Origin of the sequence: Psychrosphaera algicola, assembly GCF_028401425.1 — a bacterium.
In the GTDB taxonomy this organism is placed as follows: Bacteria; Pseudomonadota; Gammaproteobacteria; order Enterobacterales; family Alteromonadaceae; genus Psychrosphaera; species Psychrosphaera algicola.
Genome location: NZ_JAQOMS010000002.1, coordinates 3863988 through 3921658 on the forward strand (window position 1 = coordinate 3863988; position 57671 = coordinate 3921658).

Here is a 57671-nt window from a genome sequence, read left to right on the forward strand (position 1 = left end):
GATGAAATTTATGTGCCTGAAAATGTCAATGTAGTTTGCCAAACCTATGGTGTTATCAGCAGTATTGAAAATAAATCTCCTTCACTAGCAAATCGTCAAGCTCCAACTATAACCATAGTCGGTAAGTCGATTATCGGTTCGTTAGAAATTAAAGTGAAACGTACAATTAAAGAAAAGTTTTTGGCATTTGCCGAGCAAATGAAAGAAACGTTTAGTACTAATCGCGCCAATTAATCACGCGATAAGATTATAAAAAGCGGATTTGATTTAACCCCAGATCCGCTTTTTGGATCATGTAATCACTGATCTTAATACTTTGTGGGTTCCATCCGAGCAAAAACCGATATATGTCAGCCCATGCCAAAGGATAGAGCTGCTGGTATTCTTCAGAGAGTTGTTCAAAGTCCAGCGAATGTTGATAGTAATTTAATGCCGATTTTAGCGACGTCAAATATTCCGTTAATATTAAGTCGTCATATTCAAAAAGTTGTTGATTGTTTAAACAGCTAGCCGCTAAACATGTTAAGTCCTTTACACCATGCCCGAGTCCGACATATTGAAAGTCGACAGCGGCAACATCTAGGTTATTTTGATGAAAACACAAGTTTTGAAATTTTGCGTCACCGTGTAACAACGTTTTAAATTGACTCTTATTCAGCACTTCATCTATCTCTTGTGCGTGCTCTTTCAAGGGGCTCGGCGCCATTTTATTGTATTCATCTTGCCGTGTTTGATAATGCCAATAAGTACCAATGGGCCAGAGTGACTCAGCTGTTGAAAACATAAATTTGCCATGAAAATAAGCAAGCCAACGTATCGCGATTTTGAAGGTATGCCACTGTGCGACTTCCAGTCTTTGGTTGTAACCTAACGCATCTAAATCTTCTAAGACCAATAGTATTGATGATTCATTGTGTTGTTGGGCAATTAGCTGAGGAACGTAACAATGTTTGTCAGTGTGGGCTGCATAAGCTTGATAGAAGCTTGTTTCAACTTGGTATGACCGCAATTTACGCTGGTGCCCGATGTTTGAATTCCAGCCTCGTGGATGACTTTTGGCCGGTGACAAATCAATATTTTTCACAATAAATGAGGCGCCTGAATCGAGACTTTTATAGCGTGCGACTTCGCCATAACCACTCCAAAGTGACTGCAGTTGTTCAGCATGGACGATGCTTGAGTCGTCTAATAGCAGCTTCAATTGAGCTAAATGTGGTGCTATCTTTAGTTTTGAATTTGGCACAGGTTTATCCTCAAAAATAAAGTTGTAATGTAAACTATTCAACTGGTTAGTTGAAGCATACACGAGCGGTCAATAAACAGTAGTAGAGTCGCAAAATTGCGTTTACTATCAAGTTAATTGGTTTAAATTAATATCCTACGTGGATTAGCTTTGAGAGATTTATTGTGAAATATGATCTAGTTATTTGGGGCGCGACAAGCTTTGTTGGTCAATTAGTTGCAGAGCGGATGGTTAATAAGTATGGCGAACACTTAAAAGGGCGCATCGCTTTTGCCGGTCGTGACATTAAAAAGCTACGAGCATTAAAAACCAAACTTAAATATAACGCAGACTTACTTGTGGGTGATGCGGGTGACGAGTCCTTTATTTTTGACTTGGTCAAACAAACAAAATTGGTGATATCCACTGTCGGACCTTATGCCCTATATGGTGAAAATTTGGTACGAGCGTGCGCAGAGTTAGGCCGCGATTATTGCGATTTAACCGGTGAACCACAGTGGATTAGACACATGTTAGAAAAATATGAAGCGGTCGCTAAAGCTAACAAAGCGCGTATTATTCATTGTTGTGGTTTTGACTCTGTCCCTTCTGATATGGGGGTCTATTATCTTCAAAGTAAATGTTTAAAGTTGTTTAAAGAACCGTGTACAGAAATTCGCTATCAATTCCGTAAATCGAAGGGCGGCATTAGCGGTGGCACTTACGCTAGTCTGCTAAATGCTATAGAGTCGATCAAAGCAAATAAAGCCGATGCTCGCAAATTCAAAACACCTTATGCCTTAATATTGGATCAACCTGAAGGTTTACCGTTTCAAAAAAGTGTATCTGGCATTGCATTAAACCGTCCGGGGAAAGGGTTTTTAGCGCCGTTTGTGATGGCGAGTATTAATACCAAGGTAGTCCATCGAACTCATTATTTGATGCAATTTAAATGGGGCAAATCATTTTTGTATGATGAGTCGATGTTTATGGGCACTGGAATTAAGGGGCTAATAAAATCCACAATGACCACATTTGGCCTTGCAGGATTTATGTTGATGGCCTCATTTGGCCCAACTCGCCAAATATTAAAGTCGTTTATGTTACCTAAACTAAGGCGAAGGGCCAAACGACGATGTCATTAAAGCGGGATTTTTTAATGTTAGATTGATTGGTAAAATGAAGTCCGGTAAGCGGGTCGAACTCACGGTATTTGGTAAAGGCGATCCTAGTTATGGCAGTACCTGTAAAATGATCACAGAAATTAGTATGGAATTACTAGAGACAAGTCGTGTCGATTCAGGGACTGGATTTTTAACCCCTGCTTCAGCACTAAAGTCTGAAGGATTAAAAAGGTTAGAAGAAAAAGCCGGAATTCAGTTTCGATTTATTACCTTAGAGTAGTATTGGAAATGACATTTTTTGACCTAGTTATCGTGGGTGTTAAATTGCAAATAAGTTGAATTTGATCATCAAATTAGCTGTCATTGTTGCAACAAATTGACGAGTTTAAGTTAAGTTGTTGCATTTTTCTTAAGAGACTTTAGAATCCCATTGAAGTTATTATCCGCTTAGAAATCTTTCTTTGAATACGTATGTATTGATTATTAAACACTTGAAAAATTAAAGAAAATAAATTTTACAGACGTAGAAACTAAGGTTAGTATGAGTCAAATACCGTAACCAAAGTGAAAACATTTGTGAAAGGTAAAGCCACATCATTTGACATCGCATATCGAGCTGGGGTTTCTCAATCCACAGTTTCAAGAGCACTTCGACATAGTCCGTTAGTGAGCGAAGCAACACGACAAAAAATCCAAGAAATAGCCAAAGAACTAAATTATACGGTTGATAAAAACGCCAGCAGTTTGCGTTCTCAAAGCAGTACAACCTTAGCACTTTTGTTATTTGAAGATCCTACGAGCGACGACTCGTTAATTAACCCATTTTTCCTATCTATGTTAGGCAGTATCACACGTGAGTGTGGAGTATTAGGTTATGATCTATTAGTGTCTTTTCAGGAGCTAAATGCTGATTGGCATTCGGTTTTCAAAGACAGTAATAAAGCTGATGGCCTTATATTACTTGGCTATGGTGATTATCTAGATTACGAGTCGAAATTAACAGAGTTGGTCGAACATGGAACTCCCTTTGTACGTTGGGGGCCGAAACAGAAAGTATTGAAACGACCTCAATCGGCTGTGATAACCACCATGGCGGAAGACAGATCACGAATCATTTACTGCGTCTTGGCCGTAAACATTTTGGGTTTGTTGGAACGATTAATGAAAGTGCGCCTGAGTTTATGGCCAGATATCGCGGACATGTGGCGGCGTTAGAAAAAGTTGGTATTAAAGCCGATCCTGCGATGCAAGCTGACGCGGTGAATATGGCGGAAGACGGATATGAAGCGACGCTAAAACTACTTGATAAAAACAAAAAGCTTGATGCCTTGGTCGTAGCGAGTGATTTGTTGGCAACTGGCGCAATTAATGCCATCCACGAACGTGGATTAAAAGTACCAGAAGACATAGCAATTGTTGGTTTTGATGACATTCCAATGGCACGTTATACGTCGCCAGCCCTTACTACATGTCGTCAAAATACAACGGAAGCCGGTAAATTGTTGGTTGATAAACTTGTGGAAATGATCCACGGCAAACCAGTTTCAAATACCTTTATGAAAACGCAACTTGTGGTTCGTGAATCCTGTGGGTCAAATTCAGGTTAACAGAAATTCTAACTTAAATGAGTTAATGAAAATTTTAGTGTTAAAGGATAATAAATGAGCCACTTTTACGATTTTAAAGCGACGTCGTTGCAAGGCAAAGAGATTGAGCTAAGCGAATATAAAGGTAAAGTTGTTTTGATAGTGAATACCGCCAGCAAATGTGGTTTTACCTATCAATATGAAGGCTTGCAAACGTTGTTTGATAAATACCAAGATAAAGGTTTAGTGATCTTAGGGTTTCCCTGCAACCAGTTTGGACAACAGGAAAAAGGCGACAGCACTGAGATCAGTGAATTTTGTCAGCTCAATTACGGCGTGTCGTTCCAAATGTTTGATAAAATTAACGTTAATGGCCCAGATTGTCATCCGCTTTATACGCATCTAAAATCGGCTAAACGCGGTATTTTAGGCACTAAAAAGATTAAGTGGAACTTCACTAAGTTTTTGGTTAATAAAGAAGGTGAGGTTGTTTCTCGTTTTGCAACTGCGACTAAGCCTGAAGCTATCGAGTCTGCAATTCAAAAATTGCTTTAAAGTTAAGTACTCTCTTAATGAGAGTACTTGTTAAATTGAATGACAGACAGAACTATAATTCCTGTGCTATTTCTTGCAGTACCTTTTTGAATGACTCCGCAGGCTGGCCACCAGAAACCGAATATTTATTGTTAATAATAAATGTCGGAACCGAGTGAATGCCACGGTCTAAACTTAATTTCTGTTCAGCTCTAACTCTCTGTGAATACTGATCCGAGTCTAAAATGTTCTCCGCTGTAGCGACATCAAGATCCACCGATTTAACTATTTCTAACAACTTTTCTTTGATATTCAATGGCGTGTTGTTGGTGAAATGTGCACTAAATAACGCCAGCTGTAATTCATGTTGTTTACCCTGATCTTTAGCCCACGTAAGCAGACGATGTAAATCAAAGCTGTTGATCATGCGTAATTGGTCGGAGAAATTAAAATCAAATTCAACGTCTTTTCCACGCTGTGTGAGCATGTCTCTATTTTGATCACTTTGTTGCTTAGTTATGCCATATTTTTCCATGATATGCTGGGTTAAGTCTTGACCCTCAATTGGCATTTGTGGATTGAGTTCAAAGGAAGCCAACTGATGTCGGCTTCTAAACTTGGCGCAAGCTGCTGAAGAGCGTTTTCTAATCCTTTATAACCAACGATACACCAAGGGCACATAACATCTGACACGATATCGATTTGTAACTTTTTCATGTTAAATCCAATAAAAATAATATTTGGGTTAAAGCCATAATTACAAAAATGACACTTTTGCGAAAAAAGTGCCATTCATTTTAATGTCTGTCTATAACAACTTATGTAAAAACGTATGTCACGTTTGTTAGTTACACTTATAGCTTAACTAACAATTTGCCTTTGTTTTCGCCAGTGAAAAATAAGTTTAACCCGTCTATCGCAGACTCTAATCCTTCTAATACATGGGATCTATGTTTGATTTTCCCAGCCATAACATAAGGCGTTAACTTTTCGAGTAGGGTTGGGATTTCATGAAAATGATCAGGCATGGTAAAGCCTTGAATGGTTAGACGACGTTTAATTACATTCATCCAGCTTGGTCCAGGTGTTGGTACTTGTTTACTGTAGTCGGCAATTAGGCCACATACAACAACGCGGCCATGGGCGTTCATACGATCGACAATCATACTTTGAATAGGGCCGCCTGTGTTTTCAAACAAGATATCGATGCCATCAGGTGCATGTGAGGCAAGTTGATCATCTAAATTGTCGCTTTTGTAATTAATCGCCGCGTCAAAACCAAGTTCATTAACTATCCAGTCCGCTTTTTCATCACTGCCTACTACTCCAATCACGCGTAAACCTTCAGCTTTTGCCAGTTGGCCAACAATCGTTCCTACGGAACCGGCCGCGCCTGTAACCACAATTGTTTCACCTTTTTGCGGTTTACCAACATTAAATAACCCCTGGGTCGCCGTCAAACCAAGGTAAAGCAAAAATCGATAATATGGCTTCGTCAGGCAGTGGCGCCGCAACTTTATTAAGTCCTTGGCCATTACTCAGAAAATACTCTTGCCAGCCCATCATGCCCATAACCCGTTCACCCACCTTAAAGCCTAGGTGATTACTTTCGACAATTTCACCAATACCTGAACTGCGCATTACATCACCTAATGCAACCGGTGGGATGTAGCTATTGGTGTCCGGGTTCATCCAGCCAAACATAGCGGGATCAAGAGACATATGATTTTGTTTAACTAAAAACTGACCTTCGCCAATTGTCGGCATTTGCTTTTTAACAGAAGCAAAAAGATCAGCGGTAATCGGGCCACCAGATGGGCGTTTTACTAAGTTGATAGCGGTATATGTAGTCATGTGTCCGTTTCCTGTCTTCAAATTTGTTTTAGTCATGTTTCATTGAGGTCATTATTCAATGATTTTGATGTAAGATATATGGTGTAATACGACAATGTTTATTGTCTTTATAACAATAATAAAATGAGCAATATAAGACAGCAGTAGAAATAACTCACAAAAATCAGTTGGAACATGTATGGATAAGTTAAGAGCAATAAAATACTTTGTGAAAGTGGTAGAGAAGGGCAGCTTTAGTAAAGCGGCTGATTTGTTTTCGGTCCCGCCTTCGTCCTTATCTCGTCGAATTGCCGATTTGGAGCAAAGCCTAGGTGCAACACTTTTAAAACGGACAACACGAGCCGTAAGCTTAACTGAGATAGGACAAATATATTACAACCAGGTCTGTGAGGTTCTAGAACTACTAGCCCACAGCGACGAAACCGTTCGAAGTTATCAGGCTAATCCGATGGGCGTGCTTAATATCAGTTCAATGGTCGGGTTTGGTGAGCGAATATTATTGCCACTGCTAGACGAGTTTAGTGAGTTGTATCCCGATATAACGTTAAATGTCAGCCTAAGTGATGACGTGTCTACGTTATCGAGGGAAGATGTCGATTTAGCCATTAGAGGCGGATACGCCCCCGATGAGCATGTGGTGGCGGTAAAACTGATGGCCAATGATTTTATTATCGTGGCTTCCCCCGACTACTTACGGCAGTTTGGTACACCAACGAACGCATTGGATTTGAAACAACATAAAGGCCTATTTTTCAAAAGCCCCACAGGGCCAATACCTTGGATTTGTGAAATAGAAAAACAGTGGCAGGACGTCTCAGCAGAACAAGTCCTTATCAGTAACAGTGGCAACTGGTTAGTGGAAAAAGCCTTGCAAGGCTGTGGAATTTTGATGTTACCTCGCTGGGTATTAAAGGATTATATTGAATCCGGACAGTTAACTGAATTGACAATTACCCCAACCGTAAAAGTGACTCAACAAACTAACTTTGGCGTATTTTTGTTGTACCAAAAACAACGACATCAAGTGCCTAAGATAAAAGCCGCAGTGGACTTTTTAGTCTCCAGAATTAAAGGTGTTTATTAACAGCCGTATTAAATTTAAGCCTAATGATTAAGGCGTGTTCTCGAAAAGTAGTATTCCCATATTACCCTGACAATTGCCTCATATGATTTACTGGATTTGCAAACACGGCATGAGCTAAACGATTTTCAGCAGGGTTGGCTAATGCCTTTTGATTCTAATAATAAATTGAGGATTTAAAAATGGCTAAAGTACTAATGATCACTGGTGACTTTGTTGAAGATTATGAAAACATGGTTCCTTTTCAAGCGCTATTAGCAATGGGGCATGATGTTGAAGCGGTGTGCCCTTAGCAAAAAGCAGGTGACACGATTGCAACGTCAATTCATGATTTTGAAGGTGATCAAACCTACACTGAAAAACGAGGTCACAATTTTGAGTTAAATGCGACATTTGCTGATGTTAATGTTGACGATTTCGATGCATTATATTTACCTTGTGGGCGTGCTCCTGAGTACCTACGCTTAAATCCAAAAGTTATTGAAATAATTCGTCATTTTGCAACGAGTGACAAACCCATTGCAGCAGTATGTCATGGTCCACAATTACTCAGCGCAGCAGGTGTTATTGAAGGCAAAAAGGTATCAGCTTACCCGGCGTGTCAACCAGAGATGACCATGGCAGGTGCAGAGTACATTGAATTATCAATGGACGGCGCAATTACCGACGGTAAGTTAGTCACAGGCCCAGCTTGGCCAGCTCATCCGGCCATGTTAAAACAGTTTGTGGCATTGTTATAATTTTGTAAGTGTTTAAGGGGACTTATGTGTCGACTTTTTATTAACGCCGATAGCCAGTTATGGACTTATCGGACCAAATCACTTCGCATCGATGGGGTTGTTACTTCAATTCGATTAGAGGAGTTTTTTTGGGATATATTAGAAGAGTTATCATTTCGCGATCAAATGACAGTAAATCAAATGATAACAAAGTTGTACCTTGAGTCCCTTGATGCCGACCACGACATTAGCAACTTTACCTCTTTTTAAGAGTATGTTGTACCCGCTATTTGTCGCTTATCGCAGACGGGGATTTGTCTAGAAAGGCTCAGCAGCCTTTAGCTGATATTAATTCTCAGGAAATTATGGAGCAAGAACGGCTTCGAAGTAATCAACGAAAGGTGATGTTTGGCTCACGTGAGCCTAAAACTTCCGTCAATTAAGTTCTTGTTACTTAGCTATAACTCTTTAGGTATAGTGATTTAGCTGCCGTTATTTCTATCATGTCTTTATTATTAACGGTAGCCCATTATGTTAACATCAAAAAGTAGGTTTATTCAAAAATGCCACAGCAGTCTCTCATTGCCTGTTTCAAAAAAATTGTCGGGCCACGCAATGTACTTACCAGCGAACGTGCCACAGCACCATATAGAAAAGGTTTTCGTGAAGGGCAAGGTCCTGCTTTAGCTGTTGTGAAACCCACCACGCTTTGGCAGCAGTGGCAATTGCTGGAAGCCTGCGTTAACGCCAATGTCATTGTGGTGATGCAAGCGGCAAATACCGGATTGACTGGCGGGTCTACACCCACTCAAGGTTGTGATAGAAACACGGTTATTATTAACACCACACAAATAAACGATATCCACGTATTAGACAAAGAACAGCAGATCGTCGCTTTACCGGGGGCCAGTTTATTTTCGCTAGAAAAAGCCCTTGCGCCATATGGAAGAGTGCCACATTCGGTGATTGGGTCATCGTGTATTGGTGCATCAATTGTCGGTGGCATATGTAACAACTCTGGTGGCGCATTAGTCGAACGTGGCCCAGCTTATACCGAACTAGCGTTATACGCCCAAATAGACGAAGCAGGTTCATTGCGACTCGTTAACGAACTCGATATCGAGCTAGGCGAAACCGTTGAAGAAATACTGACTAATTTGCAAAACAAAACATATTCGCAGGATGACATTAAGACCACTGAAAAGTTAGCGTCCGATCGCGATTATGCCGACTGGGTTCGTAAAACAACCGATGATACTCCCGCTCGTTTTAATGCTGACCCTCGACGATTACATCAAGCAAGTGGTTGTGCCGGTAAACTTGCAGTGTTTGCCGTACGAGTTGATACGTTTTTGAAAAACGAGCAAGAGCACACGTTTTATGTGGGCACTAATTCGACTCAGGCACTGCAAAAAGTCAGAACCAGCCTATTAGAAAAAGCGACAAATCTTCCTGTTTACGCTGAATACCTCCATCGGGATATCTTTGAATTGGCCGATAATTATGGCCGAGATACTGTATTGCTAATTAAACATTTGGGAACCAATTGGCTACCTAAATTTTTTAATGTCAAACGACAGTTAGATGCACTTTGCCGTAGAATACCGTTTTTAAAGCAAGGTTTTATCGACAAAGTTGTCTATCGCATTGCCAAACTGTTCCCAAGCCAAACGCCAAAAACGCTTCATCAATGGAATGACAAATTTGAACATCAGCTGATATTAACGGTCAAAGGGGATGAAAAAGACGTAACTGAATTATTGTTAAATGAGATAAAAACAGAATACGATTTAGATTATTTTCTCTGCACTGAGGCCGATGCGAAGTCCGCTTATTTACTGCGTTTTGCCGCAGCGGGTGCAGCGGTTCAGTATGCAGCGATTAACCATAAAAAGTTGAAGATATCGTCGCACTCGATATCGCGTTAAAGCGTAATGATACAGATTGGTTTGAGACTTTACCTGAGCACCTTAATAGCAAGTTAGTTAGTAAGTTATATTACGGCCACTTTTTGTGTCATGTATTTCACCAAGATTATTTGGTACGAAGCGGTGAAGACCCGAAGAAGATCAAACAAGCGTTACTCGCACTGCTCGAAATTCGAGGGGCTGAGTATCCTGCTGAACACAATGTCGGCCATCATTATCATGCAAAGCCTGCATTGGCTGACAATTACAGAATGCTCGATCCTACAAATACGTTAAACGCAGGGATTGGCGGTATGTCGAAAAATAGAAACTATCGCGAGTCATAGTCAAATTTACAGGCCGTGTCAGCCCGTTCGTTTGCAAAGAGCAGTGACAATTGGTGTATAGTCAATGCTAAGTGTTAGATAGCGTTTTTTATTTTTGGAGAATTCGATGTTAGAGCTTGCTGTCGTCTATTTAGCGGCTGCTGTTATAGCGGTGCCTGTAGCAAAACGCTTAGGTTTAGGCTCGGTGTTAGGCTATTTATTAGCTGGAATATTGATAGGTCCGTTTTTATTGGGTCTTGTTGGTGACCAAACCGATGTCATGCACTTTGCTGAATTTGGCGTTGTTATGATGTTGTTTTTAGTTGGTTTGGAGTTACAACCGTCGAGGTTGTGGAAACTGAGACATTCCATTATTGGGTTAGGGGGCCTGCAAGTTACGCTGACCAGTTTAGCTATTTTTGCGACCTGCTATTGGGTATTTTCGTTACAATGGCAGACCGCTCTGGCCATCGGCTTGATGTTAGCTTTGTCTTCTACCGCTATCGTTATACAAAGCTTGAATGAAAAAGACTGGACCAATCAAGAAGCCGGTCAAAACGCGTTTTCTGTATTGTTATTTCAAGATATTGCGGTCATCCCAATCCTAGCGCTATTTCCATTGTTAGCCTTTAGCGATTCTATTGGCACTGTGTCTGATCATGGCAACTTAATTGCGCACTACCCAGTTTATCTGCAAGTGATGATCTCAGGTGCTGTTATCGCGAGTATTGTTTTTGCGGGGAAGTATGTATCGACGCCCTTATTTCGATATATAGCAGAAACACGACTACGAGAACTGTTTACCGTAATGGCGTTGTTTTTGGTCATTGCCATTGCGTATATAATGCAAAAAATTGGATTATCCCCTGCATTAGGCACATTTTTAGCGGGTGTCGTTTTAGCCGAAAGTGAATTTAGACACGAATTGGAAGTGGATATCGAACCATTTAAGGGGCTGTTGCTGGGGCTGTTTTTTATCACAGTTGGCGCGTCAATTGACTTTCCATTGTTGTTTGAACAGTTCTCCACTGTAGCAATGCTGGTTCTTTCCTCATAATTCTCAAAGCTACGGTGTTATTTTTCCTCTCCGTAATTTTTAAAATGCAAGGCAAACAAAAGCTGTTGTTTACCTTGGCCTTAGCTCAAGGTGGTGAATTTGCTTTTGTTCTGTTGTCATTAACCACGTCGTTACAAATATTGGATCCAGAACAAACTAAGTTAGCGACCTTAGTTGTCGCAATATCTATGTTAATGGCCCCATTGTTACTGATGATTTACGATAAGAAGCTGAACAACTCAAAAGCCTCCAAAGCTGAATATGATAAGCCTGAGCACATAGAGGCCACTAAAAGTGTCATTATTGCCGGATATGGTCGTTTTGGCCAAATCATTGGTCGTTTATTAACAGCACAGGGTTACCACTTATCTATCCTTGATCACAGCCCAAGCCAGATAGAGATGGTTCGCCGTTTTGTTAATAAAGTACATTACGGAGACGCAGCCCGAAAAGACCTGCTTGAGGCGTCTGGAGCGCTTGAAGCAAAGTTATTAGTGATAGCAATAGATGACGCAGATAAAATTTTAGAAATTGCCGCTATGGCTAAAAAACATTATCCAAACCTGGCGATTGTCGCACGCGCTATTGACCGTGGACATGCTTATGAGTTAATGAAATTAGGGGTCACTTCGTTTCGACGTGAAACCTTCGACTCCGCATTAAGCCTAGGCGTCGAGGCGTTAACCTTGCTAGGTCACAGTCAGGAAATGTCCGCACGTGCAGGACGAATTTTTGTTGAACATGATAACGAATCAATGAAAATGTTAGTGGACGTGTGGGGGATGATTATAGTTACGGTGTTGCCGTTAAACAGCGACTGGAAGTGCTAAAACAAGTACTGACAAATGACTTAAAAGAACAAAATAAAATTAATACCTGTCAACAACCAGATTCTAATGAAGATTGCGACGATAAGATAACGAGCAAAACAGTGAGTGACACAGGAAAAAATAGCAAGAGAAGCTAACCCATGCTGTTGTTTTAATTTAGATATTAAATTAGCAATCTAGATATTTACTGGCGTAACTGGAAATTCAACAATAGTAATATGCTATTTTCAGTTAGCTGGTATACCTTAAAGTTTGCCGCTTGGTATGTGATTGACCGTTCATATGACTTAATCAAATGCGATTTGGCTTTTGGCTAACTCATTGGATTTTAAATAACTATATTCTAACTATTTAAGTTTTTTCAGTAATCCGTCAATACTAAAAATTTATTCTAGGATGTATTCTTCGAACTGATTTGAATCAGTTGTCATCAATTTGATTAACTTTGGATGAACAAAGAGTTTCTCTTTTCCTGAGGCCACTTCTTGTAATACGCCAATATTGCATAACTGCCTTAAATAAACTGAGGCCGTTTGTCGTTTAGCGATATCATTATCAACTAAGCTCCCTATTCGGCAATAAGGCTGCTCAAAAATCACTTTTACGAGTTCATAGCTGTAAATTTTGGGTAATGATTGCTGAATATGATTAGTGGTATGCTCAATTAGTTTTCTTACCACGGCAATTTTTTGTGTAGTCCATCGTGCTGTCTCCTCAATTCCTTTCAACATGTAAAGTAACCAAGATTCCCAATCACCATCTTGAGTAACCTTTAGAAGTAAACGATAATAATCAGATTTATTACTTACGATATAGCGGCTTAAGTACAAAATCGGCAAAGTTAATAACTCTCTTTCGATTAAATAAAGAACATTTATAATCCTACCTGTTCTGCCATTACCATCTGTAAATGGATGAATTGCTTCAAATTGATAATGGCTGATAGCCATCTTAATAAGTGGGTCTAAATCATCATCCGTATGAAGGAATATCTCCCAGTTAGCTAGTAAATCTCTTAATGTATGCTCACCTACAGGTGGCGTATAAATAACTTTACCAGTGGTTTGGTTGCTTAACACTGTGCCTATGGTATTCTTCGAATATTCATCGCAACAGATTTGATCGTGCTGCAAATCTCAACTGCTGTATTGGTGCAGAGCGGTTTATATTCTAGTTGTTTATACCCCTCATAAAGTGCAGTTCTATATCGTAAAGCCTCCTTGGTTGCATTATCTGCAGCGGTGTCTTCATAGGCAAACTGAAAAAGTTTATCTGTCGTTGTTACAATATTTTCGATTTCCGAACTGTCCTTAGCTTCAAGGAGGGGCAGTAAGTTAATAAGAAGCCCTTGATTTGGAAGTAACTCTCCAGCTTGTTTCAACTCTGCCAATGCAACTCTAGCGGGTATGCAAGCCTTCAAAACGTTTATACTCTCGATTGCGTCTTTGGATGGTGGCAGGAGAGGTATTGAATTAAATGGTTCTTCAGGGTTCCAGTTCATGTTTGAAATATCTCGTTTTTCGACATATCAAGTAGTATATGTCGATAGCGTCGACACGTAAACGCCTTGTGTTGATATAATGCACTTTTATCGACATGACATATTTACATGTCGATAGAATAAATATATTAAATTTGACAGATATAAAAAATAAACTTTACCATGTAACAATAAAACTCTTTAAAATACAATGTGTTAGCCACTATAAGTGTAACTAATTCATATGAACGGTCGGGTTTACGATTACAACCTTGGCCGGTTTATGAGTGTTGATCCGTTTTTACACCTTCAAGGTGATAGTCAAGGAATTAACCCATATTCGTATATTATGAATAATCCTATGGCTGGGACCGATCCCACTGGATATATTCCAATCATACCAGCCATCATCTGGGCTTATTCAGCATATGAGACTGCAAACGCTGCTTCAGATACGTATGAGAGTTATCAGAATGGGGATATAAGCGGAGCAGATGCTGCAACTACTGTTGGCGTTAGTGCAATTGAAAGTACCGTGGGTAAAAAGGTTAGACTTGCTAAAGAAGGTCTGCAAAAAGTACGTCAGGCATTCAAAGGCGATAAATCAAATAGTAATGTTCAAAACTCCAAAAATGCGTCAAACTCAGATGGTAGAGCTAAGACAACGAATGGTGCTGATAATACTCAAGGTGCAAATAGTGCAGGTCAAAAAACAACTGACATTGGAAGTCAGAGTCAAATCTCCAAAAGGATCAACTAGCGCAAAATAAAGCTCAAGGTAAGGCTGGTGAAGCCCAAGTCCGTCAGGAGCTGGGCGATGCCAACCGTGGTGAACAAGTTACAGTAGAGACACTTGATGGTGATAGGGCTAGGGTTGACTTTGTAACGATTAAAGATGGGAAACCAAATTTAGTTGAAGTGAAAACAGGAAATGCCTCACTTTCTAAAGGACAGAAAGCAGTTAAAAGTGCAATTGATAGAGGAGAACCTGTAATACCTAGGGAGCTAATGCGGAGAAAGCAGGCTTACCAGTAGGTAAAAAGGTTGCGTGTTCGTTTGAAGAGAAAAGGTGTTAGGTAATGTCCGGTAAATTAGTACCTATGGGAAAATTACTAAGTAATACATGTATTCCTCTTTTTAAAGAAATAGGCTTTAAAAAGAAGAAAGAAGGTATTTTTATAAACAATATGGTGATGATCTATATTTAAGAATCGGGTTTAACGAATCAGATAAGTCATCTAATACGCTTGTTATAAATCCAATGTTTGGTGTTGGTTGGAAAAAGTTAGAGTCATTTTTGGCAGAGTGCAATAAGGGAAGTACTCCCCATATTTGTATGCTAGTTTCTCATCCAATATTGGAGGGTTTGACGAAAGTAATGATGTTGTTAGATTCACTTTTGAGAGGGATCGCATCGTCGAAGATGCACAGTCATTTCAGGAATACTTGAATTCTATATCGCTTAAAACAGAAGAACGTTTTGCCGAACATTCTGACTTATTAGATGGGCTTCTGAGGTATATTTCCGTGGGGCAGCAACAAGAAAAATTAGCCTGTTATCACTTTTTAATTGGTGATAAATCAAAGGCTCTTAATATTCTTGAAAAAGAGCGAGATAGTTTGAGTTCAGCTCATCCCGTTATGCAAGAAGAGTTTGAAATGTTTGCTGATGAGTTCATGTCTAAAGTAACTAGTTGACTCTTTGCAAAGAACTAATGAATAAAGCCCACACGCGTGGGCTTTATTGTGTCGAAAGCTAAGCAGCCAGCTCGTTAACGTTGGTGATTTGCTGTGTGGCGTTCCGCTCTGCCTCAGGCGGTCATAGGGATCAGGTCTTGCATTTTGCATTGTTTTGAACTCAAACCAGAACTAACGGGGTCAGGACCTGACCCCGTTGTATAGATTATATCTCGAAACAAATCATGACTTTTACGTCATTCAGCATGAGAGATCGCATTAAACCCTTCAAGTTTACCTATTTTTAATTTGCCGTTTTCTTGGGTCAGTTTAATATAAAACACCTTTCGATTTCGATTTCCATTTCCAGACAAGCCTGTAACGAAAGAGTCCATCATTTTACAATCACTAACAATCCTAAATTCGGATTTTATAGTTCTCAACGCAGCGATTGACAATAACCACATATTGTCAAAATTAATTTTGACCTCAAATCAAACCAGCCGAATCTGGTTTAAACTGAAACTCACTACCAAAGGTAAATCGGACAGAGTTGATTCCGAGACAATTGATAACTAGTTATCAAAACTACTTACAATCAAAAAATATCTAATCCCACTTTGACCTCAAAACAAACCAGCCGAAGCTGGTTCATTTTATATGAATGGGGACGGTCACTCTTCGGTTCTTTCAACAGAAGACGAATGAATTGTTACTGCGCCAACCACTTCTCCAATTACTAAAATTGGTAATGAAGTCTTTTCTAAAAAGCTTTTATCAATTCCTCCAATCCAGCGAGCACTAACCGAACCTTCACACTGCTCTCCAATGTTAAGTTTGGCTTTTTCCATGTCATAGAGGTTTGCAATAACTTTACCTTCATCTGTGTCGATATCAAATCTGGCATTTTCTCCTAATAAGATCTCAGGAAACTCTGAATGCTTAGACTGATAATGGACTGTAACTTTAGCCAAAAATGTATCAACAATCATTTATTCTACCTCCCATGCTCCGCCTGTAGTGGCATAGTGATTTTGGCCACCTAATTAGAGGATGTTATGATTGAATCATAGCAGTATTAGGTGAAGATAATGGCTAAGAAGTCACGTAAAAATTTCAGCCCAGAATTTAGATTAGAAACGGCACAATTGGTACTCGATCATGGTTATACCCATGAAGAAGCAGCTAAGGCCATGAATGTGGGTTATTCGACGATTGGTAAATGGGTTAAACAGTTAAAAGAAGAACGGCAAGGCAAAGCGCCTAAAGCAACACCCATGACTCCCGAGCAGCTTAGGATAAGAGAGCTTGAAAAGAAAATTGAACGCATTGAATTAGAAAAGGAAATTCTAAAAAGGCTACGGCTCTGTTGATGTCGGACTCACTGAACAATTCGAATTAATCGAAAAACTCAATCAGAGCCATAAAGTAAGGTATCCAATAAAAATATTGTGTGATGTCTTCGGTGTTAATCGTAGCAGCTTTAAATATTGGCTGAAACGAGATAATTCGCCGTCAGTCGAGCATCAAGTATTACTAAAGAAGGTTGAGAATGCTCATGAGTTAAGCGGTGGCTCCGCAGGTGCCAGAACAATCAGTGAAATCATTACACAAGATGAAAGTGACGTAACGTTGAGTCGATACCGGGCTACTAAGTTAATGAAAAAGCTTAATTTAGTGAGTTGTCAGATACCACAACATGCTTATAAGAAAGGCTCAAAGGAGCATGTGGCAATACCTAACTTGCTTGGTCGTCAGTTTGATGTAACTGCGCCTAATCAAGTCTGGTGCGGCGATGTGACGTACATATGGACAGGAAATCGTTGGGCCTATTTAGCTGTCGTGATTGATTTGTTCGCTCGAAAACCTGTTGGGTGGGCAATGTCACACTCACCTGACAGCGAATTAACAGTCAAAGCACTAACAATGGCTTACGAGCTACGTGGCAGACCTGAAAACGTGATGTTTCACAGTGACCAAGGCAGTCATTACACGAGCCGAAAATTCAGACAGAGGCTGTGGCGTTACCAGATAACACAAAGCATGAGCCGTCGCGGAAATTGCTGGGACAACGCACCGATGGAGCGATTTTTCAGAAGTCTAAAGACAGAATGGGTTCCAACGGTAGGCTATCGTAGTTTTAATGAAGCCAAGATAGATATCACGAAATATATTATTGGCTATTACAGTCAAGTTAGGCCGCATCAGCATAATGGCGGTTTGGCACCAAATGAGTCAGAGAGAAGATACTGGCTAAACTATAAAACCGTGGCCAAAAACAGTTGACCACTACATACCAAGCTCGGTCATTAGTTGACAATTTCCAGAACGTTTTAAAATCGATGCCACTGATAAACAGAAATATGGGGCCGTCATTCTTGGAAAAAACGGTGTTGAAAAATACGTCAACTATTGTTAGCACCTACCAAACTTGGAAACATCGAAATCACAGACATGCCACCTGCGCATAGAATGAGTGCAAGAAAAAAACAAGAGGGTTTATAATGACTGTCAAAATGATTTGTTTGTTTGCTATTTTTTCGCAGATAATTGCGTTGCCGAAGAAATCAGTAATGAGTTAACTGGTGATTTTGCTGAAGAACTGATGAATATAAAAAATGTCACAGTGCATTCTGACGTTAAGAATTCGTTAGAGACTAAGATTATAAAGTCGAGAAGAGAGGAAGAATGCCCTTCAGCTAGTAAGTACTGCCCCACTGAGAATCTTTTTATAGTAGTTAAGACGCTAGAAGAAGCTCCATCATATAAAATTTATAAGCTGAGAAATGCTTTCGGCTGGGAAGTTAAATCGGTAAGTTTTTCAGGTGAGGGGTACAGTGCTTGTTCCAAAGTAACTCTAATAGAAAAGGTGCTAAGCTCTTCAGCGGACAGTTGGGATTACGAAGATAAGGAAATTTGTTTGCGTGTGTTGGAGGAGCCTAAATAACCTTCATAAAAGGAAAGATTTGAGGCTAAGCCTTCAGTTTGTAAATGGAGATAAATTACTAACCATCATCATAGCCCAGCCAGAAACGGTTGGGCTTTTTAGTATCTGGAACCTTTAAACCGTTCAAATGTTACTCATCGATCGCTCTGCGATCGATGACACGGTTTCCATCATCATCACAGCATCATCACAGCATCATCACTTTTTACACCTGCATCATCATTGCTCGCCGGTATAAAACTTTCCCATTTTAGGTGTAGCGACCTAATGAAGGGTCATAATCACGGAAATAGTTATAACTAAAACCTGACTCTGCATCTTGATATTGACCAAAAATATTGGGGTCAGGTCTTGCATTTTGCAACTACTCTACTCACTGTTGAATAATGAACACCAAAGGCGTTAGCAACTTCTGCCATGCTGTATTGTCCGGTTCTATAGGCTTCTAACATTCCCTTTTTCTTGTCTTTGTTATACATAGTTTGATAAAAAGCTAATGCAAAAAACAAGACCTGACCCCGTTGTTTTCGCCAAAAATCAACGACTCTGACCCTTTGATTTTTTTCAAATTTCTCTCAAATTCTGTAGAAACTCAAAGAACAATTGTTGAAATTGTTTTTAGCCATTCATACTCTTAGCGATTTAAATAATTCCATTACCTTTGACCTCAAAGCAAACCAGCCGAAGCTGGTTTATAAATACTGTATATTCAATCTATTCAAAGGGTTGTAATTGCCCTCGATATAATTTTAAGGTTGTGAGGAATAAATGTTCTAGTTTATCCATATTTAGTAATACAAGTTTCAAACTTCTTTCCAGTAACATATCTAAATCATGTGCTGACATTAATTGAGAGGCTAAAGTTCTTAGTTCTACAAACTCATTCATAGAAAGTTGGTTTCTTAACTCTTCTAAAGCATCTCCATAAAGTAAAGGAACTTCTAACAAGCCAGAGTAACCTTTCACTTGGCAGCCTTTTCCAATTTTTATTGTAATAATTCGAGTTTTACAATCTGAAGATATAAACAAAAATATATTTTTATTTTTACATATAATTACACTGTCTCTCTCGTGACCATACTTTACAGGATCAACTAAAAATTCTGAGAACAAATCACTATATTTCATCAAAACTTGTTCAATTTCTCTTTTTCCATCTTTTCAATTACCGCCCGTAGCTAGGAAAATTATATGTATCGAAAACCATTTGCCTTTCATAATTGAGATATTGCCTTTTCGCAATTTCTTTTAGTTCGGCCTTGTACCATTCTGAGATAGGTTTATTTCTATAATCCATAGCTCTACCAATATCTACAATCCTAAAACCAGAATTCATAATGCCATTCACCCAGCCCCTATTATAAGCAACTGAAATTTGATCTCTTACAGACTTAGAGAATGAATTCATAAATTCGGAGCCAAATTTATACATATCAGGCCAACTAGGTCGAATCTGCAAAGCACCCATATTTTTAGCTTCACGAATAACTCTAGTCTGCTGCTCACCGATCACCGCTAATGAGTTACCTCTATGATTTTCTGCATCTGTTACTCCCACTTGAATACCAGCTTGGTAAGCCCCTTCTATATAACCTTCTGTCAATTGAGCTTCAGATAACTCACCATTTGCAAGAGTTGAAGGAGCCAAAGCAGCCCCTATAAAACCACCTTTTTTAAAGCTGTTTACTACAGTTTTAGCGAAGGACTTAATTCCACTTCCAAAATCAGATTTACTTGATTCTGAAGGTTTACCAACATCTTCAACTGTAGCTGAATTTGCGAACTGTTGGTTCATCTGGCCTGAAGAAACACTCACTAATTGAAAAGATTCCCCAGATTTCGTATTTACAATAGCTTTGTCTTTGTAGACCTCTATACTTTCGAATTCTTTGTCACCTATATCTTCTGCTGGCGCACCTCCAGAGCCACAATCACCATTCATAGACGAGAACCGTTGTGCAAGCATAACCAGTTGGATCGGTTCCAGCCATAGGATTATTCATAATATATGAATAAGGGTTTATCGACTGGGTATTTGTTGGAGCCTGTATAAACGGATCAACACTCATAAACCGGCCAAGGTTGTAATCGTAGATCCGACCGTTCATATGAATTAATTTAATCTAAATAGCTAACGTTATGGATTATTATCAACGAGCAGTGTTGATTTTGGATCTAATACAAAAAGCGGAACTCATAAGTTCCGCTTTTTATAGTAAAGTTGTAATGATAACTCTAAGACATAACCGTTATTTATAAAAGGCCTCAACAGTTCCTTTCATCTTGATTAGTAGTGGTTGTCCGCGGCGGTCTAACGCTTTTGCAGAAGCCACTTTTACCCAGCCTTCGCTGATGCAATATTCTTCTACATCGTTACGCTCTTTGCCGTTTAGACGAATACCAATGTCGTGCTCGAAAATTTCTGCCACATGAAATGGGCTGCGAGGATTACCTGAAAGGTGATCCGGTAATTCCGGTAGTGATTTAGTATCGTTCATGTATTTGACCTGATTAAATAAAAGCTTCGCCATTTTAGACAATAACACCCCAGCGCTCAAGCATTGCTATTGAGTTTTGCCAGAATCGTAGGTTAATCATCTATAATTGGTTTAATTTGCCAAGTTGTTCAACATAATACCCAGTTTATTGATGGTATTTAGATTCCTACCGGTTGCGGTTTGGCCCAAACAAGACTCTATGTTTGCAATGAGTTTAGAGCGACCAATACCGTCAGGCGCATATAAATAAAATACATTACCTTTGATTGTATATTGTTCAGAATCCGCAAGGTATTTTGTTAATTTATCCGTGACTAAGTTGATGTCATTTTTACAGAAATAAAAATGAACAAATTTACCTTCAAATTCTGCGTAGGGGTTACCGTCAACAGCGGATGTAAATTCCGCCTCATTTAAGCTAAAAACCTCTGGCGAAAAACCATAATGCTCTGCAATTGTCGCCTGCACTGCATCTGCAGGGGGATTGTACTTTTTAATACAATATTGCCACTTTGAATATAGGACGATACATTTTCAAATTTGCTCAACATTAGAAGTGCGACAAAATCTTTCATTGGCAATAAGTTTTTTCCACCTACATTGACGCCTTTGAGTAATACGACAAATTGTTGCATCAAACTTCCTTAATTAGTTAGTATTGCATGGCGTAATTAATATAACTTGTTTTGTCTATCAATGACTATACTCAGGTTAATCCCGCTTTAGATGCATTCAACCGAATTTAATTCTCCAATCGAAATAAGGAACACAGTTTGAGTGATAAAACGACACCAGTAAATAATCGACAAGAGAATGATCATGAACGATTAGAACTTATTATTAATGCCACTGGTGTGGGAATTTGGGATTGGCAAATTCAAACTGACGAATTGACGTTCAATGAGCGGTGGGCAGAAATTATTGGTTATCGTTATGATGAGTTGCACCCAATTAAATTTGATACATGGGCCAGCTATTTACATCCTGATGATTTAATTAGAGCAAACGAATTAATCACTCAACATTTTAACGGTGACCTAGAGTTTTACGAAGTCGAAGCCCGAATAAAACATAAATCGGGTCATTATGTTTGGGTTCAAGCCTCAGGGAAACTCGTTGAATGGGATATGGATGGTAATCCCAAAAGAATGATAGGTTTCCACTTGGATATTACTGAACGTAAAAAAGCCGAAGAAAGCATGGTTTTAGCCAGTCAGTTACTAAATGAGTCTGAACGAATTGGCAAGTTAGGGGGATGGGAGTTTAATTTAAAAACTGGAGATTTGTTTTGGACAGAAGAAACCTATCGAATACATGAAACAACACCTGAAGAGTTTAATCCAACAGTAGATGCTGGCGTCGACTATTTTTTACCAGAGTCAAAAATAGTAATCGCGAAAGCACTTGATGAAGCAATAAAAAATGGGGTTGGCTATGACCTCGAATTAGAGACGTATACCACAAAGGGTAGAAAAATAGATGTAAGAACAACATGTACGGTGTCAATGGAAGACGGCGTACCTGTGCGCCTTGTCGGCATTTTCCAAGACATAACTGAACAAAAAAATAATCAGAGAAAATTGGAAAAAGTAATCGTGAATTGTCAGTTGCCAATTCAGCATTAAAACTTTCCGCCCACTATGACCAACTTACCGGCTTGCCTAATCGAAATTTACTGTCTGATAGGCTTGAGCACGCTATGGCAAAATGTATAAGAAATAAAAAATACATTGCCATTGCGTTTATTGACTTAGACGGATTTAAAGTTGTTAACGACACTCAGGGTCACGGCGCAGGGGACGAATTACTAAAAAAGTGGCAACTCTGTTAAAGCATGTATTGCGTGAAGGGGATACTTTATCGCGTTTTGGCGGTGATGAGTTTGTGGCTGTAATCGATGACCTTACATCTCCTTCTGAGAGTAACTTGGTCATATCGAGAATGCTAGAATCATTATCGTCCTCGATTCCTGTTGGTGATAAATTATTGAAAATTTCTGCGAGCATTGGAGTTACGTTTTACCCATTAGATAATGCGAGTCCTGATCAACTGCTACGTCACGCTGACCAAGCAATGTATATAGCCAAACAAGAAGGTAAAAACCGCAGTTATATTTTTGACGTAGAAAGAGATGTCGCAGTTAAACATTTAAATGAAGAATTAAATAGAATCGCACAGGCATTAAAAAACCAAGAGTTTGTACTTTTCTATCAGCCAAAAATTGATCTTAGGACTTCGGACGTTGTTGGGGTTGAAGCATTAATCAGGTGGCAACACCCAGAAAAAGGATTACTATCCCCAGCGTCATTTTTACCTGCCGTCGAACATGATATTTTGGATATTGAAATTGGTAAATGGGTTATTAATACTGCCTTAAAACAATTACAAACTTGGCAGGCCGCTGGTCACAATATTCCAATGAGTGTCAATATCAGTCCAATGCATTTGCAGCACTCTGTATTTGTTAATGACTTGAAGAAAAAACTTAGCAACTATCCTCAATTTAAAGCAGAAAGTTTAGAGTTTGAAATTTTAGAAAGCAGTGCTTTAAAAGATATTGAGTTAGTTTCAAAGGTGATGAAAGAATGTGAGAAGTTAGGCGTACGTTTTTCAATTGACGACTTTGGGACAGGCTATTCATCATTGACCTATTTGAAACGCTTACCTGCGAAATATTTAAAGATTGACCAATCCTTTGTACGAGACATGTTATTTGATAAAGACGATACTGCAATTATTCAAGGTATCATTGAATTAGCGAAAGTATTTGACCTTAAAGTGATTGCTGAAGGGGTAGAAACCCCTTTACATGGTGAACTTTTATTATCATTAGGCAGTTATTTAGCGCAGGGTTATGGCATCGCCAAACCGATGCCTGAAAATGAATTTTTAGCTTGGCTAGTAAAGTGGGAACACGCCCCTTATTTAGTCGATGGAAGTAAATAAAAGTAAACTGATTAAGATTAAACTATCTATTCCAACGTGTTTTTAGCAACTTGTGTCGCATAATCTCGTAAAGCTTTTAATTGCGGGCTTTCTGTTTGCCAGTAATGCCAATAAAGCGGAGTGTCGATGAAATAGCTCTGAGGCCAAATCGACTAACTCTCCAGTTTCTATTGACGTTCCAAGTTGTAAGGTTGGCAGTAAACCGTAGCCTAAACCCGCTAACATGGCCTGTTTGAAACCTTCAGAGGAAGGTAAAATATGCGTATATTTTGGTGTCGAGCCATTAAGCTGTTGCAGAAATTGATGTTGTAATTTGTCATTCTCGTCAAACACTAAACAGGGTAAGTCCGCCAATTGACTGGAAGATGTCATATTGTGACGTTGAACAAATGCAGGACTTGCAATAACTTGATAACGTAACGCGCCTAAATAACTGACTAAACCACCGTTTACCGCCTCTGGTGTTGAACAAATACACACCATCACCTCGCCAGCCTTCATACGTTTCAGTCCGATAGATTGATCTTCTAAGATAATTTCAAAACGAAAATGCCCATGACTATTAACATCGCTTTTGGGGAGCGCCAATGCATCCGGTAGCCAGGTTGCTAACGAGTCAGCATTAACTGCTAACTTAACGGTTAGTGGTAAATCCGGTGGGGCGCTTTCATCAGATGTACGAATACTTAACGCGACTTCTAATTGCAATACTTGTTGTAAGTGGTTTAACAGTCGCTTGCCAAGGGCTGTTGGTTTTGGCGGCTGGGTACGGATTAAAACTGGCTCACCAAGGGTTGATTCTAATTGGTGAATGCGTCGACTAACAGCTGACTGCGTAATAAACAGAATTTTAGATGCTTTTTCAAAACCACCCTCGGTTACAACAGCGGAAAGTGCGTGAAGTAGTTGATAATCAATCATGAGTTTTATGCATGTACCAGTTTTATTATTCATTGGATTTGTATCTAAGCAGGGATTACGCTTCGTGTCATCAAAAAATGAGTGACTTAATTTAAATTTATAAAGATTTAAATACGCATAATCATAGAGGTTTAATACGATGTCTTTTTTATCTGGCATGATGCTGGGACTCAGTTTAATCATCGCCATAGGCGCACAAAATATTTGGGTATTGAGTCAGTGTATGGCTGGCGCTAATCGATTGGTGATTGCTTTTGTCTGTATCGCTTGTGATGCAAGCTTGATTATTATAGGTGTTTATTCTGCGAATGAAATTAAGCTCGTATTACCCGGGATTTTACCTTGGTTAATGTGGGGTGGGATCTTAATGTTGCTCTACCTTGCTTATGGTTCGGCACAAAGAGCAATTAAAGGCACTTCAGGTCTTAAGTTAACGAACACAGTAAAAGTGAGCTGGTGGCATACGGCGATTACCGCGTTGGCTATTAGCCTTTTAAACCCCCACGTATATTTAGATACCGTGCTTTTACTTGGAAGTATTGGTGCGTTACAACCTAATCCAGCGCAATTTGCAGCTGGGGCCTGTGTAGGCTCAGTTATTTGGTTTAGCAGTTTGGTGCTATTTTCACCTAAGCTTAAAGTATTGCTGAGTTCACCAATGAGATGGCGAGTTTTTGATTCTGGTATTGCGGTTATTTTATGTTTTGTGGCGTTGCAACTCTATATGGTAAAACTATGAATCGGGTCAGGTCATTTTCATACAACACAAAAATAGAAGAAATAACTAATTTGTTAATCCTGCAATATTTACCTGCATGGAAAACAAACCTTTAGCCGTCGTGATAAGAATTGTTTTGTTATTTTTACCACCAAAAGCGAGGTTAGTGACATTTTGGCCCAAAACAATTTTGTCGATGAATTTACCAGTGGGTGAGTAGATATTAATTACGCCTTTATTGTGGCTACTGACATAAAGGTTTCCTGCACAATCCACTTTAATGCCGTCTGGTGAGGCGACCTTAATAAAATCTCTGCGATTAGAAACATCGCCACTGCTACTAATATCGTACTTACTGACTCGATTACTAAAATCACCGATATAGAGCGTTTTTGGTCTGGCGAAAGCGCAACACCATTAGGTTTATCTAAACTGCCATCGATTAGGCTAACTTTACCATTGACATCAATCTTATAAACACCAGTGTATGGCTGCTGTTGTGTTCTATCGCCAAGTTGCCAGTTGGGATCAGTAAAATAGATATTACCCCTGCTATCCATCGTCATATCATTTGGTGAGTTGAAATTTAATTGATTAAATTGCCCGGCAATGATGTTGTTTAACTTGTGCTTTATGTTGAGTTTAGAAACCGATTGAGAGTTATGATTCAGGTTATATAAATTGGGGCCTTTGGCATATAAGCCATTGGTGCCACTGTGGGTTAAATAAGTGGAAACCGAATTAGGTAAAACCAGTTTGTAGATTGTTGAGTCTGGGCCCTGTGCTTGCAGGAACTTGAGAAATTCATTTCAGAAAAATAAAACGCCTGTGATGTAGTTGACCATGTTGGCCCTTCTAGAAACAAAAATCATCACTGATTAGTTCAACCTTTGAACCATGGGGGATTGGAGATTGACCATCACCATCACAATTTTTAGCTACCATGGTCGGATGGGCCATAGCGGCTTGGCAAAACGTTAGAAATAATGCAACAGTGGCTAAGTTTTTTTGCAGTGCTTTTCTCACAATCGTAATCTCTCTTTGTTTTCCAATTACTATTTTTTGTACTATTGCTGTAAGTAGTCTTACTGACTATAACATTCACACTTTTCATCGTATGATTATTTTTTATTGAAAAATCATTATGATTATACGGAGCTTACCAATGTATAAATGCCTGACTTTTGCGATGTTATTGCTGGTTGAACCAATTACGGTTAGTGCTCATCAGGAAGTCGAATTAAAGACGTCATTTGCCGATGCATTTAAAATGGGCGTTGCGGTAAATCAGGATATTGTTACCGGGAAAGACGCGGCGGCCTATTCCATTATTACTAAGCAATTTAATACTGTTACGCTTGAAAATGCGATGAAAGCGGAAGCGATTTACCCGTCACGCGATAACGTTGATTTTAGTGGTGCAGATGCATTTATCGAATTTGCGCAGAAATACCAGATGTTCACCGTTGGGCATACGTTAGTCTGGCATAACCAAACACCAAGTTGGTTTTTTCATAACCGTAATAACGAACCAAACACCCCAAAGCAACAGCTAGAACAAATGCGCAAACACATAGAATTAGTTGCAGGGCGATATAAAGAAAAAGTTGATGCATGGGACGTTGTAAATGAAGTTATCGCTGACGATGGTACCTATCGCCCAACAACCTGGGTTAATAGCGTGGGTGACGGCGATACTATGGTTAAAGCAGCGTTTAAATATGCCCAACAATATTCACCCGATACTGAACTCTATTACAATGACTTTAATGCCTTAGCGACCCACTAAACGAGATGGCATTGTGCGGATGGTTAAAATGTTGCAAAAAGAGGGCATTCGAATTGATGGTGTTGGCATACAAGCGCATTGGGGCTTAAATTTTCCTCGAATGGAATATATTGAAGACGCTATCGACGCCTATTCAGCATTAGGCATTAAAGTGATGATCACCGAACTAGATATTGACGTTTTACCTTTGACAAAAGAGGGCCAAATTATTGGTGTCGATATGATGAAACCACAGTTTCAATTGGAAGAATTTGAAGCTTTTTGGACCCATACAAAGCGGGGTTACCTGAGGATATCGAAGCGCAACTTACCGCCCGTTATAAAGCACTGTTTGAGCTGTTCTATAAAAAACGTGACAAGATAGACCGAGTTACCTTTTGGGGATTGCATGATGGCATGTCTTGGAAAAATGGTTATCCCATTCCAAACCGAACAAACTATCCACTGCTTTGGGATCGTGATCTAAATCCTAAACCGGCCATTAAGGCAATTGCGGAAATTGTAAAATAAGGGGCTGAATCTTATCGAAAGATCGGTCTTTGACCTCAAGGCGGCTATTGCAGTCGCTCTGTTTCGAAGTACAGCTAGGTAAAAGGGCTCTGTCCAGCCAATACTTATGCCTCACATTACCGTCGACGATAATATAAACTTTAAATAAGGGTAAGGGTGCAACCAAAAAGCGGCTCGCACGGCGGAACCTGCGAAGCTAAGGCGAAAACGTCTGCAATCTCCAAATGCCAATGTGTAACCGCAAACCCGCTAATATTACGCCATTAAATTCATTTTAAATTTGTTTTGATTATATATACCCAGTCGTCATTTTGTGTGTCAGGTGGGGCGGGCAGTGCGCTTTCAGCTGAGGAGTCCCGACATATTTGAGAACCCGCAATGTATTGATTGCTGCGGGGATTAAACCAATCTAATTGGTAACAACCTTGTGGTAGCGCCGCAGATGCTTGATTAGCTTGTTTAAAATAGAGTAAATAATAGGATTTATTATCAGTTAATCCCCAGCCTGACCGGCTCAATGTAGTCGATGGCGTTAAATCTTCGAACGGTACAAATTCTCTAAAAAATGCCGCAGCATTGGTCATTTGGAGATAGAAGTCTTTAAAAGGTGCAACATCTTGAACAAATATATCGCCGCCACCGCCCAAATAAAACTCGATTCCAGCGCCGCCCGCCATAAAAGTAGCCCACACGTTGTCTTTTCGCCATTGGTCAATGTCGTTAGCGGGATGGTTAATATAGGCTTCGTCCATTGAAATAACCCAAGGGTGATCGCTATTTTGTGTCAATTGGCGATACTTTAAAACGTCGTTGTAAGTTGTATTGGTTTTAAGCTCGCCCTGTAAACTTGGGCCGGTATATGATTTATAACCTAGGATGTTATCGTCTTGTTTATCGTATATATGATAATCCAACGAAGGGCCATTATGAATTACGATATGTTCACGGTAGTAAGTCAGTGATTGTAGATAATCGGCAAATTGTTTGCGTTGTTTTGTCGTGTTTGCTTTTTGTTGTTTGTCATCGCCACTTGGGTCTTGCCAGCCGTTTTCCTCACCAATATTCCATGTTGTCGCTAAGTGGTAGCCAAAGCGTGCAAATAATTCTCGGTAATAGATTTTTCTGGAGATGGCAAAGTCGTTTTCTAATCGACTTTCAAACCATTCAAAAAGTGATTCGTTTTCGGTTTCGGTCAAGACAAAGTGGGTCATTATTCCTTTGCTTTGCATATGTGAAAACAGAATGTCCCACTGTGCTAATTTAGATACGTCATAACGGGTTGGCTCACTTTTATCGACCCAAGGCCAAACTTGTTTGCCGTCACCTAAATGGTTCATGGTTAAAAAATAAAAGGCATTTATGTCAAATGAAGAAAGAAAGTTTATTAATCCAATAATACCTTTCGAAGATTCCGTTTTTGTCCCCTTTGCCGTTGAGTTAGTCGTGTTCCAAATAGGGTCGCCTGATTGCCAATGTTTTACATGCTCCTGATAGTTACGGTCTGTGGGGTGTTATCAAAACCAGTAAAGCCAAGCAATACTTCAGGGCTATTTGCACCAGCCTTTAAAAAGAATTCGAGATTACCGCTAAATTGCAAAAATGGTTTGTTAACATATTCAAGCTTTCCTTTGGTTCTAAAGTCTTTGTTATCAAGCTTTATTGTTGAATTAACAACCGTAAACTGCCCCTGTTTTTTGTCAAAGTAGCCTGCAGAATCAGAATGCGCCGTTTGTTTTGTAGTAAAAGGTAGGCTTGCGATATTTTCGCCTGTAACAAAGGACATTGAATAGCGCCAGACTCCGACTTCATTGGGAGAGAATAAAACCTGCCATTTATTGCCAGCTTGTGCATGGGTATTTTGAGCGTTTGCGTCGGCGGCATAAAATCCAGGGACAAGGTAACGTTTATTGCTTGGGCTGATAAAAATTGCGTCGGCCCTGAAGTCGCTAAACGGATTTGGTGTGGCAAGTTCATTGGTTTGTGGACCGTCAAACGTTAGGCTAAGTTTGTGCCAAATATTTACCGTTTGGTTTCCTGAATGGCCTTGTGCAAAGCTACTACCAAAACCTAAGGCGAGAAATGCAGTAAGTAAAAACGTTATTTTTATTGTCTTAATTGTCATTGGCGTCCCACTAAATAAAAATACTAATTATTAACAGGCTACTTTAATCAAATTTAGGTCGGACTATATGTTACGTTTTTGTGTTTAGCGCAAAAATTATTGTTGGCTTATTTGATACGTTAAAAGAGGGAGTTTGTCTCAACTAGTTAATTAAGAGTATTGTTATAAGTGAAGGTATATTTAAAATATCTGATAATAATCCTTTTATATTTAGACATAAAAAACCAACTTCCGTTGGTTTTTTTATTGAATGGTTAGCCTAGGTTTAAAGTCTGAACTGATCCACTGACAATCTTAGTTCTTCAGCTAATCGCGCAACTTCTTGCGAAGATTGGTCAGTTTGTACCGCACCTGCGGCGGTTTGCTCGGCAATTGCAACAATTGATTCAAGTCGTTCACTAATTTCGCTGCTGACTTGATATTGCTCATTCGCTGCAATCACAATTTGTTCACTCATATCATTTGCTTGATGAACAGAATCTGTGATGCCATCAAGTGCGATAGTTGCTTGTTCAGTTTGAGTGACACACAATTCAGCTTGAGTTTTACTGTTATTCATTACCGTTACTGCAGATTTAGAACCGCTTTGTAATTGTTCGATCATGTTTTGAATTTCTTCGGTCGACTCTTGAGTTTTACTCGCAAGAGAACGAACTTCGTCGGCAACAACCGCAAAGCCACGGCCTTGTTCACCGGCACGAGCCGCTTCAATCGCAGCGTTAAGTGCTAATAAGTTTGTTTGTTCCGCTATGCCACGGATAACATCTAAGATGCCGCCAATAGCTGCACTGTGATGATTAACCTGATTAATAACACTAGAAGCTTGTTCAATTTCACCAGCCAAACTCATAATGGTCTGTTTGTTGGTATCTGAAATTTGTTTTACGCGTTCCGCTTCTTCGTCAGCATGTTTAATGTCAGCTAACGCCTCTTTCGCACGTTCCATTACCGATGATGATGTACTGCTCATTTCTGTTGTTGCCGTTGCAGCTTGTTCTACTTGAGAACGCTGGTCATTTATTGCGATAGTAGATTCTTTAACGACCATAGAGGTCTGTTCAGAGGCAGTTGCAAGCTGATTTGAACGGTTAACTATGCCATTAATAAGCTCACGTAGGCTTTCAATAAGTTTATTACAGTTAGTGGCTAATTCACCAAATTCATCGCGATTTGAGTCGTCTAGTCGTTCAGTTAAGTCACCGGTTGCAACAACGTTAAGTACGCGGTTAACTTCAGCAAGTGGGCGAGTTACGCGGATAACCGTTTGCCATGCAATAAAGACAGATGCGATAACGGAGAAAACAATTACGCCATAGCTGATGTTAACCCCTTCGTTAACGTCGTTTGTAACGTTATTTGTAGTTTCGTTTAGCGTCGTTTTAACTGCTGACTGCAACGCTTCCAATTGATCTAATCCATCAAGGATTTTTTTGTTTGTCGTTTCCAGCAGTGTGTCGGTTAGTGTAATTTGATCTAGCCATCCAAGTTTTAATTTGTGCACGGCTTTAGGTGAATTCAGTAATTCATTAACAGCTTCTAATTGGTCTTCAATATCAGAAAAACCTTCAAAACTATTTTTTTCAACATCTGCTTTAATCAGTTCCAATAAAGTACCAGAACGTTCTTGAATATAGGCTAATTCTTTGATGATAGTTTCGACGTTTTGTTTTTTCGCTTCTTTACTAATATCCGACATCGTCGTGATTAGTGAGACCATCGTCGATTCTAATTGAGAAATATTTTTTGTCGCGTCATCGGTGGGTTTTAAATTATTAATATCTATGAAATCTAGTAAGTATGTTGCTGCGTCGTCTGCCGCGTATTCTGTCTCTTCTAGTGCCGAAGCTACATTGTCACGATATTCTAAAATTTTGTGTTTAGATTCAAATAACTTAAATGCAGTATCTTTAAAACCAGAATAGGACTCTGTGACATTAGGCAATTTGTTGGCGAGTTCAGACGTATTAGAAACTATACCTTTAAGAAGGTTTAAATCAGTTTCAAAATCAGCCGCTTGTGCTTTGAAAGTATTAACCGACTGCTCAGTTTCTGCATAGTTTGATGCGTAATAGTCGAGTAATGTGGTTTTACTTAACAACAAGAAGTGCTGTTGTAACTTGGCACTAGCCTCCATTGCCGGTACTGATACTTTGTTCACGTCCTGTGTCGAATCTGAAATTCCATTTAACGTTGTCACAGAAACTGCGCCTAACCCTAAAATTAAGACAGAGGTAATGGCAAACCCTCCAATTACTCTCATTGCGACTGTTAAATTCATGGGCACTCCTACTAAATACAACGAAACTCTCTGTTAATATATGAGTATCGGCAGACAAGTTATTATTATTAATATAATTTAAAATACTATCACGTTGTTTTTGTTATTACAGTAATAATGCATAAGTAAAATCTAAGTCGTTACCTTATCTTTGTAATAAAAATTATGCATCAACCCTAATAAATGACTGGGTTTGCCAATCTAATAGCGTAAAGTGGTTACCCCATACAAAACCCGTATCCAGTGCGATAATATTTTTATTTCCCGTTTCACCCATTAACGATGCCCAATGGCCAAAAATCCATTTGTTTTTGTCAAAACGTTTTGGGGCCAGTTGAAACCAAGGAATAAATGATTTGGACATTGACTGGTCGAGTAAACTAGGCGAGCCTTTCTGGCTGAAATCAAGTTCGCCTAAAGGAGAGCAGAATCGCATTCGAGTCAGCGCGCTAATGGTATACCTAAGTTTGTCTTGATCAGGCATTTCTTCGGTCCACACACTTGGTTTATTACCGTATAACAGCGGTAAAAAGACAGGTAATTGCTACTGTTTAGCTCATCGCTAACGTTTTTAGCCCATAATTTGGCCGTTTTGGGTTTCCACGATGGCGGTAAGCCTGCGTGTGTCATATAACCACTTTTATCCGGCAACGCTTGTATTAAAGGCTGTTGGCGCAGCCAATCTAAGTATTTGGGCAGCTTTGAACTGTCGAGAAGGTTTGTTAGGTTGTCCTTCGGATTGGCTTTTTTAAACCATTGGCAACGGCTATAAAGTGTAGGTCATGATTACCTAATACCGTTTTCACGCTGTCACTGTTTTTATAAAGATATTTTAGTACGGCGAGGGAGTCCTCGCCGCGGGCAATTAGATCACCTGTTAGCCACAATACATCTTTTGCTGGATTGAACTCAATAACTGCTAAAGCCTTTCTTAATCCGGCATAACAACCTTGAATGTCACCAATAAAATAGTCGGCCACGGTTTTCCTTAATGCACGATATTTGGGATCGCAAGCCTAAAAACAGGAATTGCGACATTGGTTAATTCGTCTCCTGCTTTTGCCATTTGATAATAACCTTCCATTGTCCCCACTTCTGTCTCTAAAACACAACCGCTTGTGTAAGTATAATCTTCATTGGGCTGGATAATAGGTTGCTCACCAACAACACCAGAGCCCTGAACTTCTACTTTTTACCGTTTGCGTCTGTGATCAACCAGTAACGATTAAATAATTGCACGGCAACATCTTCGTTGTTTTTAATGGTAATTGTGTAAGCAAATACGTATCTAAAACTTTTAGAGTCAGTTTGTTCTTCAATATTTCGAGTGGCTACGGTTATCTCGATATTCATCAATTTGTTACCCCTGCTTTTTGTTGTCTAACCACTGGGCAATCTTGATGTAGTCGTCTAACGACAGATTTTCAGCTCTTTTTGTTGGATCGATACCTAGAGAAACAATCTCTTCAACCGTTGCGATATTTTGCAAACTGTTACGTAACGTTTTACGACGTTGGTTAAATGCCTCAAGACAAACGTGATTTAATGTCGCTGGATTAACCTAGTTTACGATCTGCATGCGACTTAGGAATTAACCGAATAACCGCAGAATCAACTTTAGGTGGTGGCACAAACGCAGAAGGTGGCACGTCAGTCACAGGGACACAACGACAGTAATATTGTGTCATAACACTCAATCGACCAAAGGTTTTACTGTTTGGCGCCGCACACATTCTATTTACAACTTCTTTTTGAAGCATAAAGTGCATGTTTTCAATGTTGTCTAAAAACTGAAACAAGTGAAACAACAACGGCGTCGAAATATTGTATGGCAAATTGCCAAATACTTTTAATGGCTTGTCATCACGTTTGATTTCAGAGAAATCAAATTGCATTGCATCAGCTTGATAAATATTTAACTTTTTACCGATAAATGGATGAGTCGACAATCGCTCAGCAAGATCCTTATCCAGTTCAACAACATTAAGTAAGTCTGTTAATTCCGCCACTGGCTCTGTTATTGCGCCAAGACCGGGACCTATTTCAACAATGTTTTCGCCAACTTTAGGGAAATCGCGCGTACAATTCGTTCGATAACGTCTTCATCTGTTAAGAAGTTTTGACCAAATCGTTTTCTGGCTTTATGCCCCTGATGAATACCTTTAGCAGGGTTAAAGTGTTTTTACCTGACGTGCGTTTAGTCATAAATTATTTTCGTGCCTTTTGTTCGTTGGCCATTTTTATTGCATAACGAATAGCAACTTCAATGCTACCAACGCTTGCTTCTCCGGTTCCCGCTAAATCTAAGGCAGTACCGTGATCAACCGATGTTCTAATATAAGGTAAGCCTAGTGTGACATTGACTGCATTGCCAAAACCTTTGTACTTTAATACAGGCAATCCCTGATCATGGTACATGGCTAACACCGCGTCTGCTTGATCTAACAATTTAGGCTGAAAAAGTGTATCTGCCGGAAGGGGACCAACTAGGTTTAGCCCTTCACTGCGCAATACATCGAGCGTAGGTTCGATGATTTCAATTTCTTCACGGCCCAAATGGCCGCCTTCACCGGCGTGTGGGTTTAAGCCGCACACTAGAATACGAGGTTCGTCTAATCCAAACTTCGCTCGTAATTCGCTATGTAAAATGGTTGTCACTTTGTGCAACCGTTCTGGAGTAATCGCTTTGGAAACATAAGCTAGTGGGATATGAGTGGTTACTAATGCGACCCGTAAACCTTCAGTTGCAAGTAACATTACAACGTCGGATGTATTTGAATGATTAGCAAAAAATTCAGTGTGACCACTAAATGGAATACCAGCTTGGTTAATTATGCCTTTGTGCACAGGGCCTGTGACAACAGCGTCAAAAATACCGTCCATATTGCCCTGACTCGCGATGGTCAAGGTATTTACAACATAATGGCCATTTTTGTCATTTAACTCACCTGGAATCGACTCCACAGTAAGAGGTTCGTGACAGACAAATAATTCACCGGGGACATGAAGTTCAGGTTTTGCCGCAGGGTCAAATTGTTTTATGACCAATGGTAAACCTAATGCTTCAGCACGTTCTTTTAATAAGTCTTGATCAGCAATGGCAATCAATTGTGATTGCCATTCTTGTTGTGCGACCTGAACAACAAGTTCAGGTCCTATTCCAGCGGGCTCACCTATGGTGTTACCGCAACTCGTTTTATCATTAGTTACTCTGCAATAATTTCTATAAATGCCTGATCTCGAATTTCACGTAACCAGTTTTCAACTTCTTCCGCAAACTTACGGTTATACAAAATTTGGTACGCTCTATCTTGTTTGCTCTTTTCAGTCGCATCAGCGGTTCTGTTTTCCATTAGCTGCACCACATGCCAACCAAACTGTGAGCGGAATGGCGCGCTGTACTCACCTACTTCTAACTTACCTAATTGAGCTTTAAAGTTGTCATCATAAATGTCTGGGTTTGCCCAGCCTAGTTCACCGCCTTTAAGTGCTGAGTACTGGGTCTTCAGAATGTTCTTTAGCAAGCTCACCGAAATCTGCGCCGTTGTTTTTAACGTCTTCAACAAATTTATTTAGCATAGATTGTGCTTTTTCTTCACTCAGAATAATAGACGGTTTAATCAGAATATGTCGTGCTTTAACTTCTTTAACTTCGACTGTTTGACGGCCTCGGACATCGAGTATTTTAATGATGTGAAAACCTGCGCCAGAACGAAGTGGTCCAATTAAGTCACCTTTCTTTTTACCTTTAATGCTGGCAGAAAATAGAGTAGGCATTTCGTTTATGCTCATAAAGCCCCAATCACCACCTTCAAGTGCTTTAGCACCAGATGAAGAAGCGATAGCAACCTTAGTAAAGTCACTGCCTTCATTCAGCAAGTTGATAACCTTATCTGCAACTGATTTACGAGAGGTAATCTCTGTTTGGGTTGCTTTGCTGTCGACTGCAACTAAGATATGACCTATTTGGTATTCTTCTTTACTTGTTTGTTTGTCAATTAGTGAAATAAGAGTATTCACTTCCTGCAGTGAAATATTTACGCGTCGGTGGACACTGGCACGACGAACTTCACTAATTGAAATTTCTTCACGCAGCTGCTCTCGGTAACGCTCATAACTTTGACCTGAATCAGTTACAATTTTTCGTAGGTTTTCCACAGTAATTTTTTGTTCAGCAGCGATTGACGCTATAGCTGAATCTAAGTGCGCATCGCTGATTTGGATGCCCATTTTTTCTGCTAGTTGTAACTGAATACTTTTTAAAATCAAGCGGTCAATTGACTGCGTTCTTAATGCTCGATCAGAAGGCAATTCTTGATTGCTTTTCAGTGCCGTCGCTTTAACTTCGTTAATTACTGATTCAATTTCACCTTCTAAGATAACGTTGTCGTTAACTATGGCAGTCACATTATCGATTTTTTAGGAGCTGCATTAAGCGCTACACTTGTCATCGCAAATAGAAGTGTCAGGCTTAAAATCGATTTTCTTATCATTCTAATTCTCGTTTTAATTTGTTATCAAATAGGGGCGACGATAAGCGAAAATGCTGTCAGCAAACAACTTAGTGATTGCTGATTTGGTTTCGCCGCCGAGTCCATTAATTCTAAAATTTAAGCCAATGCTGTTGTCGTAAGTTACGTCAACATCGTCTATAGCTTGTTCGCTGTTTAAGTCTAATCTTACCTGCCTTTGGGCTGCAATTTGCACGCTCCAACAACAAGAACGATATTCAAATCCTACTAAGCTGTCGAGGTTTACCTTGCGCTCAGAGTCATAGTGGTAACTTGCCGCAATCGACCACTGATTATTAAGTTTGTAACTGGTGAAAAGGCCAGTTTGGTTGATCTTTATGCCCGCGACATCATTGGCAAATCGATGGTTGATCTGAATATTTTGATCTTGTGTCAAATAATAATCGAGTGCCACAAATCCTGTATCAACTTGCTGTGCGTCCCGATTATATAGGAAGCCGCCGTCAAGTTGCCAATGTTCTGAGATCCGACCAAAAAACTCGATAGCAAGCGACGGTTTAGAGGTGGTTAACTCGCCATTAGTTCCCTCTTCATTACTATTTTGGCCAAATTTCTGTACTTGGCCGATGCCAAATCGCAATAACTCTGTGTTCTTTTCGTCAAATATACTTGTACTAAAACCATACGTGGCTTGGTTCATAGCAGATATACGATCGATACTTGAATATCTATTATCGCGGAATAGTGCAAAATAATCTTCTTTTAAAAGCTGTGAATCATAGAGGCCAATGCCAGATTGGTCTTCTTCTTCAACATATACATATTGGATTTTTGGCTCCAAAGTCTGTCTCACTGACTTACCAAAGTAGTTACTCTGTTTTTCGAAGTTTAAGCCTGTTAATAGGCGATACTTAAAAATGCCACGGTAAATATCTTCTGAGGTATCCGCAGTTGTATTTTGAATTTCGTAATTTGTTGATAAAAAACTTACACCGGTTTCAAACTGAAAGGCAGGGCTGTAATAACTATAATTTAATTTAGGTTCAAAATGCAGTCGGTCAATTCTATCGTCATCAAACGAACTATGAGTGAAGTGGGTATATTGGCTATGCAGGCTAACTGTCACGCCTTCCATAGCCAAGTTTTCACGCCAGTCAGCTTGCAGTTGGATTGGCACAACATACGACGAGGTATGGGGGCCAAGTTCAGATATTTTTGAGATAAAAAGCTCGCATCAAATTTTTCGCTGAAATAGTTTACATTGACGAAGTTATTGAGATGCGTATCCGCCTGATGATGATAGTCACTGTTAAATTCGCTGATGTAATTGTCATCACTCAAATTGGTATATTGCATTTGCATATTCCAATTTTCGTCCCAACTGGAGTCGTGTTGGATATGTGCCAAGTAACGTTGCGATAGACTATCGTCACTTTGATCTTTATCTAAATATTCAAGTTGTAAAATATTATAACTGTTTTGAGTCATGTACCGTAAGTTGTTATTTAGCTGTGTGCCTCGCTCTGACATGTATTTAGGTGTGAACGTATAATCTAGGTTTGTGGCAATATTGAAGTAAATAGGCTGTGCATAGTACGCGCCATATCGACTTGAATTACCTAACTCCGGGAACAATAAACCGGTTTTTCGTTGGTCTGTTATCGGGAATGTTACGTAGGGTACGTAGATAATAGGCACATCATTTATTCGAAATGTGGTATTCCAAGCCTCGCCCCAGCCTTTCTTTTGATCGATATAAATGCTGTTTGATGAAAACAACCAACTTGGGTCATCGCCCGGACATGTCGTAAATGTTGCATCGGCGAGTTTAAGTTTTTGATTATTCTCAATTGAAAACTCTGCAGCTTTACCGCGACCTGAGTTAAATCCAAACTGGTATTCGGCATCAAGTAACTTAAAGTCTTTGTTGGAATCGTCAATAAAAATAGATTCGCCTTCAACTGTGGCTGAGGTCGAATCCAATTTAATATTACCTTTAGCGGTAAATTGGTTTTTAGCTCGTCGTAAATTGCACTGTCTGCTTGTACGGTTTGTTGTTGCTGAAAAATAACAACGTTACCTTGAAACTCCGTAAATTCGTTTCTGATTAATTCAGCTTTATCGCTTTCGACCATTATTTCAGAGCGGCTTTGATACGAGTTTGCAATTTTTTTATGCGAGCTTCTTCCGCGCTCACCGGAATTTCGATGTCACAAAGTGGAACAGCTGCCAAAGCACTGTTCGAAAAACAATAAAGTAACAAGGTCGATAAAGACGTTTTGCTTAGGCGCAGTAATATTGTCTTGACGCGATTAGCAATCATGGTTGGACTCAACGTAACCTCATATGGAAAAATTTAGGGAAAGCACACAGATAGAATTCTATCCGATTTTTTACGCTATACTACGCGGCCTATTGAATTAGGATATAATTTCCCCATTAAAGTGGGTGATTAGATTAAGATTTGTACAAAAGTAGGTGAATGTGACTGGAAAAATAGCTGGGGTCATTTTTGGGATCCTTTTAACTCGCAATATTTTAGGTGCGCTTGTGGGCCTATATGTTGGTTATTTGTTCGATAATGCAATTAAAAAGATGGCGAACAAACAAAATGTTGCAAACTGGCTAGAGAGTGGCGATTCAAAACAATCGATCTTTTTTATAGCACTTTTTCTGTGATGGGGCATGTGGCAAAGGCAACCGGTCGGGTAACACCAGAGCACATCCAGACAGCATCCGATTTTATGGCTAAAATGCGTTTGTCTGAATCGCAAAAGAAGAAGCGCGTGACGCGTTTAGAGAAGGTAAACTGCCGGGGTTTCCACTTAATGCGAAACTTAAATTATTTAAACAGCATTTTGGTGATCGCAGCGATCTACAGCAGTTTTTTCTCGATATCTTAGTTCAAACCGCTTATAGCGATTCAGTCTTAGAGCAAAAAGAATATGATGTGTTGTTGAAGATAAATAAAGAATTGGGCTACACCAAAAGGTTCTTAGATCAGCTTATTTCAATGTGGGAAGCTGAAGTTCGATTTCAGGCGTATAAGCAAAAACAACAGGAAAAATATAAGCAATACGACCGTCGTTCGGAACAACGAGAAAAATCTCGACAGGCTGAGTCTCCCTCCTTGCAAGATGCTTATGCACTTATCGGGGCGAGTGAGCGTGATTCTACTCGAGAAATTAAGCGGGCCTATAAAAGATTGATGTCACAAAACCACCCAGACAAGCTTGTTGCTAAAGGACTTCCTCCTGAGCTTATGGAATTGGCGAAGCAAAAAACGCAAGATATTCAAGCGGCCTATGATCTGATCAAAAAAGCCAGACAGTTTTAATTTTTAATTGCATTTGAGTTTACATCCCTACGGATGATAAAAAGCCGTATATTTCTTTAAGAATACGGCTTTGTTGGCCGTAGTAATTAGTACCAACGTGCAGTTTTCTTTGTCGATAATCGACCTTAAAATACTTCCGGGCTAATTTCTTCCGCATATCAACATTGGCGAGAACCCAACTGTTATCAGCATATTGATATAAATCTAAGATGGCATAATCACTATTAGCGACACTTTCTGCTAATTTTTTGTTTTCATTTTGTTGTGGCATAAAAGCACTGAGCATAATTAATGCGTCCGGCAAAAACTGGCGATTTTGGGCGATGATTTCCGTTATCCAAGCGCAGCTTTTTCCCTGACAAATAACAAGATAGTAGCCGGGTGAACTCGCGGCAAGTTGCCATGCAGCATCTAATCGACGTTGGATTTCTGTACTGATTTTTTGCTCCCTTCGGGAGTGAAAATGGGGTCAATATAAAACGATTTTAGCTGTAAGTTAGGATTCGTTTTTCGGCAACCTCAGTTTTTGGATCTACCTCACTTTCTGTTTGTTGTTCCGAACTTGAAGGTTCATCAACTGTACCAACTTCCACGGTGTCTGTGGCGTTTTCATCAGTGGCAGGTGTTGTTTCTTCTTCGATGATTTGTGAAAGGTCATCTGGCATTGTCAGTAATAAACTGTTCCAGCCATAGTCTGTAAGCTTGTCGTATAGCCCACTGATCGCAGCTTGTTTATGAATAGGTTGCTCGATATCAGGTACAATGATCGCCGTGCCTTTGGTTAGGCCCGCGGTTTGTTCTTTAAATAATGCAATAAACTCTTGGTCGCCAGCGGTTAGAAACTTAATTTGTTCGTCAGCAATAAAGTGACGAATGTCTTCTGCATGCTGACGCGCTTTAGAGATCGGCGGGACATATTCAGCTGCGTTTGCAAGTTGCATAAACAACAGGCTACAGGCCAGCGCAGTCGTGACTAATGTCGCAATCGTTCGTATTGGTGACATTTTGTTGTTTTTAATAAATGTTTTCCTGTCTTTTGCCATTACTTTACGCATAAAATAGTTAACTCGTTGGCTCTATTATTTAATATCGGCTTTAGTTTCAATTCCTATAGCGCTTTGAGCATAATATTAATAAGGGTGATCGATATCGAACTTTTATCGTACATAGATAATTTAAGTGAAGTTGCATGAAGTATATTAATTCAGAAAATTATAAACACGAACATGGGGACAAAATTGGCGTTCTTCTTGTTAATCTAGGTACGCCAGAAGCGCCAACTAAGGCGGCTGTAAAGCCTTATTTAAAGCAATTTTTGTCTGATCCCCGTGTAGTCGAAATTCCAAGGGTAATTTGGTACATGATCCTAAACGGGATTATTTTACCTTTTCGTTCAAAGCGTTCCGCTCATGCATATCAACAAATTTGGACCGAACAAGGCTCGCCATTATTAGCGAACACAGCGAGTCTTTGCGGCGGTGTTGTTAAACGTATGGCACAAAAACACCCAAACCTAGTGGTCGATTTTGCTATGCGTTATGGCAAACCCGATATGGAAAGTAAATTGCAATCATTATTGGATAAAGGGGCGACTAAACTCATTGTTTTACCTTTATATCCTCAGTATTCAGCGACAACGACTGGCTCAACGTTTGACGAAATAGCGCGTTTGTTTTCAAAGCGTCGCTGGTTTCCAGAATTACGGTTTGTGAACCAATATCACGATGATCCTAATTATATTGAGGCATTGGCCAATAAAGTGAAAGCGCATTGGCAGCAACATGGCAAGGCAGAAAAGCTCGTATTGTCTTTTCATGGGATCCCAAAACGGTTCTGGTTAAATGGTGATCCCTATGTTTGCCAATGTTTTAAAACAGCGAGATTGTTAGCTGAAAAATTGGAACTTACAAAAGATGAAATGCTAACGTGTTTTCAGTCTCGATTTGGAAAAGCGGAATGGGTGCAACCTTATCTAGAAGGTACGTTAAAAGCGTTGCCCGGCAAAGGCGTAAAGTCAGTGCAAGTATTTAGCCTATGGTTTTCCGTGGATTGTCTGGAAACACTTGAAGAAATTGCAGTAGAAAACAAAGAGTATTTTGAAGACGCTGGCGGTGAACGTTTTCAATATATTCCCTGTTTAAATGACGATGAGTCTCATGTTGACATGATAATGAATGTTATTGAACGTCATGCAAGCGGTTGGGACCTAGCGGATGGTCAATCGCCAGAAGCGCATGCAGAGGCTAATGCAAACCTGCGTCAAAGCGTTATTGATAAAGAAGAAGAACTTTCTCAAATTTCGTCAGTCACGAGCGTTTAGTAAGTAGGCGCTCTTAATACATAATAATAAGTCTAATCGAGTGAAAATTACATTATGACAAATGACCTCTCAATTCTGTCGTCAAATAACGATAAAGGTTCAGCAATTGCCTTATTACCCTTAGCTTTCTTTGTCGCTATCTTTTTGGGGACAGGCATTGCATTGCATTTACAAGGCGTGGCATATGCGTTTTATCAATTGCCTGCACCTGTCGCCATTATTCCGGCTATTATCCTCGCCTTAATGCTTGACCGAACACGTCAAAGACAGGCAAATAATGGTTTGTTAGTCGCGCCATTGGAAACCAGTTTGAATTCATTTATTGAGGGCATGGGGAATAATAAAGTTATTACTATGTGCTTGATTTACTTGCTTGCCGGGGCGTTTTCATCGGTGGCAAAGATCACGGGTGGTGTCGATGCCGTTGTCGCTTTAGGCCTTGATTTAATTCCGGGTCAACTGGTCGTTGCTGGGTTATTTATAATATCGGCCATCATAGCAACGGCAATGGGGACAAGTATGGGGACAATTGGTGCGGTAGCGCCAATTGCCGTAGGTGTTGTTAGTGCCACAGATATTGACCCCGCATTTTTAGCCGGCGCTGTTGTGGGTGGCGCAATATTTGGTGATAACTTAAGTTTTATTTCTGATACAACTATCGCGGCAACAAAAACGCAGGGCGCTGAGCTGAAGGATAAATTTAAAGAAAACCTAAGATTTGCATTACCCGCCGCAATTATTTGTTTGGTTATTTATAGTTTTGCGTTGGACTCACAGGTGACTGAGTTACCGAGTCAGGTGGATTCAAATTGGATCTTAGCCTTACCTTATTTCCTAATTATTGTATTGGCAATTTTAGGTGTTAACGTATTTGCGGTATTGTTATTAGGTACTGTTTTATCGGCTTTGAGCGGCGCAGTTTTTGCTGATTACGAGCTAGCTAATTTGGGTAAAGATATTTATGCCGGTTTTAGTGCGATGCAGGAGATATTCTTACTCGGGTTGTTAATAGGTGGTTTAAGCCAATTGATGAAAGTGCAGGGTGGTTTAGGGTTCTTAGTCAGAAAAATGGAGAGCTTTACGCAACGGTTTGCCAGTGAAACGAACAAATACGCCAATAAATTTGCAATAGGTGGATTGGCTTTCATTACCAATTTAGCCGTGGCAAACAATACCGTGTCAATTATCGTTACCGGTGATACAGCGAAACAGCTAGCTGAAGACGCTAAGATCTCTCCTAAACAAAGTGCAAGCTTACTTGATATCTTCAGTTGCATAGCTCAGGGCATCGTTCCTTATGGCGCTCAGGCACTTTTGGCTGCTGCGTCATTTGGTATCTCACCGGTCGAAGTTGTCACAAACGTTTGGTACTGTTTTATTCTGGCACTGGTAACTATTGTTCTGTTGTTTTGGAAAAACGGCGAGAGCTAGTGATTAGGCTTACGACTTTGTTGTCAGTTGCATTTAGAGGCTCTTATCCAGAGCCTTTTTATTCCCGGTAATTACTCAATGCCATTTGATACACCTAAAGGTTATCTCAATTACCGACTATTAAATTATTGAGTGCTAGCTGAGAAAGATGTCTGACGTGAGAATATCTTTATGGTGGCATGTTTTTTGAAAAAAACCGCAACAATTAAATGTTACGGTTTTGATTTACAGTAAATAATGGCGCTTATTTATTAAGTACAGCCGCCAGTGATTCTGCTAGGTAATTTGCATTGGTGTCGTTAACACCGGCAACATTCACTCGGCTTGAACCGACGATATAAATGCTGTAATCAGTTTTTAATGTGTTGATGGCCGCTTTATCTATTCCTAAGAATGAGAACATACCATTTTGGTTTGCAATGAAATCAAAGTTTCAGGGACACCTTTCTCAGCAAATTTCGTTGCGATAAAGCTACGAAGTCCGTTAATGCGTTCACGTTTCTCGTTTAACTCTTGATGCCACAATGCGGTTAAATCTTGGCTGCCCAAAATAGTGGCAACAATATCAGCACCGTGTGCAGGAGGCATAGAGTAGATTGCGCGAATAACATTTAATGTATTGCTAAATGTAATTTCTGTTTTAATCGCGTCACGCCCCACAATGCTGATTGCACCGATACGTTCACGGTACAAACCAAAGTTCTTAGAACATGAAGAACAAACAATCATTTGCTCAACTTGATCTGCTAATAAGCGAATACCAGCAGCGTCTTCTTCTAAACCAGAACCAAATCCTTGATATGCAGAGTCGATTAAGAAAGTGAATTTTTGCTGTTTTGCGATATCAGCAACGGTTTGCCACTGCTCGATATTAAGATCCATACCACTTGGATTGTGGCAACATGCATGGAATAAAACCACATCACCTTCTGGAACTTTGCTTAGTGTTTCAACCGTTTCGTTAAATTTAAGACCCATAGTGTCAAAATCAAAATATGGGAATTCTTCAACTTTTAAACCAGCGGCTTTGAATATGCTTAAGTGGTTTGCCCATGTTGGGTTGGTTACCCAAATGGTCGCATCTGGATTTGCACGTTTGATTAATTCAGCTGCAACTCTTAGCGAACCTGTTCCGCTAGAGGTTTGTGCGGTCTTTACGCGTGATGACTCAATAATTTGATGCTCACCAAAAATCAACTGAGTAATAAGTGAATTAAAATCCGCGTTACCCGCTAAACCTAAATACGATTTAGATGTTTCGTTTTCAAGACGAAACGCTTCTGCTTTTTTACTGACTTTAAAACTGGCGTATTGCCAACTTCGTCTTTATAAACACCGACGCTTAAATCAACTTTTTTAGGGTTTGGATCAGCTTTAAATTCGGCCATTAAACCAAGAATAGGATCGGTAGGAACGGGTTGTAATTGATCAAACATGATGTCTCACTTAACTGTTATTCGGTTGATTAATTTAATTTTGAGTTTGAAAAAAGGTGGCCTAGCACCTCGCAAACAACTTCAAATACGGCTTGTTTGTCCGCGTCAAAGCTATCTGTACTAAAACATTCTGCGTCGATGATACCAATAATGTGGTCTGTACAGCCAGACCCATCGTTGACCTTTTTAAACTATTTGGTGATAAAATAGGCCAACATAGTTCACTTTTCACTTTTGGGTCGCAGGTATAGTATTCACCGCCGTCAGCGACGTACTTTTGGACATCATTAATTGTCCGTTTTTCACCATAAAGCCCAACAAAACTATTGTTGCTGATAGTTGCAAATTCAGGTGTTAATGGGAATTCAGCACGGCTTGGTTCACCAAAATAAGCCAATTTTGTTAATACTTTCTGGTCGTTATTATCAGAGCGTGTTAAGTAAACCCCAAACCAGTCAACGGCCGTTTTGTATTTGACCCAGTCAACAACTGCTTGAACTTGTTTAACTAATACTAACTGCTGAGTGTTTAATACATTAGTTAAATCAAAAGGTTCGGGTGCGAGTTCGCCAAATAACGAACAGCTACCCCTTCACCTAGCATAGGCACTGCATACTGGGTGATCAGATTAACAGGGTGATTTTCAAGCCAAGTAAGTAACTCATTTTTTAATTCAAGCATTAGCATCATTCTTTATTTTGGGTGTTTAGCCGTCTAAACGTAAGGAATGCTAACTTGAGAAAACCGATATGTAAACCATTTTTGGTATGTTGATGTTAATTTATTGATCTAATTGGGGAGTTAAGTTTATAAGCAACGTGTACTTGGTTACCTTTTTCATTGTAATTAACAAACTCAGCAAGCTCATGTAACAACATATTGCCTCTGCCGTGCTCTAACTCACATTCAAAATCGAAGTCATTGTCTTCCGCAATAAATCCGTCGCCACTGTCGGTAACAATAATATGAACTGAGCATTCAGCGGGCTCGTAATTAATGGCAATTTTGATTTGGCCTTCATTGAGTCGTTCTAATCTTTCAATTCTTAAACTGTAATATTCCATAAAGCCATCGTCAGTGTCTTTGATTTTGGAATCAAGGCCCAACAAACCATGATCCACAGCATTATTATACGCTTCTGACAGTAACAAAAAGAGTGTTGAGCGATGTAACCCCGCGCCTTTTATTTGCGCTATTAAATCGACAACTTCGGCAACAGGGTCTGTCGATTTTATTTGTTCAACATTTAAATCCAAATTAATGACAAGTGGTAATGTGGAGAAATGGTTATCCCACTCATCTTCATTTGAGTTAATTGCTGCACAACGAAGCGATAAAATTGAAATGTCGTCGTCTTGTTCTGCATCGCCACGAAATTCATTGAGGGAGTCGACGATCTGTGCAATTGAATTGTTGTTAACGTCGTTTATTAAGTGTTCGAGCCTATCATAACCGAACATTTCTTGGTTTTGATTAAACGATTCAACTACGCCGTCTGTCGCCATATAAAGTTTGTCAGAGACGGAAACCGAATAATTTTCGACGGCTAAGTCAAATTCGACATTGTCAAGAATACCAAGGGCCATATGCTGAGATGCGATAGTTTGCTTTATGCCACTTAGGTCATCAACTAAATACATATCTGGCGTGCCACCTGCCCATATCGATAAGCTTTTACCTTGACTGCTTAACTCAATAAGGGCCGCTGCACAAAACATATCGTCGGGCAGTAGTGTGAGTAAAATATCATTGATTTCACACGCTATGTCACCAACCGATAAGCCTTTTTGTGTCATTGAATAAAAGGTTCGTGAGACTGGTAACGTTCCCACTGCAGAAGAGAGTCCGTGACCTGTGAAGTCACCCATCATCACATATAAGTTACCTGTTGGGCCGAGCGCAACCAGCATAATATCGCCGTTAAACATAGATGCTGGCGACAAGTGGTATTCAAGTAAGTGAGGAACTTTGTAATTGCCTTCAAGGGCTCGGTTAAATATATGTTCGACAATTTGGTGTTCGCGCTCAGTTTTTAGTCGATAGAAATCAAGCTGCTTTTTCTGTTCGAATGTTTTAATACTCAGAGCACGGATCCGAGAATGAGCCTGAATTTTTGCCTGTAGTATAACCCGGTCAAATGGTTTGTTAAGGAAGTCATCACCGCCTACTTCAAGGCAATGTTTTAAACTGTCTTGGTCGTCCAATGCGGTAATAAAAATAATTGGCAAGTAAACTTCTTTCGACAGTTCTTTCAACTTTGGTGCCGTTGAATACCCATCTAAAATCGGCATAACAACGTCGAGCAACACTAAATCAGGAGATTCTTGTTTAAAAACACTGATAGCTTCGATGCCATTTTCGGCTAAAACAACAGTGAAGCCCTCATGCTCTAGCATGTGCTTAAGTAAACTGCGATTTAGTTCTTGGTCGTCAACTACCAGTACTTTCAATGTTGTTCAGCCGGTTGATATACGTTTTTAATCAATATCAAACTTTTTATCAAAGCGAGATATCTGCAATATTTTCTTAATTTGTGGTCGACAATTTGAGATTTTGATATTTGGAATACTGCTGCCTAGAGATTTTTGCATATTGAGCAACATGCCAAGAGCAGAACTATCCATATATTCAGTTTCACGTAAATCAACAACAACGCAATTTAGTTTTCTATCTATGTCAGAATAAGCGCTTCGAAACGACTGAACTAAATTAAAATCAAATTTTCCTTTGATCTGGATTGTAAAGGTTTGACCATCTGGCGAAGTAGAGGTGGTTAAACTCATTATTAAAGCTCCTAGTTTTATGTTTTACATTTCTATAATTGCTTGAGATTAGAGGAAAACTTCAAGGAAATGCATGTCCAAGTTAATTTCTTAACCTTAGATTCAAGATTAATCTGTGATCCTACAAAAATCCAGTGAATGTACTGAATTAGTTTTAATTGTTTTTAATAATAGTTGAAAATGGTAAATTTCCGTCAAGTTAATTGAAATGATAGAGGTCATATGGCTGACTGGCAAAATCAGTTAAGTAAACTAGTCTACTCTACAGACAGTGGAAAAATTGAAGATAAAAAACCGACAAATGTACAAGTCGGAGAAGTATATAAAGATGGATTTGTACGAATTTCTCGTGAAACAAAAGGTCGTAAAGGCAAAGGTGTCATGATCATCACAGGAATACAACTTCCAGCAGATGAATTCAAAAAGCTTGCTCAAACACTGAAGAAAAAATCGGGTACCGGTGGTGCCGTTAAAGATGATCAAATTGAAATCCAAGGTGACGACCGAAACAAGTTGCAGTCGATCCTAGAGGACATGGGTTATAAATGTAAGATTTCGGGCGGTTAACACCTGACGTCGTCGTATTATGAGATCAATTAAATGAATGAATTATCACCGCAAGACTTATCAATACTATTAATCGAACCGTCACCAACACAGCAAAAATTCATCGCCAGACAAATGCAGCAAGAAGACATTGTTAATATTGAATTTGCCAGTGATATAAAAAGTGCCAAAGCGTATTTAGCAAATCATCATCCAGATTTAATAACAAGCGCAATGTACTTTGACGATGGGACGGCATTGGAATTTGTTCGAGAGCTAAAAAGTGACGAGCACACAGCAGACATACCGTTTATGTTGGTTTCTAGTGAGTGTCGAAAGGAGCAACTCGAGGCGTATCGTCAAAGTGGCGTCATCGCTATTTTACCTAAACCCTTTACCCCAGAACATTTGGGAACGGCTATAAACGCGACATTAGATATCCTAAGTGCAGAAGAGCTTGAGTTGTCTTTCTTTGATGTTAAGTCACTGAGAGTATTAGTGGTTGATGACAGTCGTTTTGCTCGTAAGTTTGTCTCCCGTGTCTTAAATAGTTTGGGTATTGAAAAAATAACAGAAGTTGCCGATGGCAAAGAGGCGATTGATACGATTAAAGAACATATGTTTGATCTTGTCGTGACAGATTACAATATGCCAGAAGTGAACGGTAAAGAGTTGACGGAATATATACGTAATGAAAGTGAGCAAAGCCACATTCCTGTTTTGATGGTCAGTTCGGAATCAAATGAAGCGCATCTCGCTAATATTGAAAAATCAGGTGTAAATGCGATGTGTGATAAGCCGTTTGAACCTGAAAATGTCAAAAAGATTTTGTACAGTTTATTGGAAGGAGAAGAATAAAGTTCAAGAGGAATGCATTGAATTGGGCTTTCACTGACAAGTATCGTTAACAAGATGGATAATTTCCCTCTAAGCATGGCGATTTTAGTTCAATATGGTAGTATCCCCGCTTTATTTTTTAATTGATAGAGAAGCATTATGTCTCAATATTCTACTGTAGAACTACAGGCTAGTTATGGTATCGGTCGTCAAATTGGCGATCAAGTTGCAAGCAACCCTTTTGAAGGTCTTGACGCTAACGCAGTTGCGCAAGGTGTTATGGACGCATTAAACGGCGCTGAGTTTGCTGTTGAAGTTGAAGATTTACGTGAAGCATTTGGCGTAATCAACGAACGTATGCAAGCTGCTCAAGCAGAGCAAGCAAAAGAAGCATCTGCAGAAGGTCAAACTTTCTTAGATGAAAATGCAAAACGTGATGAAGTTACGGTAACTGAATCTGGTCTTCAATACGAAGTTTTAGTTGCAGGCGAAGGCGAAAAACCAACTGCGGCAAGCACAGTTAAAACTCACTACCACGGCACTCTAGTTAACGGTACTGTGTTTGACAGTTCTTATGACCGTGGTCAACCGGCTGAATTTCCAGTTGGTGGCGTAATTAAAGGTTGGACTGAAGCATTACAACTAATGTCTGTTGGTTCAAAATGGCGTTTAGCAGTACCTTATGAGCTAGCTTATGGCGAGCAAGGTGCAGGCGGCGCGATTGGTCCTTTCCAAACACTAATTTTTGATGTTGAATTACTAGAAATCATTGCGTAATTTAGCTTTAAATTGATTGTGAAATGGCAGCCATTGGCTGCCATTTTTTTGCTTATTTGTCCGGTTTTTACTTTTCAAAGTATGATATTAAGCACGTTGCAAGAACCGACTTAACCAATTGTCCGGTTGTTGTTTTGGCATCGGATCAAAGTCGGCAATGTTTATGATAGAGGACGTGCTTTCCACAATTGGAATATAGTCCGCTGTTAGCGGATCAAATCGATAATCTTGTTGCCATTGTTGGGCATTTTTGACAATTTCATTTACCGCTTGAACAATAAAACGAGCTTCTGCATCGGTTGATGTTGGGTGCAAGGACACTCTTATCCAACCTGGTTTCGCAGATAAGTCGCCCTGATCGATTTGACCGGTTATATTACCCGATGTTGACTTGTCGACATTTAATAAAATATGACCGTAGGTGCCAGCACAACTGCAACCCCCACGACTTTGAATGCCAAATCTGTCGTTGAGTAATCTCACCATTAAGTTGTAATGCATATCTTTAACATAAAAAGAAACAATGCAGAGTCTGTCTTTGATGTCGCCTTCAAGTAAACCCACTCCGTCTATATTTGCTAAGCCATTCAACAAAATGTTGGTCAATTGTTGTTCTCGCTGATGGATTTTGTCAGTGCCCATTTGGTCTTTGAGTTTGATTGCTAGAGCAACCTTAATTGTTTGTAAAAATCGCAGAGTGCCGCCGTCTTCTCTCACTTCAACGTCGTCGTAAAACCCTTGTTGGCCCCATGGATTGGTCCAGGTCACTGTCCCGCCGCCCGGTTGGTCGGGGATTTTATTGCCGTACAAGGCTTTATCAAAAACTAAAATGCCACTACTGCCTGGGCCACCTAAAAATTTGTGAGGCGAAAAGAAAATAGCATCTAGCTTTTGTTCAGGGTCAGATGGATGCATATCGATGTCGACATACGGCGCAGAGCAGGCAAAATCGACAAAACAAAGACCGCCGTGTTGATGCATAATTTTGGCCATCAAATGGTAATCGGTTTTAATGCCAGTCACGTTACTACAGGCAGTAAATGAGCCTATCTTAAGTGTGCGTTGTTTGTAGATCTCAAGCTGCTGCTTTAAGTCTTGGATACAAGGTTTGCCATCGGCGCCTTTCGCTAAGATAACCACGTCAACTTCACAGGCATTCCACGTTGTTTGATTAGAATGATGTTCCATATGCGTGATAAATACCACAGGGCGTAAATTGGATTCAGCGGCAAGAGTTTTAAATCGTTCTGGTACTCGCAGACCTAGCATACGTTGTAATTTATTTACGACCGTGGTCATGCCTGAACCAGCACTGATAAGCGCGTCATTCGCGCTGGCATTTACGTGGCGCTTTATTATTTGCTGCGCGTCGTGGTAGGCGCGGGTCATTGTGGAACCCGTTAAGTTTGTTTCTGTATGAGTATTAGCGACATAGGGACCAAGTTGCTCAACAAGGAAAGTTTCTATTGGTTGATATAGGCGACCGCTAGCCGTCCAGTCGGCATAGACCACATCCCGCTTTGTATTATTAAAATCTACGTTAAGGTCGTGGCCAATTATGTGTTGTCTGAATTGGTTGAAATATTGTTCGAGCATAAGAGTATCCGCTTGTTAAAACTGACACCATTATATCGAGCATGTAGGAAATGATTTTTCTATTACTTCTATTTATCGGCTAAAGGTTGGTAATTAATCCCACAAAAGTAATAACTTTTGGAATAAAAAACTATATATGCGCTACTTGTTAAAACTAACAGTAATTGAGTGGGATCTCTGTGGTGTATTTCATTTGCTCCATCGCAAAACTGGAACTGACATCGCTAAATCCAGCTTGGCTGATAAGTCGCTTATAAAATTCATCATAGGCTTTCATGTCTGGCACTAACACTTTTAGTAGGTAGTCCGTATCACCACTCATGCGATAAAACTCAGTGATCTCGGGGGCGGTTTCGGCAAAGTTGTGAACATTTTTAATCCAATCGGCATTATGTTGATTGGTTTTTAAGTTCACAAATACGGTGAGTCCAACATTTAGTTTCTCTGAATCAAGCAGGGCAACTCGTTTACGGATAATACCATTTTGCTCGAGTTGCTGAATACGACGCCAACAAGGGGTCTGGCTTAACCCTATTTTGTCAGATATTTCTGCGAGAGATAAGGCTCCATTAGTTTGTAAAAGTGACAGAATGTGACGGTCAAAGTTGTCCATTTATTTACCCAATGCAAAAAGATGTGAAGGCCATTATGACCTCCATCGTATTGTAATTTTCCAACGTCCTGATATTTTTGCAAATAACGTTTCGGCATGGAATAGAAATCGTTTTTTATGTGTAACAAATTATATAGTTTGCCATTTTATTGCTTTATTGATCTTATTTGACCAATCGCCTAGGTTTTCATTATCTTTTTAGTAATGATCACGACATTTGCCGATTGAGCAACTATGGTCTCACCATTAAAATCAAGGCTGCTAAAATGTTTTCTAATGGCCAGTTTCGCGTCACTTGGAACAACAAACACTGTCACATCTCCCTGAGTACCCGCTAAAACTAAATGCAAACTTCTTGTGCCATCAAAATCACAGAAATTGGCAAATTTTATTGGTGCAATCGGCGCATCAATATGCCCACCAAAACTGGCTAACTTGGCGTTTAATTGGCCTAATGTATAGTCAGCAGAAGACGGAATATGCGTCATTTCTTCAGTCATATGGGCTAAAGCATGGTCACTTATCGAGTCAAATCGAGGACTTACACCACCTAATTGCAAAGAGATACCGATTGCAAATGCGAACCCAGCGGCTATCGCTAAATGAACTCGGTGTTTCTTTTTCTCGGCTCTTTGAATAGCTAAAGATTGGCCAAGGAAAATTCGTTCAGCTAAATTATCTGGCACTGGCACTTCTAGAACATTTTTAATTTGTTCATCTAATTGCTGTATTTCAGATTTAAAACGAGCTTTAGCAGGGTCCGAAGCACAGGCATTTGAAATTTCTTGTGCATTGTCGTTAGGATCGGCATAAAGTCTACGCCTGAAATTTAACTCATCCATTTTCAGCCCCTCTAAATTGTTGCTTGTTTTCTAAAGCGTCCTTAAGTTGATTTCTCGCCCTAAATAATCTTGTCATTACCGTATTTCGGTTTAGCTCTAAAATATCCGCTATTTCATCACCACTAAAACCCCCGATAACCTGCAATATCAGTGGTTCACGATACTCTTCACCCAGTTTATTAATATGTCGTTGTAAAAGGTGGTTTTCCATTTCTTGCTCAGTAGAAGTTGATATATGATCTTCAACTTGATGATCTTCGATATCAACGAGGTCAAATTGTTTACGCTCAAAACGTCGCGCGTTTTCCCGTCGTAGGATGGTAATTAGCCAAGCTTTGGCGGCATTTTGGTCTTTTAGTGACTCAAGTGACTTCCACGCACGAAGAAAAGTCTCCTAGATCAGGTCTTCTGCTATAGAAGGGTCGTGGCAAAGCCAATATCCATAACGATATAGGTCAGTGCTATAAGCCTTAACTAAAGATTCATATGTTCGTTGTTTTGTTTTCATGTCTAATAAGACCTGAGAACCTCGGAAAAAATTTCCCATAAATTTCGTCATATTGTTTGATTCTGCTTAATGATAGACTAGCTTTTCTAGGGCTTATTCACAACGCATTGAATTTAAAACTTAAAACTATGGAAAAAAAGTGCATTCAACCATTTCATTAAGTGTAATTTTTAAAGAAAAATCGACTGGATTCGTAAATAAGCTGCTAATAAAAATAGGGGATTACCTGTTAGGACTTAATAAGTTACAAAAATTTTATAGCAACAGTAACTTACCTTGGTTTAGCAGCCGAACTATTTTGTGACGAATTAGTACGGATGCAAAATCGCCCCTAACAAATACTCAGTTATTGACGGAGGTCGTGCCAAATACTGGTTCCCTAATTGTTGTTTGTAACCACCCCCATGGTTGCATTGAGGGCGTTGCACTTGCCGGTGCATTAAGAAAACGCCGCTCAGACGTCAAAGTGTTGGCCAACAAAGGCTTGGCGATGTTTCAAGAGCTACACGAGTTATTTATTTTTATCGACCCGCTAAATCCATCGGATCCAAGTAATTTAAAAGGCATTCGAGAATGTAAAAAACACCTCAATAATGGCGGCGTTTTACTGATTTTTCCAGCCGGTAAAGTCAGTTATTATCGCCCTGAAAAACAACGTATTTGCGATGGGGAGTGGAACCGGTTGCCCGGGGCGTTAGCTCGCGCCACAGATAGTCCTGTATTGCCAATCCATATTAGCGGACACAATAGTGACTTTTTTATCACTATGGGGCGTATTTATTATCGGTTCAAATTGTTGATATTGTTTCGAGAAATGATGCACCTAAAAAACAAGCCTCTTGAACTCAGTGTCGGTCGCATACTGCCAACAAAGTTGTTGGCTAAGTGTGGAGATGAAGCTCAAATCACGGCATTTCTTCGTGCCCAATGTTATTGCTTAGATCCTCAATTTAACGCCACGTGGTCAGCTGATTCAGCCCAACCATTTGCCGATTTAAATGCACCTGTGCCCGGACAAGTATTAGCGAGTGAAATAAATTCATTACCTAACTCACAGCATCTCGCTGATTATAAAAAGTTTCGCGTTTCATACGCATCGCTACACCAAGCGCCAAATGTCGTGAAGGACATTACTCGTTTGCGAGAGAAAGTATTTCGACTTTATGATGAAGGCTCCGGTGAAAGTGCCGATGGCGATGAATTTGATAAAACATACCTGCATTTATTTATTTTCGATACAGAAGAACAAGAAATAATAGGTGCTTATCGTATGGGACAAAGCGATAAACTTATCCCAGAGTTTGGGCTTAAGGGCATGTATTTATCTCGTATGTTTAAATTTTCCCCAGAGTTTATTAACCAACAGCAACCTTGCTTAGAGATGGGAAGGTCATTTATTGTTCCAGAACATCAGCGAAGTTTTTATGGCCTATTTTTATTGTGGCGTGGTATTGGAGAGTTTGTTGTTCGTCATCCTCAATATAGGATCTTGTATGGCACGGTTTCGTTAAGTAAATTATATCGACCATTAAGTGTGGAATGCATTAGTAAGTTAGCGTTGAACCCTTGCTCAAATGTATCAGCGAAGGTACCCTTTGCGCCGGTAAATAACCCTGAGCTCGATGACTATATTGCAGAAACTCCGGATACCGGTAATTTATTGTCAATATTAGTTCAAGGTATAGAACAAGACGGTAAAGATGTTCCGATATTAATGAAACAATACAATAAGTTAGCAGCACGGTTTTATTGTATTGGCATCGACAAAAATTTTAATGACACTCCAGGCTTATTGTTAAGTGTGGATATGAGCAAAGCGCCCCATAAGGCATTAAAGCAATATCTGGCCGAAGGGTTAGAGCAATATTTGAATTATAAAAAGGTAGTTAACATGCGAGCAAATCGATTTGCACAGATCTTTAGTTTTTCTGTGATGTCGACATTAAAAATAGTGACTTGGCCCTTTTATCGCTTTGAAAACAAGTGGATTAGTGAGCAAAGCTATGAAGCATTTGATGACGTAAAATTGGTGGTCTTGCTAAATCATACAAGCCTCTATGAGACATTATTTGTGAGATTAGCCCCGTTTCGTTTTTTGTGGCGAATTGCTAGACATATGTTAGTGCCGGTTGCCGACATCACCACAAACCGACCTATCGTTGGTGCGTTTTTCCACGCACTTGTGCCTGGAGTTGTGCCGATTAGTCGTCGTAGAGATGAGTCTTGGAACAATTTTTTAGAGTCGATTAATGAGGAAGCTATTGTCGCTATTTTACCTGAAGGTCGGATGCGACGCCAAGACGGGAAGGACAAACATGGGAAACCTATGTCTGTTCGTTCAGGCATAGCTGATATCATTGAAAAAATTGACCGTGGCAATATTCTATTTGTTTACAGCGGTGGGTTGCACCATATTCAAGTTACTGGACAGCGCTTTCCTAAGTTGTTTAAAAAATAAAAACCCACATGGAAGTTGTCTCGATAGAAGAATATAAAAAAGCGTTATATCAGCCTGCAGCCAATAGCCGTAAAATTGCTTTTGTACGAGATATTCAATCGCGCCTTGAAAAACTAACCCCTTATTGTGAGCAGCAACCGTATAATAAGCAAAAGCCAGAATCGTAAAATTACGTTAGTCACTAAAGAAATCGGTGTGCTGGTGTTTTAAATGTAACGTTTATTTAAACGAAAATATAATTGAACTTGCCTAGCGAGATGTTGTCATACGATGGAAACTGAAGCTCTAATAAAAATAATAATTATCAATAGCATATAGATAAAACTGACTCGGGAAACAGAAATATGAGCGACCTTAAAGGTAGCATTGACAGGATAAAGGCAGCATCTAAAACCTTGGAAAATAGCATCAAAAAGCCTGAAACAAGCGAACACTATATGCAGTCTTTGCATGATGTATTAACTGAAATAAATTCTGGTGTTGAGCAACTAAAAAATGGCGTTATGTCCGATGTGAATTCGCCAATTAAGCTAAAATCAAACAGTTAATTTTTGGCTTAATAATTAGTGGTTTCTCTGATTTGCAATCGGCATTGTTAATATAAAACGCGCACCCTTTTTAGTATTTTCCGCCACAATAATCTCGCCACCGTGCTAAGGAGATTATTTTATCAGCAATAGACAAACCTAAGCCAAATCCGCCACCTAGTTTATTCCGACTGTTTTCTAAACGCGTAAATGGACTAAATATTTGTTGCCGTTGATCTGGCGAGATCCCAGGACCATCGTCATCTATTATTATGGTCAATAGCTCGTCTAACGTCACTGTGATATCTAAAGCTGTTCGGGCATAACGCAAGCCGTTGACAATAATATTTTGTATTCCACGTTCAAGTAAATGACCGTCACATAAACAGGATACTGGTCCTGATATTTGAACACCAATAGGCACGTCACTGGTGCGCTGGAGTTTTTCAACGAGGTTTTCTATCAGTTGGTTGATATTAACTTCTTCAATTGTTAATGGTGAAGATACGGTATCTAAGCGACCATACGTAAGCATTTCGTCGATAAGGCGTTCAATTTCTTCTATATCACTTAACATTTCACCTGTTAATTCAACTTGGTCATCAGGTGATTGGTTGGCGCCTTTCATTATCGCTATCGAAAACTTGAGACGAGCGAGGGGGTTCGAATATCGTGGCTAATGGCGTGGGTCATTTGTTTTTGCAAAGAGATTAGTTCCACTATGGTATGAGACATACGACTCAGGGTTTTACCAAGAGGATAAACCACAGAGCGCGAACTCAATGGGTTACTGAGTGCGGTTGTATCAGAGCTAAATTGTTCGGTAAGCCGGGTTAATTTATTGATGTCGGTCCATAGCGGTCGTGTCCAAATGAGTATGAGTCCGGCCAGTAAGGTGTAAGAAATAAAAGTGAGCAGAAAAGACGTTGAAAGAGGGTTTTGATTGTCTAGTGCGTAGTCACCGGTAATGTCTATTTTGTAAATTGTTGGTAGGGTTGCCACGACATAAACAACTAATAAGCCTTGTTGGTCAAACAAATGAACCGCTTGCCCTGCCTTTAA

The 57671-nt window shown here is 39.7% G+C and carries 55 protein-coding genes and 16 pseudogenes (2 of these 71 cut by a window edge); 31 read left to right on the forward strand and 40 right to left on the reverse strand.

The genetic code is table 11. The features are described from left to right. A protein-coding gene (locus PN838_RS21200) for a LiaF domain-containing protein (protein WP_215965484.1) crosses the window boundary here: on the forward strand, positions 1-234 show its end. Its footprint begins 423 nt before the window's first position; 234 of the gene's 657 nt are visible here — the last part of the coding sequence; its start codon lies off the left edge, out of view; its stop codon occupies positions 232-234. Positions 235-247: 13 nt separating this feature from the next. Here PN838_RS21200 and PN838_RS21205 read toward each other — a convergent pair whose 3' ends face one another. Next, positions 248-1243, reverse strand: a complete 996-nt coding sequence (locus PN838_RS21205; RefSeq protein ID WP_272181891.1) for an oxidoreductase family protein — start codon at positions 1241-1243, stop codon at positions 248-250. Between the two features lie 164 nt (positions 1244-1407). On the opposite strand from PN838_RS21205, the gene PN838_RS21210 reads away from it, so the two are divergent. The 4 genes and pseudogenes from PN838_RS21210 to PN838_RS21225 all read left to right on the forward strand — a co-directional run bounded on the left by PN838_RS21210 (position 1408) and on the right by PN838_RS21225 (position 4487). Next, the gene (locus tag PN838_RS21210) at positions 1408-2367 is read left to right on the forward strand and encodes a saccharopine dehydrogenase family protein (RefSeq protein WP_272181892.1); all 960 of its coding nucleotides are present in this window, start codon (positions 1408-1410) and stop codon (positions 2365-2367) included. A gap of 34 nt (positions 2368-2401) precedes the next feature. Further along, positions 2402-2626, forward strand: coding sequence for a hypothetical protein (locus PN838_RS21215; RefSeq protein ID WP_272181893.1), 225 nt, complete (start codon positions 2402-2404; stop codon positions 2624-2626). Between the two features lie 296 nt (positions 2627-2922). Continuing rightward, a pseudogene (locus tag PN838_RS21220) lies at positions 2923-3953 on the forward strand (LacI family DNA-binding transcriptional regulator). Positions 3954-4007: 54 nt separating this feature from the next. Beyond that, complete coding sequence (locus PN838_RS21225) at positions 4008-4487, forward strand: glutathione peroxidase (protein WP_215965488.1); 480 nt, start codon at positions 4008-4010, stop codon at positions 4485-4487. Positions 4488-4539: 52 nt separating this feature from the next. On the opposite strand, the pseudogene PN838_RS21230 reads toward PN838_RS21225, so the two are convergent. Next, a pseudogene (locus tag PN838_RS21230) lies at positions 4540-5183 on the reverse strand (DsbA family oxidoreductase). 137 nt (positions 5184-5320) lie between these two features. After that, positions 5321-6320: pseudogene (locus PN838_RS21235) on the reverse strand (NADP-dependent oxidoreductase). A gap of 178 nt (positions 6321-6498) precedes the next feature. On the opposite strand from PN838_RS21235, the gene PN838_RS21240 reads away from it, so the two are divergent. From PN838_RS21240 to PN838_RS21260, 5 genes and pseudogenes are all read left to right on the forward strand, one after another. Further along, a complete protein-coding gene (locus PN838_RS21240; RefSeq protein ID WP_272181894.1) occupies positions 6499-7404 on the forward strand; it encodes a LysR family transcriptional regulator in 906 nt (301 codons plus the stop codon). Between the two features lie 179 nt (positions 7405-7583). Continuing rightward, positions 7584-8141: pseudogene (locus PN838_RS21245) on the forward strand (DJ-1/PfpI family protein). Positions 8142-8165: 24 nt separating this feature from the next. After that, on the forward strand, positions 8166-8390 hold the full coding sequence (locus PN838_RS21250; RefSeq protein WP_272181895.1) for a ribbon-helix-helix domain-containing protein: 225 nt from the start codon (positions 8166-8168) through the stop codon (positions 8388-8390). 293 nt (positions 8391-8683) lie between these two features. After that, positions 8684-10374, forward strand: a pseudogene (dld, locus tag PN838_RS21255) (D-lactate dehydrogenase). Positions 10375-10480: 106 nt separating this feature from the next. Next, positions 10481-12377: pseudogene (locus tag PN838_RS21260) on the forward strand (monovalent cation:proton antiporter-2 (CPA2) family protein). Positions 12378-12626: 249 nt separating this feature from the next. Here the strand turns inward: PN838_RS21260 and fic are convergent. Continuing rightward, positions 12627-13741: pseudogene (gene fic, locus PN838_RS27625) on the reverse strand (protein adenylyltransferase Fic). Between the two features lie 223 nt (positions 13742-13964). On the opposite strand from fic, the gene PN838_RS21275 reads away from it, so the two are divergent. Next, positions 13965-14480: an RHS repeat-associated core domain-containing protein gene (locus tag PN838_RS21275; protein ID WP_272181898.1), complete on the forward strand. Its 516-nt coding sequence runs from the start codon at positions 13965-13967 to the stop codon at positions 14478-14480. Between the two features lie 572 nt (positions 14481-15052). Then, positions 15053-15418, forward strand: coding sequence for a hypothetical protein (locus PN838_RS21280; protein ID WP_272181899.1), 366 nt, complete (start codon positions 15053-15055; stop codon positions 15416-15418). Positions 15419-15654: 236 nt separating this feature from the next. On the opposite strand, the gene PN838_RS21285 is transcribed toward PN838_RS21280, so the two are convergent. Then, positions 15655-15795: a hypothetical protein gene (locus PN838_RS21285; protein WP_272181900.1), complete on the reverse strand. Its 141-nt coding sequence runs from the start codon at positions 15793-15795 to the stop codon at positions 15655-15657. A 276-nt stretch (positions 15796-16071) separates the two neighbouring features. Then, a complete protein-coding gene (locus tag PN838_RS21290; RefSeq protein ID WP_272181901.1) occupies positions 16072-16389 on the reverse strand; it encodes a hypothetical protein in 318 nt (105 codons plus the stop codon). A 99-nt stretch (positions 16390-16488) separates the two neighbouring features. Here PN838_RS21290 and PN838_RS21295 point away from each other — a divergent pair. Both PN838_RS21295 and PN838_RS21300 read left to right on the forward strand, forming a co-directional pair. Further along, positions 16489-17683, forward strand: a protein-coding gene (locus tag PN838_RS21295) for an IS3 family transposase (protein ID WP_370661057.1) whose coding sequence is annotated in 2 segments (ribosomal slippage) — positions 16489-16757 and positions 16756-17683 — 1197 coding nt in all. Because the reading frame shifts where the segments join, the coding sequence is not laid out codon by codon here. 190 nt (positions 17684-17873) lie between these two features. Continuing rightward, complete coding sequence (locus tag PN838_RS21300; protein ID WP_272181903.1) at positions 17874-18344, forward strand: hypothetical protein; 471 nt, start codon at positions 17874-17876, stop codon at positions 18342-18344. A 714-nt stretch (positions 18345-19058) separates the two neighbouring features. Here PN838_RS21300 and PN838_RS21305 read toward each other — a convergent pair. From PN838_RS21305 to PN838_RS21325, 5 genes and pseudogenes are all read right to left on the reverse strand, one after another. Then, the gene (locus PN838_RS21305; protein WP_272181904.1) at positions 19059-19472 is read right to left on the reverse strand and encodes a hypothetical protein; all 414 of its coding nucleotides are present in this window, start codon (positions 19470-19472) and stop codon (positions 19059-19061) included. A gap of 37 nt (positions 19473-19509) precedes the next feature. Further along, positions 19510-20286, reverse strand: a complete 777-nt coding sequence (locus PN838_RS21310) for a hypothetical protein (protein WP_272181905.1) — start codon at positions 20284-20286, stop codon at positions 19510-19512. 22 nt (positions 20287-20308) lie between these two features. Next, positions 20309-20464, reverse strand: a pseudogene (locus PN838_RS21315) (RHS repeat-associated core domain-containing protein); the annotation flags it as partial. Between the two features lie 129 nt (positions 20465-20593). Next, the gene (locus PN838_RS21320) at positions 20594-20842 is read right to left on the reverse strand and encodes a DUF3297 family protein (protein ID WP_215965150.1); all 249 of its coding nucleotides are present in this window, start codon (positions 20840-20842) and stop codon (positions 20594-20596) included. A 111-nt stretch (positions 20843-20953) separates the two neighbouring features. Next, a pseudogene (locus PN838_RS21325) lies at positions 20954-21477 on the reverse strand (DUF1697 domain-containing protein). 138 nt (positions 21478-21615) lie between these two features. On the opposite strand from PN838_RS21325, the gene PN838_RS21335 reads away from it, so the two are divergent. The 3 genes and pseudogenes from PN838_RS21335 to PN838_RS21345 all read left to right on the forward strand — a co-directional run bounded on the left by PN838_RS21335 (position 21616) and on the right by PN838_RS21345 (position 23788). Beyond that, positions 21616-22467 (forward strand): PAS domain-containing protein, encoded by an 852-nt coding sequence (locus PN838_RS21335; RefSeq protein WP_272181908.1) that lies wholly within the window; start codon positions 21616-21618, stop codon positions 22465-22467. Positions 22468-22499: 32 nt separating this feature from the next. Next, positions 22500-22897: pseudogene (locus PN838_RS21340) on the forward strand (diguanylate cyclase domain-containing protein); the annotation flags it as partial. A gap of 18 nt (positions 22898-22915) precedes the next feature. Further along, positions 22916-23788, forward strand: coding sequence for a putative bifunctional diguanylate cyclase/phosphodiesterase (locus PN838_RS21345; protein WP_272182676.1), 873 nt, complete (start codon positions 22916-22918; stop codon positions 23786-23788). A 42-nt stretch (positions 23789-23830) separates the two neighbouring features. Here PN838_RS21345 and PN838_RS21350 read toward each other — a convergent pair whose 3' ends face one another. Continuing rightward, the gene (locus tag PN838_RS21350) at positions 23831-24868 is read right to left on the reverse strand and encodes an ArgP/LysG family DNA-binding transcriptional regulator (protein WP_272181909.1); all 1038 of its coding nucleotides are present in this window, start codon (positions 24866-24868) and stop codon (positions 23831-23833) included. Here PN838_RS21350 and PN838_RS21355 point away from each other — a divergent pair. Beyond that, positions 24849-25448: a LysE/ArgO family amino acid transporter gene (locus tag PN838_RS21355; protein ID WP_272181910.1), complete on the forward strand. Its 600-nt coding sequence runs from the start codon at positions 24849-24851 to the stop codon at positions 25446-25448. The two genes, PN838_RS21350 and PN838_RS21355, sit on opposite strands and share 20 nt — an antisense overlap. Positions 25449-25493: 45 nt before the next feature. Here the strand turns inward: PN838_RS21355 and PN838_RS21365 are convergent. Both PN838_RS21365 and PN838_RS21370 read right to left on the reverse strand, forming a co-directional pair. After that, a pseudogene (locus PN838_RS21365) lies at positions 25494-26218 on the reverse strand (SMP-30/gluconolactonase/LRE family protein). A 64-nt stretch (positions 26219-26282) separates the two neighbouring features. Next, positions 26283-26453 carry a hypothetical protein gene (locus PN838_RS21370; protein ID WP_272181911.1) on the reverse strand — a complete coding sequence of 57 codons (171 nt, stop codon included), beginning with the start codon at positions 26451-26453 and terminating at the stop codon, positions 26283-26285. Between the two features lie 139 nt (positions 26454-26592). On the opposite strand from PN838_RS21370, the gene PN838_RS21375 reads away from it, so the two are divergent. Genes PN838_RS21375 through PN838_RS21385 form a run of 3 tightly spaced genes read left to right on the forward strand, consistent with a single transcriptional unit; the run spans position 26593 to position 27726 of the window. Next, the gene (locus PN838_RS21375) at positions 26593-27216 is read left to right on the forward strand and encodes an endo-1,4-beta-xylanase (protein WP_272181912.1); all 624 of its coding nucleotides are present in this window, start codon (positions 26593-26595) and stop codon (positions 27214-27216) included. A gap of 28 nt (positions 27217-27244) precedes the next feature. Continuing rightward, positions 27245-27580 carry an endo-1,4-beta-xylanase gene (locus PN838_RS21380; RefSeq protein ID WP_272181913.1) on the forward strand — a complete coding sequence of 112 codons (336 nt, stop codon included), beginning with the start codon at positions 27245-27247 and terminating at the stop codon, positions 27578-27580. Continuing rightward, complete coding sequence (locus PN838_RS21385; protein ID WP_272181914.1) at positions 27478-27726, forward strand: endo-1,4-beta-xylanase; 249 nt, start codon at positions 27478-27480, stop codon at positions 27724-27726. Before PN838_RS21380 ends, PN838_RS21385 begins: the two co-directional genes overlap by 103 nt. A gap of 269 nt (positions 27727-27995) precedes the next feature. Here PN838_RS21385 and PN838_RS21390 read toward each other — a convergent pair whose 3' ends face one another. The 14 genes and pseudogenes from PN838_RS21390 to PN838_RS21445 form a co-directional block, all read right to left on the reverse strand. Then, on the reverse strand, positions 27996-29063 hold the full coding sequence (locus tag PN838_RS21390; RefSeq protein WP_272181915.1) for a hypothetical protein: 1068 nt from the start codon (positions 29061-29063) through the stop codon (positions 27996-27998). Between the two features lie 140 nt (positions 29064-29203). Then, on the reverse strand, positions 29204-29848 hold the full coding sequence (locus PN838_RS21395) for a DUF5060 domain-containing protein (protein WP_272181916.1): 645 nt from the start codon (positions 29846-29848) through the stop codon (positions 29204-29206). A gap of 265 nt (positions 29849-30113) precedes the next feature. Further along, complete coding sequence (locus tag PN838_RS21400; protein WP_215965143.1) at positions 30114-32126, reverse strand: methyl-accepting chemotaxis protein; 2013 nt, start codon at positions 32124-32126, stop codon at positions 30114-30116. A gap of 163 nt (positions 32127-32289) precedes the next feature. Next, entirely contained in the window at positions 32290-32610 is a 321-nt protein-coding gene (locus PN838_RS21405) for a hypothetical protein (protein WP_272181917.1), read from the reverse strand. 238 nt (positions 32611-32848) lie between these two features. Next, entirely contained in the window at positions 32849-33106 is a 258-nt protein-coding gene (locus tag PN838_RS21410; protein WP_272181918.1) for a metallophosphoesterase, read from the reverse strand. A gap of 8 nt (positions 33107-33114) precedes the next feature. Beyond that, positions 33115-33479, reverse strand: a pseudogene (gene apaG, locus PN838_RS21415) (Co2+/Mg2+ efflux facilitator ApaG/CorD). A gap of 7 nt (positions 33480-33486) precedes the next feature. Further along, a pseudogene (locus PN838_RS27630) lies at positions 33487-33660 on the reverse strand (16S rRNA (adenine(1518)-N(6)/adenine(1519)-N(6))-dimethyltransferase RsmA); the annotation flags it as partial. A gap of 22 nt (positions 33661-33682) precedes the next feature. Further along, positions 33683-34284: pseudogene (rsmA, locus tag PN838_RS21420) on the reverse strand (16S rRNA (adenine(1518)-N(6)/adenine(1519)-N(6))-dimethyltransferase RsmA). Between the two features lie 50 nt (positions 34285-34334). Continuing rightward, on the reverse strand, positions 34335-35357 hold the full coding sequence (gene pdxA, locus PN838_RS21425) for a 4-hydroxythreonine-4-phosphate dehydrogenase PdxA (protein ID WP_370661124.1): 1023 nt from the start codon (positions 35355-35357) through the stop codon (positions 34335-34337). Then, a complete protein-coding gene (locus PN838_RS26685) occupies positions 35333-35650 on the reverse strand; it encodes a peptidylprolyl isomerase (RefSeq protein ID WP_334313424.1) in 318 nt (105 codons plus the stop codon). Before PN838_RS26685 ends, pdxA begins: the two co-directional genes overlap by 25 nt. Further along, positions 35610-36533: a peptidylprolyl isomerase gene (locus PN838_RS21430; RefSeq protein ID WP_334313425.1), complete on the reverse strand. Its 924-nt coding sequence runs from the start codon at positions 36531-36533 to the stop codon at positions 35610-35612. The genes PN838_RS26685 and PN838_RS21430 overlap by 41 nt, the downstream gene beginning before the upstream one ends. A gap of 99 nt (positions 36534-36632) precedes the next feature. Further along, entirely contained in the window at positions 36633-37775 is a 1143-nt protein-coding gene (locus PN838_RS21435; protein WP_272181919.1) for an LPS-assembly protein LptD, read from the reverse strand. Next, entirely contained in the window at positions 37721-38581 is an 861-nt protein-coding gene (locus PN838_RS21440) for an LPS-assembly protein LptD (protein WP_272181920.1), read from the reverse strand. The genes PN838_RS21435 and PN838_RS21440 overlap by 55 nt, the downstream gene beginning before the upstream one ends. Before the next feature lie 151 nt (positions 38582-38732). Then, positions 38733-38921, reverse strand: a complete 189-nt coding sequence (locus PN838_RS21445; protein ID WP_272181921.1) for a hypothetical protein — start codon at positions 38919-38921, stop codon at positions 38733-38735. 161 nt (positions 38922-39082) lie between these two features. On the opposite strand from PN838_RS21445, the gene PN838_RS21450 reads away from it, so the two are divergent. Beyond that, positions 39083-39277: a co-chaperone DjlA gene (locus PN838_RS21450; RefSeq protein ID WP_272181922.1), complete on the forward strand. Its 195-nt coding sequence runs from the start codon at positions 39083-39085 to the stop codon at positions 39275-39277. An 88-nt stretch (positions 39278-39365) separates the two neighbouring features. Continuing rightward, complete coding sequence (gene djlA / locus PN838_RS21455; protein WP_272182679.1) at positions 39366-39935, forward strand: co-chaperone DjlA; 570 nt, start codon at positions 39366-39368, stop codon at positions 39933-39935. Between the two features lie 19 nt (positions 39936-39954). Here the strand turns inward: djlA and PN838_RS21460 are convergent, their stop codons facing one another. Together PN838_RS21460 and PN838_RS21465 are read right to left on the reverse strand one after the other, a co-directional pair. Further along, positions 39955-40374: a DUF3530 family protein gene (locus tag PN838_RS21460; RefSeq protein WP_272182680.1), complete on the reverse strand. Its 420-nt coding sequence runs from the start codon at positions 40372-40374 to the stop codon at positions 39955-39957. A 46-nt stretch (positions 40375-40420) separates the two neighbouring features. Further along, positions 40421-40990: a DUF3530 family protein gene (locus PN838_RS21465; RefSeq protein ID WP_272181923.1), complete on the reverse strand. Its 570-nt coding sequence runs from the start codon at positions 40988-40990 to the stop codon at positions 40421-40423. A 134-nt stretch (positions 40991-41124) separates the two neighbouring features. Between PN838_RS21465 and hemH the strand changes: the two genes are divergently transcribed. Both hemH and PN838_RS21475 read left to right on the forward strand, forming a co-directional pair. Further along, on the forward strand, positions 41125-42255 hold the full coding sequence (gene hemH, locus PN838_RS21470; RefSeq protein ID WP_272181924.1) for a ferrochelatase: 1131 nt from the start codon (positions 41125-41127) through the stop codon (positions 42253-42255). Between the two features lie 54 nt (positions 42256-42309). Then, positions 42310-43686, forward strand: coding sequence for a Na+/H+ antiporter NhaC family protein (locus tag PN838_RS21475; RefSeq protein ID WP_272181925.1), 1377 nt, complete (start codon positions 42310-42312; stop codon positions 43684-43686). Between the two features lie 244 nt (positions 43687-43930). Here PN838_RS21475 and PN838_RS21480 read toward each other — a convergent pair. From PN838_RS21480 to PN838_RS21495, 4 genes and pseudogenes are all read right to left on the reverse strand, one after another. After that, positions 43931-45122: pseudogene (locus PN838_RS21480) on the reverse strand (amino acid aminotransferase). Positions 45123-45183: 61 nt separating this feature from the next. Further along, positions 45184-45519, reverse strand: a complete 336-nt coding sequence (locus PN838_RS21485) for a hypothetical protein (RefSeq protein WP_272181926.1) — start codon at positions 45517-45519, stop codon at positions 45184-45186. 379 nt (positions 45520-45898) lie between these two features. Further along, entirely contained in the window at positions 45899-47572 is a 1674-nt protein-coding gene (locus PN838_RS21490) for an ATP-binding SpoIIE family protein phosphatase (RefSeq protein WP_272181927.1), read from the reverse strand. Positions 47573-47599: 27 nt separating this feature from the next. Continuing rightward, on the reverse strand, positions 47600-47905 hold the full coding sequence (locus tag PN838_RS21495; RefSeq protein WP_215965130.1) for an STAS domain-containing protein: 306 nt from the start codon (positions 47903-47905) through the stop codon (positions 47600-47602). Between the two features lie 222 nt (positions 47906-48127). Here PN838_RS21495 and PN838_RS21500 point away from each other — a divergent pair, with 222 nt between their 5' ends. From PN838_RS21500 to bamJ, 3 genes are all read left to right on the forward strand, one after another. Next, positions 48128-48472, forward strand: a complete 345-nt coding sequence (locus PN838_RS21500) for a translation initiation factor (protein ID WP_215965129.1) — start codon at positions 48128-48130, stop codon at positions 48470-48472. Positions 48473-48505: 33 nt separating this feature from the next. Next, entirely contained in the window at positions 48506-49309 is an 804-nt protein-coding gene (locus tag PN838_RS21505) for a response regulator transcription factor (RefSeq protein ID WP_272181928.1), read from the forward strand. Between the two features lie 135 nt (positions 49310-49444). Continuing rightward, positions 49445-50065 (forward strand): BamJ family beta-barrel-assembly machinery protein, encoded by a 621-nt coding sequence (bamJ, locus tag PN838_RS21510; RefSeq protein WP_272182681.1) that lies wholly within the window; start codon positions 49445-49447, stop codon positions 50063-50065. Between the two features lie 87 nt (positions 50066-50152). On the opposite strand, the gene PN838_RS21515 is transcribed toward bamJ, so the two are convergent. The 4 genes and pseudogenes from PN838_RS21515 to PN838_RS21530 all read right to left on the reverse strand — a co-directional run bounded on the left by PN838_RS21515 (position 50153) and on the right by PN838_RS21530 (position 53675). Then, positions 50153-51661, reverse strand: coding sequence for an aminotransferase class V-fold PLP-dependent enzyme (locus tag PN838_RS21515; RefSeq protein WP_272181929.1), 1509 nt, complete (start codon positions 51659-51661; stop codon positions 50153-50155). Positions 51662-51815: 154 nt separating this feature from the next. Beyond that, a complete protein-coding gene (locus PN838_RS21520) occupies positions 51816-52274 on the reverse strand; it encodes an Lrp/AsnC family transcriptional regulator (protein ID WP_215965125.1) in 459 nt (152 codons plus the stop codon). A 179-nt stretch (positions 52275-52453) separates the two neighbouring features. Beyond that, a complete protein-coding gene (locus PN838_RS21525) occupies positions 52454-53116 on the reverse strand; it encodes a DUF3379 family protein (RefSeq protein ID WP_272181930.1) in 663 nt (220 codons plus the stop codon). Next, a pseudogene (locus tag PN838_RS21530) lies at positions 53109-53675 on the reverse strand (sigma-70 family RNA polymerase sigma factor). The gene PN838_RS21525 and the pseudogene PN838_RS21530 overlap by 8 nt, the downstream one beginning before the upstream one ends. Positions 53676-53985: 310 nt before the next feature. On the opposite strand from PN838_RS21530, the gene PN838_RS21535 reads away from it, so the two are divergent. The 3 genes from PN838_RS21535 to PN838_RS21545 all read left to right on the forward strand — a co-directional run bounded on the left by PN838_RS21535 (position 53986) and on the right by PN838_RS21545 (position 56630). Next, on the forward strand, positions 53986-56082 hold the full coding sequence (locus tag PN838_RS21535) for a bifunctional lysophospholipid acyltransferase family protein/GNAT family N-acetyltransferase (protein ID WP_272181931.1): 2097 nt from the start codon (positions 53986-53988) through the stop codon (positions 56080-56082). A gap of 8 nt (positions 56083-56090) precedes the next feature. After that, a complete protein-coding gene (locus PN838_RS21540) occupies positions 56091-56249 on the forward strand; it encodes a hypothetical protein (RefSeq protein ID WP_272181932.1) in 159 nt (52 codons plus the stop codon). 177 nt (positions 56250-56426) lie between these two features. Continuing rightward, positions 56427-56630 carry a hypothetical protein gene (locus PN838_RS21545; RefSeq protein ID WP_272181933.1) on the forward strand — a complete coding sequence of 68 codons (204 nt, stop codon included), beginning with the start codon at positions 56427-56429 and terminating at the stop codon, positions 56628-56630. A 70-nt stretch (positions 56631-56700) separates the two neighbouring features. Here PN838_RS21545 and PN838_RS21550 read toward each other — a convergent pair whose 3' ends face one another. Together PN838_RS21550 and PN838_RS21555 are read right to left on the reverse strand one after the other, a co-directional pair. Then, the gene (locus tag PN838_RS21550) at positions 56701-57237 is read right to left on the reverse strand and encodes an ATP-binding protein (protein ID WP_272181934.1); all 537 of its coding nucleotides are present in this window, start codon (positions 57235-57237) and stop codon (positions 56701-56703) included. Between the two features lie 5 nt (positions 57238-57242). After that, positions 57243-57671 carry the 3' portion of a sensor histidine kinase gene (locus PN838_RS21555; protein ID WP_272181935.1) on the reverse strand. It continues 279 nt past the right edge of the window, so the window shows 429 of its 708 coding nt (coding positions 280-708); its start codon lies beyond the right edge, outside the window — the gene reads right to left on this strand; the stop codon is at positions 57243-57245.

Excerpts from the sequence above, each read along its gene's own strand:
- PN838_RS21285 (WP_272181900.1), bottom strand. The coding sequence starts at position 15,795 with ATGATGGACTCTTTCGTTACAGGCTTGTCTGGAAATGGAAATCGAAAT.
- PN838_RS21225 (WP_215965488.1), top strand. The coding sequence starts at position 4,008 with ATGAGCCACTTTTACGATTTTAAAGCGACGTCGTTGCAAGGCAAAGAG.
- PN838_RS21240 (WP_272181894.1), top strand. The coding sequence starts at position 6,499 with ATGGATAAGTTAAGAGCAATAAAATACTTTGTGAAAGTGGTAGAGAAG.
- PN838_RS21400 (WP_215965143.1), bottom strand. The coding sequence starts at position 32,126 with ATGAATTTAACAGTCGCAATGAGAGTAATTGGAGGGTTTGCCATTACC.
- PN838_RS21310 (WP_272181905.1), bottom strand. The coding sequence starts at position 20,286 with ATGAATGGTGATTGTGGCTCTGGAGGTGCGCCAGCAGAAGATATAGGT.
- PN838_RS21320 (WP_215965150.1), bottom strand. The coding sequence starts at position 20,842 with ATGAACGATACTAAATCACTACCGGAATTACCGGATCACCTTTCAGGT.
- PN838_RS21550 (WP_272181934.1), bottom strand. The coding sequence starts at position 57,237 with ATGAAAGGCGCCAACCAATCACCTGATGACCAAGTTGAATTAACAGGT.
- PN838_RS21355 (WP_272181910.1), top strand. The coding sequence starts at position 24,849 with ATGTCTTTTTTATCTGGCATGATGCTGGGACTCAGTTTAATCATCGCC.
- PN838_RS21505 (WP_272181928.1), top strand. The coding sequence starts at position 48,506 with ATGAATGAATTATCACCGCAAGACTTATCAATACTATTAATCGAACCG.
- PN838_RS21525 (WP_272181930.1), bottom strand. The coding sequence starts at position 53,116 with ATGGATGAGTTAAATTTCAGGCGTAGACTTTATGCCGATCCTAACGAC.
- PN838_RS21500 (WP_215965129.1), top strand. The coding sequence starts at position 48,128 with ATGGCTGACTGGCAAAATCAGTTAAGTAAACTAGTCTACTCTACAGAC.
- PN838_RS21395 (WP_272181916.1), bottom strand. The coding sequence starts at position 29,848 with ATGACAATTAAGACAATAAAAATAACGTTTTTACTTACTGCATTTCTC.
- PN838_RS21215 (WP_272181893.1), top strand. The coding sequence starts at position 2,402 with ATGAAGTCCGGTAAGCGGGTCGAACTCACGGTATTTGGTAAAGGCGAT.
- PN838_RS21540 (WP_272181932.1), top strand. The coding sequence starts at position 56,091 with ATGGAAGTTGTCTCGATAGAAGAATATAAAAAAGCGTTATATCAGCCT.
- PN838_RS21380 (WP_272181913.1), top strand. The coding sequence starts at position 27,245 with ATGTTGCAAAAAGAGGGCATTCGAATTGATGGTGTTGGCATACAAGCG.
- PN838_RS21390 (WP_272181915.1), bottom strand. The coding sequence starts at position 29,063 with ATGAACCATTTAGGTGACGGCAAACAAGTTTGGCCTTGGGTCGATAAA.
- PN838_RS21520 (WP_215965125.1), bottom strand. The coding sequence starts at position 52,274 with ATGGACAACTTTGACCGTCACATTCTGTCACTTTTACAAACTAATGGA.
- PN838_RS21345 (WP_272182676.1), top strand. The coding sequence starts at position 22,916 with ATGTATATAGCCAAACAAGAAGGTAAAAACCGCAGTTATATTTTTGAC.
- PN838_RS21495 (WP_215965130.1), bottom strand. The coding sequence starts at position 47,905 with ATGAGTTTAACCACCTCTACTTCGCCAGATGGTCAAACCTTTACAATC.
- PN838_RS21275 (WP_272181898.1), top strand. The coding sequence starts at position 13,965 with ATGAACGGTCGGGTTTACGATTACAACCTTGGCCGGTTTATGAGTGTT.
- PN838_RS21305 (WP_272181904.1), bottom strand. The coding sequence starts at position 19,472 with ATGAAATATAGTGATTTGTTCTCAGAATTTTTAGTTGATCCTGTAAAG.
- PN838_RS21290 (WP_272181901.1), bottom strand. The coding sequence starts at position 16,389 with ATGATTGTTGATACATTTTTGGCTAAAGTTACAGTCCATTATCAGTCT.
- PN838_RS21350 (WP_272181909.1), bottom strand. The coding sequence starts at position 24,868 with ATGCCAGATAAAAAAGACATCGTATTAAACCTCTATGATTATGCGTAT.
- PN838_RS21250 (WP_272181895.1), top strand. The coding sequence starts at position 8,166 with ATGTGTCGACTTTTTATTAACGCCGATAGCCAGTTATGGACTTATCGG.
- PN838_RS21405 (WP_272181917.1), bottom strand. The coding sequence starts at position 32,610 with ATGCCTGATCAAGACAAACTTAGGTATACCATTAGCGCGCTGACTCGA.
- PN838_RS21475 (WP_272181925.1), top strand. The coding sequence starts at position 42,310 with ATGACAAATGACCTCTCAATTCTGTCGTCAAATAACGATAAAGGTTCA.
- PN838_RS21515 (WP_272181929.1), bottom strand. The coding sequence starts at position 51,661 with ATGCTCGAACAATATTTCAACCAATTCAGACAACACATAATTGGCCAC.
- PN838_RS21445 (WP_272181921.1), bottom strand. The coding sequence starts at position 38,921 with ATGATTGCTAATCGCGTCAAGACAATATTACTGCGCCTAAGCAAAACG.
- hemH (WP_272181924.1), top strand. The coding sequence starts at position 41,125 with ATGAAGTATATTAATTCAGAAAATTATAAACACGAACATGGGGACAAA.
- PN838_RS21375 (WP_272181912.1), top strand. The coding sequence starts at position 26,593 with ATGTATAAATGCCTGACTTTTGCGATGTTATTGCTGGTTGAACCAATT.
- PN838_RS21465 (WP_272181923.1), bottom strand. The coding sequence starts at position 40,990 with ATGCGTAAAGTAATGGCAAAAGACAGGAAAACATTTATTAAAAACAAC.
- PN838_RS21545 (WP_272181933.1), top strand. The coding sequence starts at position 56,427 with ATGAGCGACCTTAAAGGTAGCATTGACAGGATAAAGGCAGCATCTAAA.